A 55,875-nucleotide genomic window follows, 5' to 3' on the forward strand; every position below is an offset into this window, starting at 1 on the left:
CATTCGTATGTGCGTTCAACATTTTGCATTTTGTCGACTTTTTCTTCCATGCCAGTTTGCGTATTAATAAAAATTTGATACGTATCGTCTCCTAATGTGCCTAAAAACTCATAGCAAAGCACTTCTTGATTGAGGTCGTTCGTAATGACGGATTGCCGTTCTTCCATCACTTTTACGTTCGGATTCAGCTTCGCCCTTGCTTGTGCGAGCGAAAGCGCTGGCTTTGGAAACTGGTGAATCGGCGGAGACGCTAAGTAGTCGCGGGCGGAAAAGCCGACAATCGTTCCATCGTCGAGCGCAACTTTCATTTTAATCGCCTCTGGATAAATGCGAATCCCTTTTTCGTTCGTCACAAACGTCAATACTGCGACGTTATCATATTGTGCGCTGTCATAAAGCTCAAGATTCGTAAAACGATGTTTCTTTAAAAATTCCATTCCTTTGATGCCCGCCTCATACAAGCTAATTGCTTGTTTTTTGATCGGGCGATTGTCCATCACCCAAATCGGATAGCCACCTTTTTCCGTAATGTCCATATACGTTTCCGTTTTCGTTTTCGGATCGTAAATCGTTAAACTGTAAAAACGCTCGTCGGCCCCTTTGCCGCTACGAACGATTTTGATCGTTTCCGTTCCTTTTAGCCCTAAAAACGACTTCGCGACGTCTTTCGCTTCTCTTTTCGTGATTCGTTTCCCTTGCGCTCGAATAAATCCTTTTTCTCGGTTTGTGATCGTGGTAAACGTCGGCGCAAAGTTCGCTCCCTCGGAAAACGATTGAACATCGTTTTCGACCGCTTTAAATCCATCAATGATCGTATTGTCGTTCGGACGGTTGTTCGTCGCTAAGGCGAGCTCGACATCCATCCAGCGCAAATGGTTTTTTAACACTAAATGCTGCACGTTGCGAAGCTCGTTTTGAATATCTGCCGCTTTTTGGTAAAGTGTCTTCAATGTTTTATATTCTTCTTTTGTGAGCGGTTCTTTATCTAAATCGCGAACAGCGGTGCGGTAGCTGAACGCACCGATTTGCGACAAAAATTGCTGCGTTTTATTAAAAGGAAGAAGCGAGAGTGGCAGCTGCCCAACATCGGAATGCGCTTCGGCGGCGATGCGCCATACTTCGGCAAGCGCCGGCGATAAGGATGTTCTTGAATTCATCGCGAGCGTTGTGCCGATTTGGTCGTGCAACAAATCGATTTTGTACGTTAAATCGTGAAACGCCCGCTGATAATTATTTTCGGCATGTACTAAAATCGCGTTTTTTTCTTGGTGCTCGCGATACCCCCAATACGCCGTTCCGACAATGCCAAGCGACAAAAAACCAATAAGCAACACCCGTAACATATTGACCACCTTCCTTTTTATTTGGAAAAAATATGCTTTCCGATTCGCTTAATTTGCGGCCGGCTCCAAATCCACCCGTTCGTTGCTGTATCCGGGTTAAAGTAGTAAATCGCCCCACCCGAAGGATCCCAACCGTTAATCGCATCAAGCACCGCTTTTTTCGCTGTTTCATTCGGCGTCAGCCAAATTTGTCCGTCAGCGACCGCTGTAAACGCTCCTGGTTGGAAAATAACGCCGGCAATACTATCTGGAAACGACGGATGCTCGAGGCGGTTTAAAATGACCGCCGCCACCGCCACTTGCCCAATGTAAGGCTCCCCGCGCGCTTCGCCGTATACTGCGTTTGCCATCAATTGAATATCATTTTGCGAAAATCCTTTTGGAATGTTTGTCGCTGTCACCTTTCTAGACGATGCAGCTTTTTGGTTTCGGCTCCCTTTTCGTTCCACCTGTTCGCTGAGCGGTTTGCCGCCGTAATGAGTAAACGAATTACCGTTTCGAATTTGCTCTTTCACAAATGATTCATAATATTTCGATACTTTTACGAGCTTTGCTTTCGTACTTTCACCGGCTAAACCGTCCACCGGAAGGCCAAATCGATATTGAAAATTGCGAAGCGCCCAATATGTACTCCAGCCGAAAACGCCATCAATTTTTCCATTGTAAAATCCGATATATTGTAACCGCGCCTGCAATTCAATGACATCATCACCAACCGCTCCGCGTTGAATCACTTGATTCGAAAACGCATGCGCTTCCTTTGCTGGCCATTCATATACTAGTAAACAAACAAGTAAACATGCAACGATTCGCCAACTCATGTCTTATCCCTCCTTCAACAATATCATCTGTATTTTTCGCCTAAATTTCCTTTTTATACATACGAAAAGCAAGGGAAATGACGATCTAGAGCTTCAAAATTTTCTTACCTTTCAACAAAAAACCGATGCACGTCTCGCCTAAAGCAAGACATCCATCGGTTTCATTGGATGAAGTTATTGGCCATTTAAGATATTAGTTTTATACCGCTAATAATGATAATCCCTGCAATTACCGTGCGGAGAGGTTTAGTGGGAACTTTAGCGGACAAAGTGCTGCCAATAAGCACACCAGGAATCGATCCGACTAAAAGATTTCCCACTAAAGCATAGTTTACACTCCCCGCATTCGCATGAAGCAACCCAGCAACAGATACTAATAGAAACGCGTGGGCAATATCCGTTCCAACTAATTCAGAAGCATTTAAGCGATAAAGATATAACATCGCGAGAGCAAATAACGATCCTGATCCAATCGAAGTCAACCCGACAATGAATCCAAAAACAGCACCAATAGCGATAGTTAATCCGCGTTTTTCTTCGATCGTTTTTAATTGCCAACGATTAGGTCTCAGCTTCTCATCAAAAAACGTACGAATTAAAATAGCGATTGAAACTAAAATAAGCACATACCCAAGCGCATGTTTAATAATCTGTTCTTGGTTATGAAATTCAGCCTCAAAAACACGTAGCATCCCAATCGCAGCAACAGCACTCGGAATACTTCCAATCGCGAGGTATTTCACTAGCTGAAAATTAATCGTTTTTTGCCTCCAATGTTGAATGACTCCGAATAACTTTGTAACGGAATTATAGACAAGGTCCGTTCCCACTGCAATCGATGGCTGGATCCCTATCATTACAAGAATAGGGGTTAAAAGCGCTGCTCCTCCTACACCTGTCAAACCGACTAAAAAGCCTACGAGCAATCCCATCATTGCCACACCAATACTCATTGTTTTTCCCCTTTCTTTATATCCTACTAAATATATATGAATTATAGTATTTAACCACCTGTTTGTAAACGATTTTTTCTAAATTTTTTCACTTTTGAAGCGATATAAAAAGCCAAGCTTTACGCTTGGCTTTTTATGGAAGGAATAGCAACTCGAGCATCGATTCCCTTCGCTTGTTTCACTTTTCGCAATGCGATCCACCATAACATGAGCATGAACGGCACCATATAATACGCCCATTTTTCTTGCGTGAGCAAAATAACATCGTACGTGCCGTGCAAAAAAACTGGCAATAGAAAAGACAATACTAAATAAAGCTGTCTTCTTCCTTGAAATTTTGCCTTTCCCAGGTAAAAGCCCATCATCACCGCAAAAAGGGCGTGACTGGAAACAGGTAAAAGCGCCCTTGTGACAGCAAACTCGACACCGTTAGCAAACAAATAAAGAATATTTTCAAGTGTGGCAAACCCGAGCGACACGCTGGCGCTATAAACGATGCCGTCATACGGTTCATCGAACTCCGGATGGTCAAAGATAAAAAAATAAACGACAAACCACTTCACAAACTCTTCTAACAACCCAGAAGAAAAAAACGCTTGCGCCCAGTCGGACGTGACAACTCCCTCTAGCTTTAGGACGTGCTGAATAAACATAATCGGAAACACGAGAATCGCGCCAAAAACAAAGACACGCAACACGAGCGACAGCGGCTCGGCTTCATATTCATCTTTTAAATAAAAATAGCTGAGCAATGCTAACCCAGGTGCAATGCCGGCAGAAATAATCGCAAACATACAAATCCCCGTTTCCGTTTGTTTATTCTATGATACCATATGAGTATCTTCATTGAGAATGACCTTTTCGTGCCGTTCATGGAGGGAAACAATACTCCAGAATTATAAAAAGATATCGCAAAAAGCCGATTAGCGCGGATTGGCTTTTTCCCGCTTCACGATGCAAGCGGCAATTTGTTCTCCGTGAAAACGGCCATTTTCAATAAAAATTTCATTGGCGTTATTGCCAGCGGCAATGACACCAGCGATAAAAATGCCTGGAACGTTCGTTTCCATCGTTTCTGGATTATAAACTGGTCGGCCCGTTTCCGCCTCAATGTCAACGCCCATCGTTTTTAAAAAGTCGTGGTCAGGGTGATATCCTGTCATCGCAAACACAAAATCGTTCTTTATTGATTTCACTTCATCGCCAACTCGATAAATAACCGCATCTTCTGTAATTTCTTGTACGCGCGCATTAAATTCCATTTGAATGACCCCTTGGCGCACGAGCGCATCAAATTCCGGCAAAATCCACGGTTTAATGCTTGGAGAGTACGCGCTTCCGCGATACAATACGGTCACGCGTGCACCTGCTTTTACTAATTCAAGCGCAGCGTCAACGCTTGAATTTTTCCCGCCGATAACGACACAATCCGTATTGTAAAACGGATGGCCTTCTTTAAAATAGTGCGTCACTTTCGGCAAGTCTTCGCCGGGTACGTTCATATAGTTTGGATGATCGTAATAGCCGGTCGCAACAATGACGTACTTCGCTCGATACTCCCCTTTTGTCGTTTTCACGAAAAACGTACCGTCTGTTTGTTTCGTGACTTGTTCTACTTTTTCAAACGTTTGGACGCGAATTTGTTTTCGTGTCACCACTTCGCGATAATAGACAAGCGCTTCATTCCGTTTCGGTTTGCGACGCTCGGAAATAAACGGCACCCCACCGATTTCTAGCCGGTCGCTCGTGCTAAAAAACGTTTGGTGCGTCGGATAGCGGTAAAGCGAATGAACAATATTACCTTTTTCTATGACAAGCGGCTGATAGCCGACATCTTGCAGAGCAATCGCCGCCGCAAGCCCGCACGGTCCTCCGCCAACGATAATGATTGGTTCGTATTTCAAGATGATTCCCCCTCATAACAAAAATCCCCTACCGTAACATGATAGGGGATTTTATCGTCGATTGCAATTAAATCCAACCGCGGAAACGGCACGCTTCGGCCATTTTGCGGACGCCGACCATGTATGCGGCAAGGCGCATGTCGACACGGCGAGTTTGCGCTGTTTCGTACACGTTGTTGAACGCTTTCACCATCACTTTTTCTAACTTTTCTTCGACTTCTTCTTCCGACCAGTAATAGCCTTGATTGTTTTGCACCCACTCGAAATACGATACCGTTACACCTCCAGCGCTAGCTAATACGTCTGGAACGATTAAAATGCCGCGCTGCGTTAAAATTTCCGTCGCTTCAAGCGTCGTCGGACCGTTCGCCGCTTCCACGACGATTTTCGCCTTAATGTTGTGGGCGTTTTCTTCCGTAATTTGGTTTTCAATCGCTGCCGGAACTAAAATATCGCACTCAAGTTCGAGCAATTCTTTATTCGTAATTGTATTTTTAAACAGCTTCGTGACCGTTCCGAAGCTGTCACGGCGATCAAGCAAGTAGTCAATATCCAACCCGTTCGGATCATAAAGCGCACCATACGCATCAGAAATACCGATGACTTTCGCGCCGGCATCGTGCATAAACTTCGCCAAATAGCTGCCGGCATTTCCGAACCCTTGAACGACGACGCGAGCTCCTTCCAATTCAATGCCCCGCTTTTTCGCCGCTTCGCGAATGCAAATCGTTACCCCTTTGGCTGTTGCCGTTTCACGACCGTGTGATCCACCCAACACAAGCGGTTTTCCAGTAATAAATCCAGGCGAGTTAAACTCGTCAATGCGGCTATATTCATCCATCATCCATGCCATAATTTGCGAGTTCGTGAACACATCTGGCGCCGGAATGTCTTTCGTCGGGCCGACGATTTGGCTGATTGCGCGGACATAGCCGCGGCTGAGTCGCTCTAATTCACGGAATGACATGTTACGTGGATCGCAAACGATCCCGCCTTTTCCCCCGCCGTATGGCAAATCAACAATGCCGCATTTTAAGCTCATCCAAATCGATAGCGCTTTCACTTCGCGTTCTGTCACATTTGGATGGAAACGAATGCCCCCTTTCGTTGGTCCAACCGCATCGTTATGTTGGGCACGGTAGCCGGTAAAAATTTTCACAGTACCGTCATCCATGCGTATAGGAATTTTCACTGTCAGCATGCGAATCGGTTCTTTCAATAACTCGTATACCTCTTCTGGATATCCGAGCTTTTCCAACGCTCTATGTATGACGATTTGCGTTGCTTTTAAAACGTCGTGCTTCTCTTCATGCTTTTCCTCGCTCGTATGCTTGTCGGCTACCATACGTAAACCTCCCATACAAATCACTTTATATGATATTGTCCACCTTTCATGTCATAGTATACACCTTCCGTTTGGTTATGCAAAGCAAAAAAATCAATTTTTTTGCCGTTTTTTCGCTTTTGTAACCGTTTACATCGTTTTCACATCAATGAATGTATCATTTTTCCTTTTATTATACATGTATGAATAATGTTTTCTAAAAAAACAAAAAATCAGGTCCTTTTGCGAAAGAACCTGATTGAAAAAAATTAGCGGGCAGGAAAATAGCGAACAAGCTGCTCAATTGCGCGATCGTCCATTAGTTTTTTTCCATATTCCGCCACACGATGAATCGTGATCGTTGCCGGACTGCCGAACTCCGCCAAAATGGCGATAAAATCATCGGTCGCAATCGGCGGTTCTTCGGATACGTACAAGTAAAAGCGGCCGTTGTACGAATACAGCGTGCCGTCTGCGCAGCCGATTGTCGACAGACGATGAGCTAACTGAATTACATCTTCAAACGTTTGAAATTCGTAAAATATATCTTCACTCTCATCGAGCGTGACTTGCATTTCGATATAGTCGTCATCAGCGAACTCCTCGTCGACGTCAAAATTTTGGTCTTCGCTCGTTACGATCACAACCATTCCCTGTGCCGGTAAAGAGTAGACTTCCACCGCAATCGAACCGTTCACTTCAAAGCCGAGTTCTTCGCTTGCTTCCTCGATCATGTCACGAAATAATTGCTGCACCTTAAACGTGTCTTTCCATAAATCGTCTTTTGTCAAGCCGCGATCCATTAAATCGTCAAACGTGAGGAAAATTTTAATTTTGTTGTGGGTTAAGCGTTCTAGACGCATCAACACCCCTCCTTACCTACACAGCCATCTTCTTATGTTCATTGTATGAAAAAAACTGTAAATGGTTCTATTGTTATTATTGAGTTTACATCGTTTTGGGCCATTTAGACAAGCATAATATGCTTACAAATGCAGTTTTTTCTCCCATTCCGCTTGCGTCTTTCCGATATAACGCGGATGGGGTTCGGTCCCTTTTCCGACCAAACCGAGCGAAACGTTAGAAGCGCGTTGCTCAATCGCTGATAGCCATTGTTTCCCCTCGGTTGTCGTTACATCACACGCGAGCAAAAGAAACGACGGCCGAGTTTGCTCGATGGCCGCTAGTACATCCACTTCGGCCACGCACTCTCCAATGTAAAACACGTGAGAACCTTTTAGACAAAGATAGATGGAAACTAAAAGCAGTGGTAACGAATCGTTCTCCCCCGGCCCTACAACGACAAAAACGTTCTTGTCAGCAGAAACCGTTGAAAACGTCATAAGCATCATGCTCAGTTTAGCGGCTAAAAGCGAACGAACAAACTGGCGGTGAGCATTCGTCAACGTTCCGGTACGTTCCCATTGATCAAGATTAGCGAGAAACGCTGGAAACAATTCGCCGACGACTTTCTCTAAACGATAGACGCTCATCCATTGATCCCACAGTTGTTGCAACTGCCGAGCATCAAATGAAGCAGCAGCCGGAAGACACGCCGTGAAACGCTCGTCCGCCTCTGCGCGCTCCCTTTCTGTTTCCAACAGTGCAACCGCTTGACGAACCGTTAGCCCTTCTTTCGTTTTGGCAACAATTTTTTGTAATAATTGTACTTGTTCATCTGTATATAGGCGATGGCCGGATTCGCTTCGCTGCGGAGCGATCATCTGATAACGACGCTCCCACATTCTTAGTGTTCCTGCCGGAATCCCTACCATCGCAGACACCGCTTTAATGTTATACTTCCCTTTTGTCATCGCACTGCTTCCTCCGACGAATCGTAATTAAGTTTGTTTCTGCTGGAACGCCGAAGCGAAGCGGCACGTTCGTCGTTCCGTAGCCATTGCTAATCAACACCGTTGTGCCATTCACTTGTTTTACGCCGCCTTTTTCATATAACCCGAAGCGCCCGAGACGAATTTGTCCGCCGTGCGTATGGCCGCTCAACACAAGAGAAATCCGGTGCTCTGGCCGAATCATTCGGACAATGGCCGGATTATGGCAAACGACAATACGAAACGCTGCTTCATCTATATCCGATAACGCCAAATCCAAGCGGGCGCGCCGTTTGCTAATATCATCGACGCCGATCAATGCTACTTTTTCGCCGGTTTCCGATTCAAACATCGCCACACTATTATCTAATACGCGAACCCCTTCCTGCCATAACAGCGCATCGAGCTCACGGTAGTCCGCCTCATAATCGTTATTTCCCCAGACAAAATAGACGGGGCCGATTTGCTTTAACCGGCGAATATTTTCTTTTACGCGCGCAAACGGAACGCCTTTTTCCATTAAATCCCCGCCAATCACGACGAGGTCTGCGGTTCCTTTGAGGCGCTCGATCATTTTTTCGGATACGCTCCGCCGATGAATATCGGAAATAAAAAAGATGGTCAACGCCCGAACGCTTTCCGGAAAATCAGGTAATGCCACCTCGACGGAAACGACGCGGTTTCGGTGCGCTTCCCACCACATATAACTAAGCAAACATAATAAACTAGCCGCAACCCACATAATGCCTCCTACAAAAGCTTTTTATAGCGGCGACTGCCCGCCAAATCTATCGATATGATACCATAGACAACGGAAAAAATGAAAAATAATAGCGCAAGCCGCGCATTGAGTTGGAATAGCCAGTAAAAGGGAGCGATGAGCGCAAAACTAGCCACCCACTCCCACCAACGAACCGGTTGCCGAAGCATGAGCCGAATCGATCCCTCCAATAAAGTACGAACGACGGCCGCATTCGCCAAAAACCCTACAAAAAAACAAACCATCGCTAAAAATGAACGGAGTGGATGGAACGTAAAATCGGTAATAAAATTGACCCACACAAACGGGGTGACTACGGGCGCCCATGCAATCATTAAGTATCCACACACGCTTCCGACAAGCAGCAAAACGAGCTGGCGACGCATCGAATCCCTCCTTTTCTTTACATGTATTCAACGAAAAAGAAAGGCATGAATCAAAAAAAGAGTCATAAACATAAACTGAAGTTCGATTGCAAAGGAGGGGTATCGTGTTTACGACGCGCAAACAATATGAACCGTACGTTAGCCCGTTTGATCCGTGCGTGCCGATTCACGTCAAAACGTACGTCACGCCACCGAATCTTTATATCCCTTTTCAGCCAAGCAATTTGCCGCAATTTCCACTCCACGAAGCATTGAAAAAAGGGACGCTTTGGAAAGTGTTTTACGACCCGTATTACAGTCCGTATGAAATGAAAAAAGGTGATGGCTCATGAAGCAAATGCCGAAAGAATATTATGAATTACTTGAACAACTGCAGATGGTTGATTTTGCGCTAGTCGACTTAACGCTTTATCTTGATACGCACCCGAACGATTATCAAGCAATCCAACAATTTAACCAGCTTGCCCAGCAACGGAAACAGTTAAAAAAGCAGTACGAAACGACGTACGGTCCTCTCCAACAATACGGGAACAGTTATTCGAACTACCCTTGGAATTGGAACGAAACGCCGTGGCCATGGCAAGTATAAGATCGGGGAGGAAGCAACATGTGGATTTATGAAAAAAAACTGCAATATCCGGTGCGCGTCAGCACATGCAATCCGAAGCTAGCGAAATATTTGATCGAGCAGTACGGTGGCGCCGACGGTGAGCTGGCAGCCGCGCTCCGCTACTTAAACCAACGCTATTCAATTCCCGATAAAGTAATTGGGTTGCTGACGGACATCGGTACGGAAGAGTTCGCCCATTTGGAAATGATTGCAACGATGGTGTATAAGTTGACAAAAGATGCCACTCCTGAACAGCTGAAAGCAGCCGGATTAGACGCTCATTACGTCAATCACGACAACGCCCTTTTTTATCATAATGCTGGCGGCGTGCCGTTTACGGCAACTTACATTCAGGCAAAAGGCGATCCGATCGCCGACTTATATGAAGATATCGCTGCCGAAGAAAAGGCGCGCGCGACGTATCAATGGATTATTAATATGAGCGACGATCCTGATTTAAACGACGGGCTTCGCTTTTTGCGGGAACGGGAAATTATCCATGCGCAACGTTTCCGCGAAGCAGTGGAACTGTTAAAAGAGGAGCGTGACCGAAAAAAAATTTTTTAGGGGGCGGAAATAGCTGAATGACGGAGCGCATTCAGCTATTTTCATAAAATAAGTTAATATCGTATTCCGTTTTCATGATGGTGAACCATTGATGCCGTTTATTCCATTCGTCTTCATTTCGCCATAAATCTGCGCTTTTTTGAATAATTTCGCAACGAAGGGCATGAAATTCCTCCTCCGCTTTGTCGCACTTTTTTTTGTAAAACAAAATTCCCCAGTACGCCGTCACCAATAGTAGCAAAATAAACATGTGCTCGAATCGACTGAAAAACACCACGATCATCGAAGAAACGGTGGCATAAGGAAAAACGATCTTCCAAATGATATAACTGAAAAATGCCATGCATCCGGCGCTCGTCATAACCTGCAGCGCCCTCACCTTTGTTTTCAATTGATCCCATTTTTCTTTTTTCTCAATAACTCCAAGCAACATTTGCTTTGTCACTTCATCCGTCAATTCCGAAAGCCACTCATTCACTGCGACCGTTCTCCTTTATGTCGTCTTTACTTCCACCATATGTACAAGCGCCACCAATTAGAACAAAAAAGAGACGTCGTCGTCCCTTTATTTTGTCAAATCGATCAGCGGAATTTGCAATACTTGTCCTTTATACAACTGCGCCGTTTCTAAATGATTCCATTTTTTAATAATGTCCATTCCGTCTTTTGTTTCGTAATAATGCATTGCAATGCTAAACAGCGTTTCATTTTCTTGCACGACGTGGGTAATCACTTGTTGTTCACTGGAAGCCGCATTGGAACGAGAAACCGACATTTGGTTGTCGACTGTTTTCGCCCTCGAAGCCGTCGCTAGTTCCGATTCCATTTCTGATGATTGCGCCGGAGAAGCGGTTGTTTCCGAAATGTTTTCTCGTGATGGTGCTGAAGACGACGTTGGTTCCGAGGCGTTTTCTCGTAATGGCGCTGAAGACGGTGTTGGTTTGTTTTCGATATCAATCGGCTCGTAGCTACCATTTTGTTTTACCGGCACGACAGCTGGTTTGTCGTTCGTGTAATAAATGCCTAAAATGGCGAACGGCAACAAAATAAAAAAGAGTGCCAATAGCCGGATGAGCGGATATTTGATTTTCCATTTCATTTTCGTTTTTGTTTCTTTTGCTTTATGCACCTCGCTGCGCGGTGGGAGCGATAACACATCCGGCTCTTGCTTGTTCTGACCTTCGATTTGTTTGCGCAGCTGTTCTGCTTGGTCATGCGTGCGGTTCACAATGTTCACCTCATTTTTCCTGATGCTTTTCGCAAATAGTCAAGGCGAATGTGGACGGCTAGGACAAAATCAATCAGAAAATGGGCAAAAATCGTTACCCAAAGGCTTCCCGTCACATCGTATAAATAACCGAGGAAAAAACTTATCAACACTACCATTGAAAATAAAAACCATTTCGTTAAATAGCGAACATGCAAAAGAGCAAAAATAGCACTCGCCACAAATAGCCCGAAATGCGTTTGCAACACGCCGCGAAACAGCCATTCTTCGCTAAAAGCAATGAAAGCACATAACCAAATAAGATGCGGAAACGAGCGAGTTTGAAATAGTTTTTCGTTAATGCCGCCATCGTCATACCATGATTCCGGCAAATAGCGCATCATAAGAAAATCAAGCGCTAGCACAAAAAGCGCCCCGCCGCCCCCGTATAAGACAACTTCTCGAAAATCGAAGCGCCACATCTGCCGAACTGTTGTCCAATCAAGAAGAAATGCGCCGATGAGGGCGGAAGCGACTAGCAGCAATAACTGCGTAACATATAAATGAAGCAATACTTCCCGGTCGCTCATCGATTGGATTTGTTCCCTTTGATCCATGTGTATTCCTCATTCCGAAAGATTCGTTTCAGCTCTTCTTCCCAGCCGCAAAACGTCCATGCTGGCTCGTCATGCCGCTTTAAACGGTAGCTTTCAAGTGAAAACGTGCAACGGTCGCAACAGTTTTCTGGCTTGTTAGTCAGCGACTGGTGAAAATACGAAACAATTTGTTCGCGGCGGCACGATGGCCGAAATAAAAATAAGCGCATTTGTTCCAGTTTCTTTCGCTTCCACTTCCTTCTCCTATCGATTGCCTCTCGCAGATTAGCGACGATTTCTTCTGCTGTATGCGCGCTAGCTTCTTTTTCGAATAGATATTGCAACAGTCGCCATTGCACATCGCTTATTCCTAACATTGAACGCAGCGCTGATGATCCATGTTCCACAAACAGCCGAATTTGTTCTTCTGTCGGCAATTCGGCCTCTATAAGCGATTGTACCATGTCTTCATCGCCATGAGTATACAGTAAAATCGCAAGGCTGTTTTTCCCATCGCGACCAGCTCGTCCGATTTCTTGCACGTATGCTTCCATTTGTCCAGGCAAATGAAAATGGAGGACGTACCGGACGTTTTCCTTATTCACTCCCATGCCGAATGCGTTCGTGCAACAAACGATTTGTAGCTGATCACATAAAAACTGCTGCTGAACGAGCATGCGCTGTTCCGGATCCATCCCGCCGTGATAATACGCAACACCTTCCATCCCCTCTGCCTGTAGTTTCCGTGCGAGCGTTTCTGCCCACTGCCGACTCGACACGTAAATGATCCCAGGCCCTTGTAACGTTTTGGCGTAATAAAGCAACCGCTCTAGTTTTTCGTCTGCTGAAGCCACACATTCCACTTGAATGGCAATATTCTGCCGATCCACCGGATAAATGTGCTTGCGAACGTTCGTCAATTGCAACGTTTCAATCACGTCGTTCATTACTTCCGGCGTTGCCGTCGCCGTTAACGCCAAGCAAGGTGGATGACCTAGTTGCGCACGAATCATGCCTAGTTTGAGAAAATCGGGACGAAAATCAGGCCCCCATTGTGAAATACAGTGCGCTTCATCGACAACAAACAATGCGATAGCTGCTTTTTTGAGCGCCTGCAACCAAAGCGGAGACTGCAAAATTTCCGGAGAGGCATAAATAAAGCGGAAGTACCGCAAATTCGCTAACGCCGCTTTTTTCATCTCATCGGGTAAAAAACTGTTTAATGCGATGACTCGCTTTTCTCCTCGCATTCTCAGCTGTTGCACTTGATCTTCCATGAGCGAAACGAGCGGTGAAACAATTAAAACGTTCCCCCCCAAAACGTAGCCAGGTAACTGATAACAAATTGACTTTCCCCCGCCTGTCGGCAACATCGCCAACACATCATATTTTCCGAGGACATCTTCAATAATTTCTTTTTGTCCTAAACGAAACGTACGGTAGCCGAACGTTTTTTCTAAAAGCTGTTCAAGATGCACGAAGCTCCCCTGCCTTTGCCAATACGAGGCGAATTTCAAAATAGCTGACATGATGGCCGACCGCATCGCGAATCTTTTTTAATTGCCTTGTGCCAAGCCGCGTTGCTTCTTTCATAATCATGCGCCTCGTTTCTTCCGCAACGAACGGCTCAATCGAAAATTCACGTACGTTAGCGGCAATTTCCACGATATGGTCTTCGATCGTATTCCGCTTTAATTTTCGGATTCGCGCAATTTCCGCAATCGTTTTTCCTTTCTGCAACCATTCGTACGTTTTTTGCGCGGATAACGTTAACGAAACAGGCTTCACTAAATCTTTGACAAACTCATGCAAAACAGGGAACAAATGCGACTCACGTTCGATCCTTTTCATCATATAGTGTAGTAGATGCTGAAACATAAGCTGAATGTAAAGCGGGTCTTTCCGAAAAAATAGCGCAATTTGTTCATTCGTCCAGCCGATTCGTTCAAAGCTTGTCAGTCTTAATGTGAAGATCGTTGCTTCTTCTTCTGGCAGCGACGAGCAAAGGGCATGAAGCTCTTGATAAAGCGCCTGTGCCAAGTCGTGGGCCGGTTTCGTTTGTGATAAAAAATATTTCTTCACCCATGCCAATGTTGCTTCATGTCGGTGAATCGGCGCAAATTTATAGCGATGCACGAGGTTCGACAGCGTCTGCACCGCTAAAGACAACCGATACCAAAAAAGCGTATCGACCGCATGATAGAAAGAGCCGTTCAAATGAGCAAAAAAACGGGCGGACGGAAGCCACTGCTCGAGCTCTCTTCTTCCCGCTTCTGTTAACATGTACGATCGTTCATCGATCGAAACGATCCATTTTTGCATCAAAAGTTCCTGAGCTGTTTGTTCCAGCTCAAGAAGCGAAATCGTTTTGCATACGCCAAATACGTGCTCTAGCTGAAACCATTTGCTGTCTTGCAACGTTTGGGCTGATTTTTTCCCAGAAAGCAAGTGGTAGACGGCCGCGAGCGAACGCTCCCCGTTGAAGCGATGCAAGCAATATAAAAGCAAATATGGCAGCAAACGTTTTCCTCCTTTTTTCGCGCATATATATTGATTTTATCAAAAGTTTAAGCGCGTTTAAACTTATACCGAATCGGAGAAACTATCACCGTGCCGCTATGAAAGCCATTCTCACTTGACTTTTCTATTGAAAAGTTTGTCAAAGCGCTTTATTATAGGAATAGGGAAGGTGTTCTCTATTACATAACACGCAGCCATATGGTTGCAAATTCATTGGGGAGGTTTTTTTCATGCCAAAGTATACAATCGTTGACAAAGAAACTTGTATTGCCTGTGGTGCTTGTGGAGCCGCTGCTCCAGATATTTACGACTACGATGATGAAGGCATCGCATATGTGACGCTTGACGACAACCAAGGAATCGTCGAAGTGCCGGATATTTTAATCGATGACATGATGGACGCATTCGAAGGTTGCCCAACAGATTCGATTAAAGTTGCTGATGAGCCATTCGATGGTGATCCAAACAAATTTGAATAAGAAAATCCCCCTCTTGTTCTCACAAGAGGGGTTTTATGTTGCTAGCTTTTGTCAACCTATTTTATAATAAAGAAGTATACATATCAGTTAAGGAGGAAAATGACGGTGGCTTTTGAAAACAAAGTGGTAGAAGCGTTTATTGAAATTCCGACAGGAAGCCAAAACAAATACGAATTCGATAAAGAGCGCGGCATTTTCAAGCTCGACCGTGTGTTATTTTCACCGATGTTTTATCCAGCAGAGTACGGCTATTTAGAAAATACGCTTGCGCTTGACGGCGACCCGCTTGACATTTTAGTCATCACGACAAATCCGACATTCCCCGGCTGCGTCATCGACACGCGCGTCATCGGTTATTTAAATATGGTCGACAGCGGCGAAGAGGATGCAAAATTGATCGGTGTGCCGGTGGAAGATCCTCGCTTCGACGAAATTCGCAGCATCGAAGACCTTCCGCAGCATAAATTAAAAGAAATCGCCCACTTCTTTGAGCGCTATAAAGATCTACAAGGCAAGAAAACAGAAATCGGCACATGGGAAGGCCCGGAAGCAGCGGCGAAGCTTATCGACGAGTGCATCGCCCGCTATAATGAAGCAAAAAATAAATAACACAAAAAACCAAGTGGACATCTGTTCACTTGGTTTTTTTGACCAAAATCCGAACATTTTTGTTAAAAACGCTTACATTTGTATGACTTCTTCTGATTTCATTGACAGACGCTAGTTCCTATGATAAATTATCAGAAATTTAAAATTGTTGTTTCAGAAAGGAGTGTATCATCTTGTTCCGCATTTTAGTGTCTGATTCGATGAGCGAGGAAGGTTTGGCTCCTCTACGAAAATCCGAACAAATTGAAGTCGTACAAAAAAAGGTCACGGAAGTCGAAGACTGCCTGCATGAATTTGATGCATTACTCGTGCGCAGTGCAACAAAAGTTACCGAAGAATTGCTGCAAAAAATGCCGAATTTAAAAATTGTCGGCCGCGCTGGTGTCGGCGTGGATAACATTGACGTCGATGCCGCAACACGACATGGTGTCGTCGTTATTAACGCGCCAAACGGCAACACGATTTCGACGGCTGAACATACGTTTGCGATGATGGCCGCCCTTGTTCGCCGCATTCCGCAAGCACACATTTCCGTCAAATCGCGGGAATGGAACCGCAACGCGTTTGTCGGAAACGAGCTATACGGTAAGCATTTAGGTATTATCGGCTTTGGCCGCATCGGCTCAGAAGTAGCGAAACGGGCGCGCGCGTTCGGCATGAAAGTGCATGTGTACGATCCGTTTTTAACAAAAGAGCGGGCAGAAAAGCTTGGTGTTTCCGTCTGTACACTTGATGAAGTGCTGGCGCTTTCCGATATCATTACGGTACATACGCCGCTGACAAAAGAAACGAAAGGGTTGCTGGGCGAAAAAAATCTCGCCAAAACGAAAAAAGGTGTCTACCTACTGAACTGTGCCCGCGGCGGCATTATTGATGAACAGGCACTTGTTAAATTTTTAGAAAACGGACACGTTGCCGGTGCTGCGCTTGACGTGTTTGAAAAAGAACCGTTAGGTGATCATCCGCTTCTTTCCTTTGACAACGTGATTGTCACACCACATCTTGGGGCTTCAACGGTCGAAGCGCAGCTGAACGTCGCCGCGCAAGTGGCGGAAGAAGTGTTGCAATTTTTAGAAGGAAAACCAGTCACATCGTCGATCAACTTGCCGACGTTATCGAAAGATGTGTACGCGAAAATTCAATCATTCTATAACCTTGCGAAAAAAATGGGCATTCTCGCTTCGCAATTTATGAATATTCCTGTGCAAGAAATTACGGTTACGTATGCTGGGACAGTCGCTGATTTAGAAACGACATACATTACACGCAGCTTGCTCGCAGGCTTCCTAAAACCGCGCGTGGCATCGACGGTTAACGAAGTAAATGCGGCGATGGTCGCAAAAGAGCGCGGCATTACGTTCGGCGAAAAGTTTTCTGACGAAACGCACGGCTATGCGAACTGCATTTCGTTAACGGTATATGGCGAAAACAAAGTGTTTACGATGAAAGGAACGCACATTCCAAATTACGGCGACCGCATCGTTCAGTTTGATGGATTTTCGATCGACTTCGCACCGGAAGGATACCTCCTTTATATTCAACATCACGACAAACCAGGAATGATCGGAAAAGTCGGTAACGTATTAGGCGCCCACGATGTCAACATCGCGACGATGCAAGTCGGCCGTCAGCAAGCCGGCGGAAAAGCGATTATGATGCTTTCGTTAGACAAGCCGCTCGATGAGGAGCTGTTAGAGAAACTGATTGAAATCGGGGATATTGAAACCGCCAAAAAATTAGAAGTATAAAAAATAAAAAGGAATGGGCAACCCCATTCCTTTTTCATTTTTATCCTAGCGGTACTGCTTTTCGCTCGCCTTTATGGAATGTCATTAGCTCGGTATAGCCAACTTCTTTCGCAAGGGCAATGGCCTTGTCAAAATCAGCACCGACATGTTCTGGCACGTGGGCATCGGACGAAAGCACGATTGGAATCTTTTTATCGTAGCACATTTGCAGCAGCCGCTTGTCTGGATATAGCTCTCCTACCGGCTTGCGCAGCCCTGCGGTGCTAATTTCGACGCACGTCTTCGAATTGGCAAGCGCCGTCGTCGCTCGGTCGTACTGTTCAAGCAAAAACTCTTCATCTTCTGGAACGTATTTAAAAATTTTCACTAAGTCCAAATGACCAATAATGTCAAACAAATTCGACTCCGCTAACGTCACAACTTGGTCAAAATATTTGCGGTATGTATCATATAAATCTCGCCGCTCCCATTCTTTCCGATATTCTGCCAAATCAATGCCAAAATCATCGACCCAATGAATCGAGCCAATGACGTAATCAAAATCGTACGCGCGAATAAATTCAGCCATTTCCTCATGTTTTCCTGGCGTATAATCCATTTCCACCGACATTTTCACATCAATTCCTGCATCCCACGCTTCATGGAATAAACGGACATAGTCAGCCATGTCGTAGTAACGACGCTCTTCCACCCACGGATTGGAAAGAATGTTTTTCGTTTGGTAAAAATGATACGCATGTTCCGAAATACCAAAGTGTTGAATCCCTTTTCGCGCCGCCTCGTTTGTAAATTGTTTTAAATAATCGAGCGTCAGCGTTCCCCGCTCTAAATGGTTATGATAGTCTGTGAGCATTGTAATCTCCTCCCCGCTATGTTTTTCTTCTCATTATATCTATTAATAAGCGGGAGGACAATCACTTTCATGAATTTTCAAAATGTTAATTGGCAAGCCCGATCATAAATAATAAGCGAATGCACACGACCATCCCTGCCACCGCAAGCAACCGTTTCACCACATCTTCCATCGCTTCGTTCCTCCCTTTCGTGATATCAGCCATATATGTATTATGTGAAAAAAGGAACGATTAGAACTGGTTTTATTCGACGGGAGTTCGTGGTAATTCGCTAAAATATTTAATCTGTATATTTTCTATTTTGGCGATCTCCAGCAATAGCTTTTCATCAAATTCATCTTCTAACGGTTTTTCAAGGAAAATGATGTCAATTTTATTTGACGATGAGTGAAGTAATTCATAAAACTCACTTCTCTCCGCATATTGATCGATAAATACACCTTTTATAACATTGTCCGTTTCTAATTGTCGAATGAAGTCATTTATGAACGCAATTACTTCTTCTATTTTTTGGTTTACCTTCATTTGATAATAAATTGCGATTGTTGCCACTTGTATCAACCCTCTCTGTTAGGGTATTGCCAAAGTAGGCTATAATATTTTAACACTTCAACAACCACTCAACAACAAAATTTGCTATAATGAACCTAGGACAAATGTTCGAGGGAGGTGTTCCATTTGTTATATCGGTTTATTGATCTTTTTGCTGGTATCGGAGGTATGCGACTTGCTTTCGAACCATATGGTATTTGTGTATTTTCATCTGAGTGGGATATAAAGGCACAGGAAACGTATATAGCTAATTTTGGCGAGAAACCGCATGGAGATATCAGAAAGATTGATGTAAAAGATATTCCTGACCACGATATTTTGTTAGCCGGTTTCCCGTGTCAACCATTCTCTATTGCGGGTGTCAGCAAAAAAAAATCATTGGGGAAACCGCACGGCTTTCTCGATGAAACACAAGGAACATTGTTTTTTGATATTGCACGTATCCTAAAAGAAAAACAACCGCAAGCGTTTTTGTTAGAAAATGTAAAAAACCTTAAGAGCCATGATAAAGGTAGAACATACCGAATCATAAAAAATGTGTTAGAGTACGAATTAGGTTATACAGTGTACGATGCGGTATTAAATGCAAAAGGACTTGTCCCACAAAATCGCGAACGTATCTATATTGTCGGCTTTAAAAAGCCCATCAAATTTGAATTTCCTAAAATCCCCGAAAAAGGACCTGCGCTTCGTACGATTTTAGAAGAAAATGTAGAAGATAAATATACTTTATCAGATAAACTATGGGAATATCTTCAATCATATAAAGAGAAACACGCTAAAAAAGGCAACGGATTTGGATATGGACTAGCTGATCTTAACTCTTACAGCAGGACATTATCTGCTCGATACTATAAAGACGGAAGCGAAATTTTAATTCCTCAAAAAGGGAAAAATCCTAGGAGATTGACTCCACGAGAATGCGCTCGTTTACAAGGTTTTCCAGAAACATTCAAGATTGTAGTTAGCAATACCGCTGCATATAAACAGTTTGGAAATAGCGTTGCTGTTCCCGTCGTGAAATTAATCGCAGAAAAAATGATCCAAGCTATCGAGAAGGATGAAATGATCGAAAACAATCTGAATGTGAAAGAGGGAAAGATCGAATATGCAACAAAATAATTCCGAAAAACTGATGAGTGCAATTGGAGCGGCCAAGAAGTTTGGTCGCTTTTATTGCAAAATAATTTCTGCTAATGACGCCGATTTGACAGGAGCCCACCAAGCAGGTATTTACATCGCAAAACAAGCTTGGCATATCTTTTTTGAGGAAAAAGGGAGAAAAGGGGAGAATAAAGATAAATTTATAAAAGTCTATATTGAAGGTTATATTCCGTTTGAAAGCCGCGTCATTTACTATGGTAAGGGAACGCGAAATGAATATAGGCTTACCAGGTTTTGGAATCAATCACCTTTCCATAAAGAAGAGCAAGTCGGAAATTTAATCATCTTTATTCCGGTTGACCATGAGAATTTTAAAGTTTGGATTTTAGACACAGAAGAAGAGATTGAACTATTTTTGAATACATTTTCTTTATCAATTATGGAAAATCATGCAGTATACGATGAGGGGACGATAAAAGATATTGACTTATCTGCAAAACTAGAGCAAGAGATTGAGAAAGTTTCTGCTTTATTTAATGATTTTCCTGAAACGATTCAACTTGCTGAAACAGCAAGAAAAGTGCATAAATGCGTATATAAGAAAAAAGCATTTTCACCTGACCATATCCTCCTAGAGTGGGTGAAAACGGAATATAATGTATTTAGGGCGATTGAAAAAAATGTATATAAAGACTATCTAACAAAGCCTTTCAATGATTTGGAAACGCTTATTACCGTTGCAAACAGTGTGTTAAATAGAAGAAAAAGCCGAGCTGGAAAATCTTTAGAGCATCATGTAGATTTTTTGCTAACTTCCTATAACATTCCATTTAGCCATCCAGGCAAATCGGAAGGAAATAAAAAACCGGATTTTTTATTTCCCTCAAATGATGCATATGCAAATTTTTCATTTCCTGAAACAGATTTAATCTTCTTAGGAGTAAAAACTACTTGCAAAGATCGATGGAGACAAATACTTAACGAAGCGGACAGGATAAAAGAAAAACACTTATTAACGCTTCAACAAGGGATATCTCCAAACCAATTAGATGAAATGGCAGCAGAAAAAGTAATTCTAGTCGTTCCAAAACCGTATCATTCATTTTATCCAGCAGCATATCAGCACAGACTATGGACCATTGAGAAATTTATACAGTTTGCTGAAGAAAAGTATAGTTGAGAAAAAATAGCAAAGAAACAGGTGCCACAAAAGTGGTGGGGCACCTGTCGAACGGTTAGTGGGCCGGCACCGGATTCGGTGCGACGGGCACCTCGATTTTTTCGTTGAACCGGTACGGTCCGATATGATCGACGCTTCCGCCGGTAAACGTGACCGACCGAAAACGAAATTCTTTCGCCGTCAACAAGATCGCCTCGAGCATCCATTGCGATATAGCGGAATCAGAAAACGACGAGTCAGCGGCAAATTGAACAACGAGGCCGTCGTTTTGTTTTTGGACGGAGGCAATATGCACTTCTTTCGCAATCGATGGACGGAACAGATCGCCGGTCACATGTTGCATGCTGTAAAGCGCTTCTTCAATCGTCGCAAACTCCTGTAATGACGGCGCTAAAAACAGCGGATAAGAGTGATCCAGCTGGTAAAAATAATACGCTCGCTTTTTCGGCGAAATGGTCATCGCTTCAAGATGGCCGGTATTCGGTAAATCAATGCCTTTTTTCGTGTCCGTAAAAAATTGCACGCTCGTTCCTCCTAGCCAGCGGACCGTTTCTTCTACGCTCGCGAGAAACATCGTTTCGCCCGTAGAACCGCTTGAAAAAACCGGATGGGTTTTCGGAAGGCGAACGATCCACACGTCCGGATGATCAACGGCAGCGGAAAGTCCTACCCCGTCAAACCAGCGGCTGTCCAGTCCCCATTCCGCAAGTTGCGATTTCGCCGCTTCTATTTGCTTGTCGCGCGCGATTTGTTCGTTTGCTACAAAGCTAATGGGAATGATCGTCTGAGCGCTTTTATCTGGGAGACCGAAAACGACCGCTTTTCCGCTCATGATGACACGGGAAGAAACAGCAGCCGCTTGATCTGCTTGCAGCGTCCTATTTTGTTCCGGCGCTGATTCTTTCGCCTTCATCGTGATGGACATTTTCGGCTGTTGCTCTTTGCTGCTTTCATTCGTAGGTGAGGAAGAATAAAGCGATACACTGATCACAACAAATAGGCAGGCGGCTGCTAGCGAAACGACCGTTGGAACGATGCGCGTGCTGCGTTGCTTGCTTGTTGAAGTGAACTCGATGTGCCGGTAAATCGCTTCTTTCGAACGGCGATCCTTCACCTGTGGCATTTGCTTCAATAGCGATTGAATCTCTTCCTCATTCCATCGGGATTTTCTCATGATGCCAACCTCCCTTCGCTGCTTCTTCCTCCATTTGCTGCCTGAGCCGTTTTAACGCCCGGTGCTGCGTCGTTTTCACTTTGCTTTCCGTCCAGCCAAGCGCTTCGGCCGTTTCCGCTACCGACAGTCCTTGAATAAACCGAAGCACGACGACAAGTCGCTGATCAATGGTACAACCGCCTAAGCAGCGGTACATGAGCTGAATTTCTTCGTTTTGAACAGCGATCTCCTCTGGCAACGGGCTAGGATCGTGCAGCGGCTGTACTGTCCAGTCGAACGTTTTCATGATTTTGTAGCGCCAACTTCTTTGCTTGCGAAAAAAATCAATCGCGACATGCTTCGCAATCGACAACAGCCACGTCTTTTCGCTGCTTCTCCCTTCAAACCGATCGTACGAGCGCAATACTTTCATATATACTTCTTGAACAAGGTCTTCCGCCTGTTCTCGATTTCGTACCATATAAAATAAAAACTGAAACAAATCTTGATGATATTTTTCGTACAGTTCATCGAAAATGGAGTCCATCCATTCCCCTCCCGTTCTACTGCATTAGTCGCGACCATCATCGTTTTTGTTACAGCGGCATCTTCAAAATTGTATAACAAAAAAAAGGAAGAATATGACGTGATACTCTCCCTTTTTTATGACGATTATTGTTCGTCTTTCTCTCGAAACACAATCGCGCTTCGTTCGTATTCGACGTCGCGGACGCCTAAACGAGCGTTAATGACGCGAGCGACTGCGAAAAAGTAGTCGGAAAGTCGGTTGACGTACTGCAAAACAATGTCGTTGATCGGTTCAGCTTTGCTGAGTGACACGATGCAGCGCTCCGCTCTTCTTGTCACCGTCCGTGCCACATGAATCGCAGCCGCCGCTTTGGAACCGCCCGGCAAAATAAATTTCTCTAACGGAGGCGCTTCTTTAATATATTCATCGATTCGCTGCTCTAAAAACGCCACCATCTCCACCGTTACTTTGTACGGCAGCTTTCCGTTCACAATTGCTAAATCGCCGCCACAATCAAACAGTTCGTGCTGAATTTTTTGCAGTTCGGCATAAATGTCTTGAAACGCTTCTCCTTCTAGCAGCGTCATCGCCTGACCGACAAACGAATTCACTTCATCCAACGTACCGTACGCCTCGACGCGCAAATGATCTTTATCGACACGCCCGCCAATCAAACTCGTTTTCCCTTTATCGCCTGTTCTCGTATACAGCTTCATTTCTCTCTCCCCTTTATTTGCTCCGCTAGCCCACACCAAATGCGGTCGACACGGTCACATCGTTTCACCAACTGCTGGTAACACCATCCGGTCACATCGCGCCAATTTCGCTCCTCTTTTTCCATCGGCACAATGCCTTGCGTAATGTCGCAGCCAATCCAAATGACCTTTCGCCCATCCATTTGTTGTTCCCATTCGTGCCATGCTTGAAAAAACGCACTCCAATGCTTGTTATCCGGCAAGCGGCGAATGAACACTTCCATTCCCTCAAAAATAACGATGCGCTCCGTCGCTTCACTCGGCCAAAACGCCTCTTGTTCATAGCCGCTACACCAACGGTATGAGTTTATTTCCGTAAGTCGGTAGTACTCATACACCCATTTTCTCTTCCCTTGAAACGCACCTCCGACAATGAAATGCATCGTTCTCGCCCCTCCCATCGCTCCATTGTCGACATCAGTGTAAATCCACCGCCAAACGGTACCGTCCATTCCCAAAACGACTTTGCCATCGGTGCATAACGTTCTAACACATAGCGAATCGGCCCGCCATGCGTCACGATCACTACGTGCGAAGCCGAACATCGTTTAGCAAGCGCAATCGTTCCCATCAGCGCCTTTTCGATTCGGGCTTGGAAATCGCGATAATGTTCTCCGTTAGGCGGAGCGGTAGAAAACGGCGAGTCGAGCCACTCGCTGTACTCTTTTACTTCTTTCAACTCCGCAAACGTTTTTCCTTCCCACTCGCCAAAATTTATTTCGCGCCATTCGCGCATCGTATAAACAGGAACAGCTAAATGACCGAGCAACGATGCGCACGTTTGCCGACAACGCTGTAAATCGCTTGTCACCATGAGATCAATACGAGCATCGAGGGAAACACTCCGCAGCCGACGAATTTCTTGCTCCGGCAGCGGAACATCCGTAAAACCGATATAACGTTTTTCCTCGTTTTCTTTCGTCATGCCGTGACGAAGAAAGGTAAGAGCCAAAGGATGAACCATAGCCACACCTCCGTTCCTTCGACAAATGCGCCGAGCATATCGCCGGTAATGCCGCCGAACTGCCGTTCGTAAAACGAACGCGCGCCTAGCAAACTAAAAAAAGCACCGATCGCAAGTAAAATCGTTTCGACAGGACGAACGACGCTAAAGCCTGCTATCCCTATACTTAACAAAACGATAATAAAGCGAGCATCCCCTTTCGTCACATGTTCGCGAAACGCCGCTGCCATCCCTGTCGGCTTTGCCAACTTCCCATAGAGCAACAAAAGCGACATAAACGACCGGGAAAAAAACGGTACAACGATAAATACAACCGGCGCTACGTGCTGATGCATTACCTCATATAAAAAGACGAACCGAAACGAAAGAAGAAAAATAATCGATAAAACTGCAAACGCTCCAACGCGTGAATCTTTCATAATGTCGAGCCTGCGCTCTTTATCCCGATAAGAAAAAAACGCATCGCTGACGTCCATCCAACCGTCCGCATGCAAGCCCCCCGATAAGAAAATCGCCAAAAACAAAAGGGAAAGCGAAAGAAACAAAGGCGATACCGGTGTTTGTACGAAAAGCCAATAAATAATCGCTTGCACGCTGCCAACCAATACGCCAACAACAGGAAACATTCGAACGGACCAGCGCGCGGTTTTCGCTTCCCACGGAACTTCTTTTCCTAGCGGAAAAACGGTTAAAAACTGAAGTGCCAAACATAGCCCGTGCCATATCATCATAAGCAATTGTCCCCCTTTTTCACAATCGGGATGCCATGTTGCACAACGATGGCGCATGAAGCGAGCTGAACAATGCGCTGGTGGAGCCAGCCGAGCATTTTCATAAAATGATATGTTCCTATATCTTGCGGAACACCGCCGAAAAAAACTTCGTTTGACACGATAACAACCGCTTTCGTAACGGTGGCGAGTTGCGTGATCGTGGTCAACATTTGCTCCGCCTTTTGTCGGCAATATGTTTCGTTTTCCCAGCCTTGTTCATGAAACAGTTCGTTTGCCAACCAATTCGTCAAACAGTCGAGCAAAATAACATCTTCTGAGCGAAACTGACCGGTGAGTTCATGCACATTGCGCGGCTGCTCCCACGTCACCCATTGGATTGGCTGCAAGCGGCGTTCTTGTTGATGGCGAATGACGCGTTCTCTTATTTCGTCGTCGGTCACGTTCGCTGTGGCGATGTAATGAACCGCACCTCGACGCAAAGCTAACGACCGGACGCAGCGCTCTGCTACCCCACTTTTTCCGCTGCGCACGCCGCCGCTAATAAAGACGATCATGGCAGCCACCTTGTTAAGAAAGATAGTAGCCGGTCGTTTTCCTCTTTTGTTTTAACGGCAAAGCGCAAATAACGACCGTCGAGGCCACGAAAATTGGTTGTATGGCGCGGAACAAGACCTTCTCTTAACAAGTCGTACAATAGCGCTTCCGCCGATTGATGAAGCGGCCGCAACAAATAAAAATTGGCAACCGATGGCGAAACGTAATATCCTGCTTTCCGCAATAAAGACGTCACCCGCTCGCGTTCACGAGCAATCCTCGAGCGCGTATGTGCCACAAACTCGTTCATTGTCAAAAAATGGAGCGCCAGCTGTTGCGCCACTCGGCTTGTACTCCACGCCGGCTGCAGCGCTTTTAGTTTTTGGACAATCGTTTCGTTCGCTGCTACATAGCCGATGCGCGCCCCCGCTAAATGATAGATTTTTGTTAACGAACGAACGACGATAAGATGGGCAAACGATGAAATCCACGGCAATGCTGTATACCCATCGTCCCAAAAATGATAGAACGCCTCATCAATGACAACAAACGTTCCCCGCTCATCTGCTGCCTGCAACAGCGAATAGAACTGTTCTTTATCCATCGTCGTGCCAGTTGGGTTATTCGGCTGGCAAAGAAATAAGACGTCGATTTGCTCGAGCAAATCAAATAGCTCCGACATTTCATGCATCCAACCACTTTCTTCTGTCGAAACAACCGACTTTACTACGCATCCATTTGCCACGCACGCCCGACGATATTCAGAAAACGTCGGCTCTACTATGCCGATACGTTTCCCGGAAAATAATCGGGCGAGTAAATCAATGCATTGCGACGCCCCATTGCCGACGAAAATATGCTCGTCAGAAAGCTGTTCTATCTGTGCAAGCGCGCGAATTAATTCTTTCGCCTCTGGATCGGGGTATTCGCTTGCCCAACGACAAAAATCCGCCTGCGAAGGCCAAAGCGAAAGCGGCAACGTATACGGGTTCGTATTCACGCTAAAATCAAGCAGCCGCTCAGGAAGCGGTAAACCGATTATTTCATAGAAACGGTGCGGATTTGCCCCGTGCAATGGCCAATTCAACGATCATCCCCCCTATTAACAGCAGTAAAACAAACGCAAACAAAGTTCGCCACATAACGGAAACCGCTTGACGAATATGCTCTTTCGTTAGCGCATGCACGGCATCGCCAATTTTCGGACGCTCCGATATAACCCCTCCGTATGTATTCGTTCCGCCAAGCTGCACACCTAAAATCGCTGCCATCGCCGCTTCCCCCCAGCCGCTGTTTGGGCTTGGGTGCTTACAGGCATCGCGCAATAGTAGCCGAGCGTGGCGGCGGAGCGAACGGCTGTTAGCCAAAAGCATCACCCATGCCGTCAATCGAGCAGGCACGTAATTTAACACATCGTCCAATCGTGCGGACGCCCAGCCAAACTCGCGGTACGTTTCATTTTTATACCCGAGCATCGAATCGCACGTATTGATCGCGCGATAGACAAGTGCGAGCGGCGCGCCGCCGATGAGCGCATAAAAAAGCGGAGCGGTAACCCCGTCGCTTGTATTTTCCGCCACCGTTTCGACACAGGCACGGACGATTTCCGGCTCATCGAGCGCTTCCGTATCGCGGCCGACAATCATGCTCAGTTCTTTCCGCGCCGTTTGAATTTCCCCTTTTTCAAGCGGAACGAGTACGCCCCATGCCGCTTCTCGCAAACTTTTTGCTGCAATTGTCGTAAAAATACACACCGCTTCGACGATGACCCCAAACACCGTCGATAGCCGGTAGCTTAGCGCAACAAGCGCAAAGCTGAGCGCGTAAACAATACCGATTACGACGATTACCGCCAAAATCCCTTTCATCCGCCGAGCACGCCCTTTATTGAGGCGACGGTCAAGCGCGGCAATAAGCGCCCCCATTCCTCGCACGGGATGCGGCAACCAGCGCGGGTCGCCGATGAATCCATCAAGGATGACCGCACCAACAATCGCGTATAAATGATAAATCATCGGCGCTCCCCTTTCCGCTTTTCATAGTTTCGTAACGCTTGGATTGTCGCTTCATATACCGCACGGCCGATCGCTTTTCCAAGCGGTGTCGCTGACCCCGCGTACGCGTATTCTGTCCCTGATTGCGACGCGGCGATGGCGATGCAGTCGGTCGATGTGCCAGTAGCGGTCGTGTTCGTCGCCGGATCAACTACTCCTTCATCGCTCAGCGCTTTCGTTTTCGCTTCCGTCGCCGTCATGACCGCCTGCACAAACGCCGCATCTGTCAACGATCCGTCAATGAAAATCATCGTATTAATCGTACCGACCGATGAAGAAGCGTTTTGCTGCCATGCTTTCGTGACATCGACCGCATTGCCGACGCCAGCCGTCACCATTACACATAAGGAAACGCCGCTATCTTTTTCGTAAACAAACGCGGCGTCTTCGACATAGACCGCCGTCATCATGCCAATCGTTTGTTGCACATCAAACGAGCGCTCGCGCAAATATTGTTTCATTTCCGCTTCCGGGTCACTAGAAGTGTATTGTTTCGGCACATGGCGATTGACAAAATAATTCGCCCATTGAAAACCGGCACCAACGACGGCAGAAGAGAGCACTTTAAACGGCTTCGGCGTCGTTACAACCATTTGTTCGTCCGTTGTCGTCACAGTAAGCGCAGACAGCGTCTCGCCTACGTCCGTTCGTTCGATACGGGGCAGAAATGTCAAAAGCGGTGCCGGTAATACCGGATGTGCTTGCCGACGCACCGCTGCACCAAACACGCGCTGGATGGTCGTTTCTTCGATTAGCTTACTAGGCTCGCCAATCCCAACAAGTTTACCTTCATGAAGCAAAAGCAGGCGATCGCAATATACACTTGCTAAATTCATATCGTGAAAAATCGCCACTACCGTCAATCGTTTTTCGTTCGTCCATTGTTTCAGCTGATCGAGCAAATGCACTTGTTGGGCAATATCCATATGATTCGTCGGCTCGTCTAATAGCAACAAACTCGGCTCTTGAGCGAGCGCCCGCGCTAAATAGACGCGCTGACGTTCTCCTCCGCTCAAACGGTCGATCGATTGCTGCTGTTTTGTAAGTAAGCCGGTTTTGGCCAATGCCGCATGAACCGCCTGTTCATCCGCATCTGTCCATTCAGGAAGCAGCCCGCTTTGATAGGCATAGCGCCCGAGTTCCACCGTTTCTTTCACCGTATAACCAAACGCGGCTTCAGCGCTTTGCGGCAAAACAGCGACAAAGCGCGCCAACTGTTTTGGCGAAAGCGAAGCAAGCGGCGTTCCGTTGAGCGTGATTGTGCCTTCTTGCAACGGCAGTTCTTTACTTAACAGCTTTAACAACGTCGTTTTTCCGCTGCCGTTCGGTCCTAAAATGCCGAAAAATTCCCCTTTTTCGACAGAAAACGTCACACGTTGCAGCACTTGGCTGTTATCGTACCGATAAGATAGATCGTTGACTTGTAGCATCTTTCTCACGTCTTTCTTTTCAAAAATAAATAGGCAAACAACGGGGCGCCGATCAGTGCCGTAATGACGCCAATCGGCAATTCCCGTGGCGAAATAATCGTTCTCGCGGCTAAATCTGCTAGCACTAAAAACGCGCCACCGTATAAAAGCGACAGCGGCAAAAGGAGGCGATGGTTCGGTCCGATCACCAGTCGAACCATATGCGGAACGACTAAACCAACAAAGCCGATCGCACCGGAAACAGCGACTGCCGCGCCCGTCAATAGCGATGCGCCGGTTAAAATCAAAAGTTTGCGCTTTGCGACGTTGACACCGATATGGGCCGCGACCGTTTCGCCGAAGGCAAACGCGTTCAGTTCACGGCTATTTACGATGAGCAATACGCTACCGATAAGAAAAAACGGAGCGATCATAAGCGTGTAATTCCAGCCGCGCATCGCTACACTTCCCATGAGCCAGCCTATTATTTGCCGCAGTTCTTCGCCCGTTAACGCGATCATTAAGGAAATCAAGGCACTAAAAAATGCGCTAAAAATAATGCCGGTTAATATAATCGTTTCAACCGAAAGACGTCGGTCCACTTTTCTAGCGAACAAAAGCACGAGAAAAAGGGTAGCCATTCCGAAAACGATGCTCACAAACGGCAACGTAAAAGTGCCAAGCCACGGCCATTGCCAATGGAAGAACAGAACGATGACCGCGCCAACGGAAGCGCCGGATGAAACGCCGAGCGTGTACGGATCAGCCAACGGATTTTTTAGCAATCCTTGAAATGCTGCACCGGCAAGCGAAAGGGATGCGCCGACGAAAAAAGCGAGGACGACGCGCGGCAGACGAATCGCTAAAACGATTTGTACAAGATTGTCTGGAATATGGTGTTTACTTGCCATTCCTATTTGCGACAAAAAAATGTCGATAATAGTAGAAAAGGGAATCGATAGAGCGCCTATCGATATCCCTAATAACATCGCTATAATCACTATAAAAATAGCAATCGCATAAACTGCCGCATTACTTAAAGACGTCCGGATAAATGACTTTCGCAAGTTCCTCTACTCCTTCGACAAGTCGTGGACCTGGGCGCGATACTAAGTCGGAGTTGACGTCATACACCCGTTTGTTTTTAATCGCTGGAACGTCTTTCCAAGCCGGGCGCGCCAACACTTGGTTGACGGCATCTTTTACATAGTAGCCGTATGTCGTAATAATGACGTCTGGGTTTAGCGCAACGGCTTTTTCTTCGGTGAACATCGGCCACCCTTCTTGGTCACCGGCTACGTTTTTCGCTTGAATCGCTTGCAACATATCATCAATAAATGTCCCTTTGCCAGCTGTATAAATTTCTGGCGCTGGTGATACTTCTACCCATACTTTCACTGGCTGTTTTACGTTTTTCGCTTTTTCCTTTATTTCTTCTAACTTCGTTTTCATATGATCAACGATTTCATTCGCTTTTTCTGTCGTGCCGGTTGCTTTGCCGATCAGTTCAATTGAATGATACACATCATCGAACGATTTTGCATCATTCACGACAAGTACGGTAATGCCCGCGTCTTTTAGCTGTTTTAGCCCATCTTTCGAGTTATGGGCGCTCGAAGCGTGAGCAAGCACTAAGTCTGGTTTTAAAGAAATAATTTTTTCGACGTTAAATTCCATACCGCCGATTTTTTCTTTGTTTTTCACATCTTCTGGATAGTTATCAAAATCGCTCACGCCAACAATTTTGTCCCCTAATCCTAGCGCATAAGCGATTTCCGTATTGCTTGGAATGAGCGAGACGATTTTTTTCGGCTCGGCTTTGATCGTAACGTCCTCGCCTAAGCCGTCTTTTACCGTTACTGGGAACACCGCTTTCGTTTCTTGTTTCGCGTTCGATTCACTCGTTTGTTTGCTTGTGTCGTTGCCGCACGCAGCGATCAAGCCGAGCGTCAGCACAAAAACAACGAGCAGCGCGTAATGCTTCCACTGTTTCATGTTTTCTCCTCCTGTATGTATGGTGTGAAAATTAAAAGCGCTCACTCCGGACGGAATGAGCGGGAAACGACATCATGCGGACATACTACACCCTTTGCCGTTTCGCCATCTCACTCCCCGAAGATAGGAAACTTACGCAAAAAAGGCAGGTCTACTGACTCATGCTTCCTCCTACTTTGAACCTTCCCATACGACCTTGCCGTACAGTGGTGATTTCATTTCGTCTGCATTTACAGTTGCGGGGACAGTTCTGGACTTGCACCAGATTCCCTATTAAGTCTTTCGACACCTTTTTTGCTTTGTATGCAATTGTATAAAATAATCGAACAATTGACAGTTATAATATTAAAGGAAGTGGCTTTGTTTGGCAATAAAAAATGTCCTTTATTTTCTCTCTTTTTTTCTTGCGAATACAAAAAAGAAAATAAAGGCAAGCAGCGATAAAACGAATAATGTTGCTTTTTTCAAGCTGTTATTTTCATAAAATCCTATCCCTTGCACAATGGTTTGGATCGAAAAAACGATTGCTAAGAAAAAATACGTTTTTTTGCTCATCGCACACCTTTTAATGGTATTTTATGGTATAATAATAAAAAATAGGTTCATCACCACAACATGTACTTGACAAGCGGGGGATTTTCTTGAGCCGCCGTGTACGAAAAATCTGATTTACTGATTTTTCCTTATAAGCACAGAGAAGGCGTGTTCTGAAATAGTCAAGTACAACTTTCGGTGAAGAGCCAAAAAATAGGAGGTGAACCCGTGGGCTGGATCGTGCTGATTGGCAGTCTGCTTGCTTTAGGCTTTTTGGTCGATCGAGTAGCGAAAAAGCGAAACATCCAAATCCATCCGAAAGAAGGAGCGAAAAACGCATCGGATGCTGAGCGAATTTATGTAGAAACGTATTTGCACCATCAACGAGAGTCGAATAGCCATCCTTTTTTATAGGTTTCAAACAACCCGAACCGGCTTTCGATTCGGGTTGTTTTCGTGCTCAGTTGTTAATGTAGCGCTCAAATACAGAACCAAAGTCTTTGACCGTATATTGCTTTTTTGTATCGACGAGCCATTGGAACGCGGTTTTGTTCAGTTCTGTTGTAAACTTCCGCGAATACAAGTCGCGAGAGTTTATGAACGATTGTTTTGCACCGGCAACGTAAACGTAAACGTCGTGCCTTCGCCAAGTTTGCTATGGACGGTGATCGTTCCTTTGTGCGCTTCGACGATGTTTTTGGCAATCGCAAGCCCAAGTCCTGTTCCCGAACGGCCGCGCGTACGCGCTTTGTCCGCCTTGTAAAAACGTTCAAAAACAAACGGCAAATCGTCTTCCGGAATGCCTGAGCCTGAATCTTGCACATGGATCGTGACCGCATCACCGCTTCGTTCGACGATCACCTTCACCATTCCGTATTCATTTGTATGGCGAAGCGCATTGTCAATTAAGTTCGTCAACACTTGTTCAATTCGGTCCGGATCAATCGTCATATGCATGTCTTCACTGCGAAATTCAGCGGATAAATCGATTTCCTTTTCTTTCGCCAGCCCTTGAAATTTGTGAATAATCCGCTCGATATACGGTCGTAGCTGAACCGTCTCGACATTTAACGTCATATGCCCTGCTTCCATCCGCGCTAAATCCAACAAGTCATTAACAAGCCGCCCCATTCGGAGCGACTCATCATAAATCACTTTCGCCATTTCTTTCTTTTCTTCATCTGTTGCCGCAACATCATCGATGATTGCTTCGCTGTACCCTTGCAGCATCGCAATCGGCGTGCGCAGCTCATGCGACACGTTGGCGATAAAATCTTTGCGCAACTTATCGAGCCTCCGCTCTTCCGTCATATCGCGCAGCACGGCGACTGCCCCACGCACCGCCGTTTGGCTGTAAAGCGGCGTCATTAAAATGACCCACGTCCGTCCTTGCAACGTTACTTCCGTCGCCTGTTCTTGCTCTTCGTTCACTACGCGTGTAAACAAATCTTTTACTTGCGGCGGCAGCGCAGCCATCATCTCACTTTCGTTTCCTTGCTCAAAATACCATGCCTGCAAAAACCGCTCCGCCGGTGGATTCGTAATTAAAATTTCCCCGTCACGGTTAAACGTAATAACCCCGTCGGCCATGCTGCTTAAAATGCTCGCCAGTTGCTCTTTTTCTTGGTTCAGCGCATTGATGTTAAATTGCAGGCGCCTTCCCATTTGATTAAATGCCCTCGCCAGCTCGCCAATTTCATCATGAGTTAAAATCGGAACTTTCGTGTCAAACTTGCCGCTCGCCACTTCAAAAGCCGCTTGGCGCATTTTACGCAGCGGCGCCGTAATGCGCGTCGATAAAAAAAATGCAAACACCGTCGTGAGCACGATCGCGATAAACGCGGCTAAAAAAATAAACTTTGTCGTCTGTCGCGTCGTATCCTCAACCGCTTTTAACGATTGGAGGACAAACACAGCTCCGTGTTTTCCGTCTGCGGTTGTTAACGGCACGCCGACGATAAGCCACTGGCTATTTCTTCCGTTTTCTGTATACACATTTGGCAAATACGTTTTCTTTTTCACTTGTTTCGTGAATGCTTGCTTCAACTCTTCGTCTGCTTCAATGAACGATAGCGGCACATCGCGACGCTCAGAATGCGATGGCAAATACCAGTAATGCGTTTTGTCAATCACGATGATTGCTTTTGATGCATCGCCGACGAGCGATGAAGCAATCGAGCGGGCAAGCGCTTCATCTTGCCGCTCTTTCATCACTTCTGCCACTTTTACCGCCAGTTGCGTTAGCCCTTTTTCTGCCTCTTGTACGTGGTACGTTTCGAAAAATTTCAGAAGCAACATCGTTAACACAAACAAAACGCATGATACAAGCAGTAAAATAGTAACCCATAATTTTCCGACGACGCTTCGCCAAAACCGCATCATTCGTTCACAACCTCAAACTTATAGCCAACTCCCCAAACGGTCACGATCATTTTTGCTGCTGTTGGCGACACTTTGTTTAACTTTTCACGAAGCCGTTTAATGTGCGTATCGACCGTCCGCAAATCGCCAAAAAATTCGTAATGCCATACTTCTTTTAACAACTGCTCGCGGTCAAACACCTTATCCGGCGACTTCGCCAAAAATAAAAGTAGCTCGTACTCTTTCGGCGTTAAGCTTACTTCTTTTCCATCCGCCGTCACGCGATGCGCGTCATTATCGATCGTTAAATGCGGGAAAACGAGCACATCTTTTGCGGTCGTATCTGCTTGAATGTAAGTTGCATTGGCGGCGCGGCGCAACAATGCCTTCACGCGTAACACAACTTCGCGAGGGCTGAATGGCTTGACGATGTAATCGTCCGTTCCCGCTTCAAACCCTTGCACGCGGTTTGCTTCTTCACCTTTTGCTGTTAACATAATGATCGGCGTCGCTTTCTTTTCGCGAATTTCTTTACATACTTCTACCCCGTCTTTGCCCGGAAGCATTAAATCGAGCAAAATGAGATCGTAATCGTTTTCTAATGCTTTTTTGAGCGCATCATCCCCGTTATCGGCCTCTTCAATCACGTATTCTTCGCGCTCTAAATACATTTTTAATAAGCGACGAATGCGTTCTTCGTCATCGACTACTAAAATTTTCACTTGTTTATCCATATGAACATCCTCCCTTGCTCACTATTTTACAAAAACACGAATATTTTATCTACATTTTCCCGAAGTAAACATTCAAAATATAGAAAAGATGCAATTGAAAAAGGGACATCTCCGAGAGACATCCCCTTTTCTTTACATACCGGCATACGAATGCAGACCGGCAATGACAAGGTTCACGGCTACAAGATTAAACATGATGATCGCAAAACCGATGACCGCAAGCCATGCCGATTTTTCCCCATGCCATCCTTTCGATAAGCGAAGGTGTAAAAACGCCGCATAAAACAGCCACGTAATGAGCGCCCATACTTCTTTCGGGTCCCATCCCCAGAAGCGCGTCCACGCAATTTGCGCCCAAATCATCGCGAAAATAAGCGCACCGAGCGTAAACACCGGAAATCCGATCGCCACCGCACGATAACTAATTTCATCCGTTAAATCTAAATTGACGTTTTTCACAAGCGGCTGAAGAGCGGCGGCCACGCGCTTCCGCAACACAAGTCGGAACAACAAATAAAGCACCGCTCCGCCAAACAATGACCAAATGACAGTATTTAACCTTTTCGCATTAATAATCGCTGGCATTTCGGCAAGCGGTTGAAAACGGTCAGCGCTTTCTTTTTCTAACTGTCCTTGATTCGGACCGACGAGCGCTGGCATATTATAGATTACTTCTTTTTCCATGCCGTTTTTGTCGATCCATTTAAACTTCGCCTCATAACCAGCGATACTAAATGCGCTCGAAACAGCGACAAAGCCGAGCGTTGTGATCAAACAAAACAGCACAAACTCCAACCAAAACGTGCGCTTGCTCGGCTTCGATTGATCGACAGCACGAATTAAATAAATGAGTCCCGCTGCAAAACTAACCGCCAAAATCGCTTCCCCAGCGGCCGCTGTCGTCACATGGATCTTCAACCAGTCACTCTGTAACGCCGGAATAAGCGGCGTAATCTCGCGCGGGAACATGCTTGCATAAGCGATCATGAGCAATGCGATCGGCAATGTGAATAATCCGAGCACGCTTGTTTTATAAATAAAATAAATAATGATAAAGGCGGCGACCAGCATCATCCCGAAAAAGGTGATGTACTCAAATAAGTTGCTGACCGGCGCGTGTCCCGCCGCAATCCACCTTATAATAAAATACCCTAATTGGGAAATAAATCCTGCGATCGTAACTGTAATCCCAATCGTTGCCCAGCGACTCGTGCGCGATGCTCCTTTTTTATCACGAATCGTGCCGCCAAAAAAGAGCGTTCCAATCAAATATAGAACAAATGCGATATACAGCAATGTGCTACTGAGTTGCACCATGCTCGTTCCCTCCTTGCGCTGCTTTCTTCTCCATTCCCACCTGATCGATCGGCATCGTTAACCCTGTTCCTTCGATGATCGATTTAATTTCATTTTTTAATCCGAACCAGTTTTTATTCGTATGGGCCGCAAGCCATACTTCCCCGTTTACTCGCTTAAGCCAAATGCGGCGATGGTTCCAATACATTCCTTGAATAACCCCAATCATAAAAATCGTTCCACCCACGCCTAAAATCCATAACGTAAAATCACGGCGCACCGTTAAAGCGGATACATTTCTCGTTTCGATGCCGGCAAACGCCATTTTGTACTTGTTGCTACCAAACGGCTCAATCGTCTGGCGGATCGCTACGAAACTCACTTCCCCTTTCGGCTTGTCCGGTGCGTACATTTTAAAGACGAACGCCGGATTGTTCGGAATTTTTGTTTTCGTCGCCGGATTACCGTCATTATCAAAATAAAAATCAGGAAAATAGCTGAGCAGCTCCACCCGATATCCTTTTCCCAAGTTGTAAGAAGGCGTCGGATTGCGCAGATCAACCGTCACTGTTCCAAACGATGTCCCCGTTTTTTTGTCGATGAGCTGAAACGACATTTTGCTTAGTTCATTCAATTTAAAATCGACTTGGTAAAGCGCATAATGATCATATTTTAACGGATCGTTTACACGAATCTTATATTCTTTTACTTTTTGTAATTTCGGCTCTTCTCCTGGGATGACCGGACCGACGCGCTTATACAAAACGGCATTTGTCTGATATGTTTTAGCCACCATACCGCTGCCGACGCGGTCAATCGCTGCATTAAACACTTCGTTTTCTTTCCCTTTTTCGTACGTTTCAAAAATAAACTTTTCGTTTTTCAAAAAATATTTCCCGTTTGTTCCCGGAATTTCTTTCGTTTCGCCTTCGCGAATCCAGAGCACTTTATCGACATACATTCCAGGCACAAAGCGAAGCATCGCCCCGATTAAGAAAATAATTAATCCAATATGGTTGACGTACGGACCCCATCGCGAAAAGCGCCCTTTTTCGGCGAGAATGTTACCGTTTTCTTCACGGATGTGATAGCGGCGTTTCGCTAGACGCTCTTTCAGCGTTTCAAAAAGGCGCTCATCATTCACATTCGTTATGCTGAATAAGCGCTGGCGGCGCAAAAAGGTTTCATGACGCGCCACCCCTTGATTGTTCAGCGCGCGATAAAGCGGAATCACCCGGTCTAAACTGCAAATGACGAGCGAAACACCGATTGAGGCAAGCAACAGCATGTACCACCATGAACCGTATAAATTGTTGAATCCGAGCTCATAATATAATTTCCCTGCCCACCCGTACTGATCTTCATAATATTGGGCCGGTGTTACGTTCGGTGGCAAATACATTTGTTGTGGAAAAATCGTACCAATTGCCGATGCAATCAATGTGATGACAATGAGCCATACGCCGACTTTGACTGATGAAAAAAAATTCCAAATTTTATCTATGATCGTTTTGTTGTACGTTTGGGAGCGGCGGGCGCTTCCTTCATAGCGCATATCCAATAACGGTTTCGTTGTTTCTTCAATCGGCTTCCCGCACGACTCACAAAAAGCTGTGCCATATGGATTGACGTGACCACATTCGCATTTTACTTGTTCCATGACAAAAACTCCCTACGGTTTAATGCTTTCCATGTATTGTTTAACCATCTCTTCTGTCATCGTTCCAGTAATAATTTGTTTAATTTTTCCGTCTTTATCAATTAAAAACGTCGTTGGCAACGGGTCGATTTCATAAGCGTTCATCACTTGGTCTTCGCGGTCAATGACAACCGGAAATGTCAGCCCGAACCGGTCGACAAATTTTTGCACGCTTAATTTTGGTTCGCCGACATTGACCGCCAGCACTTCGACCCCTTGTTTTTTATAGACCGCATATTGCCGGTTAATATACGGCATTTCTCGTTCACACGGCTTGCACCACGTTCCCCAGAAGTTTAAAAATACTCCTTTGCCGCGGTAATCAGAAAGGCGGTGCTTTTTTCCGTTCAAATCGGTTAGCACAAAATCCGGAGCGGTTGCACCAACTTTAATTTCCGTTTTTTCGGTAAAAAAGTTCGAGTAAATCGTATACCCGACAGCCGCTAACAAAAGCAATAAAATAACCGTCCGCATCACAAGTCGCTGTTTTTTCATCATCCAACTCTCCCATAACGAAAGATATGCCATTTTTCATTATAGCAATATCCACTGCACCCATAATGAAAACTATGTGAACATTATGTGACAAACACGAAAAGCGTGGGCGACTGGGTAGCTGCGACTAACGCTAGGCTATACGCGCGCGTGCTCGCCGGATAGCGCAAGCGCCCGCAATTGTTTCACCTCATGCGGTGTTAATTCTCGATAGTCGCCAGGATTCAACCCTTTTAAATCAAGAAAAGCATAGCGCTCTCGCTTTAATTTCATTACTTGGCAACCGATCGCTTCAAACATGCGGCGCACTTGGCGGTTGCGCCCTTCGTGAATGCGAACTTCGATAATCGCCGTTTTCTTTCGTTTATCAAGTGAAAGCATTTTCACTTTTGCCGGTGCAGTCATCCCGTCTTCGAGCATAATGCCTTTTTCCAACTGTTTCAGTTGTTCTCTTCGCGGAATCCCTTTTACTTTCGCTACATATACTTTTTGGATTTCATAGCGCGGATGCATTAATAGGTTCGCGAAATCGCCGTCATTCGTCAATAACAACAGCCCCGATGTATCGTAATCCAACCGACCGATTGGATAAATACGCTGGCGCAACTCTTTAAAAAAGTCCGTTACCACTTTCCGCCCTTTGTCGTCTTTCACGCTGGAAATGACACCGCGCGGCTTATAAAAAAGGTAGTAAACCGGCTCTTCTCTCTCGACCGGAATGCCATCCACTTCAATTTTATCTTGCGGACCAACTTTCACGCCTAGTTCGGTCACGATGTTGCCGTTCACTTTCACTTTTCCTTGTAAAATCAGCTCTTCTGCTTTCCTTCTCGATGCAATGCCCGAGTGGGCAATCACTTTCTGCAATCGTTCCATCGCTTTCACCTCATCACTCATCTTACTCTTTTCGACAAAAAGATACAAGCGTGCCATCCTATTTTTATCATACTACGTTTTCTTGCGTAAACAAAAAAGCAACCGCAACCGGTTGCCTATTTTCCGAATACAAGCAATACGATGAAAAAAGAAACGACGAAGCTTAAGATGTCGGCTAAAACGCCGACTTTTAACGCATCGCCCATTTTTTTGATGCCGACGGCTCCAAAATAAACGGTGAGCACGTACAACGTAGTTTCCGTGCTGCCTTGAATCGTGGAAGCGAGCCGACCGATAAACGAATCCGGACCGTATGTCGCAATCAAATCAGTCGTCATTCCTAAAGCGGCGGTGCCGGAAATCGTGCGCACAATTGCCAACGGGATGACTTCCGGTGGCATCCCGATTGCCTCGGCTAACGGCTTAATAAACCCCATCAAATAGTCAAGCGCACCGGACGCACGAAAAATCGACACTGACACAAGCATGCCAACTAAATACGGAATAATCGAAAAAGCGATGTGAATGCCTTCTTTTCCCCCTTCGACAAACGATTCATACGTCGGTACGCGCTTCCACGTCCCGTATAACAAAATAAATCCGATAATGGCTGGAATAAGCCAAAGCGAAATCCATTGCACAAACGCCATCATCGCTTCCCACCTCGCGTCCGTTTCCAGTAATAATACCGGTCAATAAAAATCGCACCAATCGTCGCTAGCGAGGAAGCGATGAACGTTGTTCCAATAATTTCCCCTGGCGACGCCGAGCCGTACGTCATGCGAATCGAGATGACCGTTGCGGGAATAAGGGTAATTCCTGACGTATTCATCGCCAAAAACGTTACCATTGACCGGCTTGCCGTTTCGCGCTCTCCGTTTAGCTTTTTCAATTCTTCCATCGCTTTAATGCCAAGCGGGGTGGCCGCATTGCCAAGCCCGAACATATTCGCAACCATATTCGAAACGATATACCCAAGCGCCGGATGATCTTTCGGCACTTCTGGAAACAGCCGCCGCACAAACGGAGTGAATAAACGAGCAAGCTTCGCAAGCAATCCTGCATCTTCGGCAATTTTCATCAATCCAAGCCAAAATACTAAAATGCTAATCATCCCAATGCTAATTGTCACCGCTTCTTTTGCACTTTTAAAAACCGCTTCATTTACTTCTTCCATCGTGCCGTTGATCGCCGCAAAAACAATGCCAATAAGCGCCATGGCCGCCCAAATCAAATTAACCATCGTGCCCCACACCTAAAAAGAACACAAGTTTCCAAATGGAACCGTTCGTTTGTTTGCTTTGGCGCTTTTTATACAAAAGCGGGACTTCATCGACCGGTTGTCCATCTAAATATAGTACTGCTTTGCCAACAACGGTCGGAATAAGCGCTCGCTCTTCTTTCCATTGTTCTTTCGGCCGAAGAAGCTGAATGTGCACGCGCAATTTTTCCATTTCTTCTTTTGTGACGGGATATACTAAATCGCGGGATGCTTGCAGATGGTTTCGATAAAACTTGTCGTTTACACGTTGCCCGATTCGCTCTTTGCTCACTTTCGCAAGCACATAATGGTCAAATCCGTATTCGTACATGGAAATATGGTCGTTCCAATCATCAGGGGCGTTGAGCGTCACCGCGATTAATTCTAGCCCGTCTTTTTCCGCACTCGTCACAAGCGTCCGCTTCGCTCGTTTCGTATAGCCTGTTTTGCCGCCTGTACAATATTCGTACAAGTTCGTTAACAATTTGTTTTTATTGCGCCAGATCCGATCCCAATTTTCATCGGGATTCGGAGCACGGTATACTTTCGTACCGGAAATTTTGCGAAACGTGTCGTTATACATCGCATAGCGCATTAATAGCGCCATATCATACGCGGTGGAATAATGGTTTTCCGCATCATCAAGCCCGTGTGGATTGGCAAAATGTGTGTCGCGCATCCCAATTTCGGCTGCTTTTTGATTCATTAAAAACACAAATCCTTCCACACTGCCGCCGACATGTTCCGCAATCGCCACCGCCGCATCGTTCCCTGAACGGAGCATAAGCCCATAGACAAGGTCGCGCAATTTAATTTTTTCCCCTTCTTTCAAATAGATGGAAGAACCTTCTGCTCGTACCGCGCGGGCGCTTACCGTCACTGTTTCATCTAGTTTCCCTGACTCAATCGCCAAAATGGCCGTCATAATTTTTGTAATGCTCGCAATGCGCCGCTTCGTATGGGCGTCTTTTTCAAACAATACTCGACCTGACGTCTGTTCCATTAAAATCGCGCTTTGCGCGCTGACGTCTTGCGCTTTCGTCCGCTGCGGAATGCATGAAAAAATCATTGCCAGCACCACAATGCAAGCGAGCCATCGTTTCCTTTGCCGCATGTAACCCCATCCCTTTTGCCGTTTTGTACAAGTGTATGCAGCAGAAAAAGGGATATGCGTAAAAGCGGGCGGGAATGTCCCGCCCTGTTTGTTAGAACGGTTTCCAGCGCAGTTTGCTCGCCTGCTCAAATCGTTGTTCCACATCACGCCAGTTGACAACGTTCCACCAGCTGTTAATGTAAGCAGCACGGTCGTTTTTATATTGCAAATAATACGCATGTTCCCACACATCAAGAACAAGCAGCGGAATCGTATCCCATTGCGTCATTAGTTGATGTTTTTCTGTCTGTAAAATTTCTAACCGATGGGCGCGTGGCGACCAGACAAGAATCGCCCAGCCGACTCCTTCTACTTTTTTCGCTGCTTCAGTAAAATGGTTTTTAAAACGGGCAACGCTGCCGAAATCTGTTTTGATTTGTTCAAGCAATGCCCCTTTTGGCTCGCCACCGCCTTTTGGCGTCATATTATACCAAAAAATTGTATGCAAATAATGGCCAGAGCCGTGAAACGCCGCTTCGCGCTCCCAATGGGTAAGCAGTTCGTAATCGTTCGTTTCCCGCGCTTTTTCCATCATTTTTTCCGCCTTATTCAATCCGTCGACATAACTTTGATGGTGCTTCGTATGATGAAGGTACATAATTTCCCGAGAGATATGCGGTTCTAGCGCATCATAACGGTACGGCAACGGTGGCAGCGTATGTCCGCCAGCAGCGCGTTCCGTCACTTCCTCGCTTGTTTCTTCCGCTCGTTCGAGCAGTTGTTCTCCTTCTTCATCCGTTGCCGGTTCTTCCCCATGTGAAGCGCGCTGCACTGCCTGTGCATAAAGCGATGCGACCGTTGCTTCCACCTCTTTCACCGCTTCTTCTGCCCATTCCCCTTCGTGCGTAGAAAGACGCGTGAGCAGCTCTTCCGCATCTTCTCGCAGTTCATCATCCTCCGCTACTTGTTTTCCCCATGCAATTACTGCTTCGATGTATTGGTCAACCGACATTTCCTCTACTTCCGCTTCTCTCTCTTCTTGCTCGACCGCTTCATCATGCGTTTGCACCGCCCGTTCATAAAGCGATGCAACCGCTGCTTCCACCTCTTTCACCGCTTCTTCCGTCCATCCCCCTTCGTGCGAAGAAAGATGCGTGAGCAATTCCTCTGCCTCTTTGCGCATTTCGCTTCGTTCTGCTACCTGGATCGCCCATTCCTTCACCGCTTCGATGTATTGTTCCCATTGCACTTGTTGTTCCATGGCCAACCTCCTCATTTTTTTATCCGCCATTATCGTATGAGGAGCGGGAGGAAATCGTTCTTGTCCTTGTGAAACGATTTATTGAATAATCCCAAGGCGCATCGCTTTCGCAACCAATTCCGTACGGTTTTTCGCATGCAATTTCTTCATCAGACTAGAAATATAATCTCTTACTGTAAATTCACTCAAATATAGTTGTGAAGCAGCTTCAGCAGTCGATGCACCATCGGCAAGTAGCTTCATGATTTCGATTTCTCGTAAGGAAAAAGAACCGGCATTCCCACCTAAAGACTGCTTTTGAACAGGCGCCTCTATAAACCGCAACAACAATTCCCCCGCGCTTTGTCCAAATTTCATCAAGGCTGGAAATAAGCTGCGATCAACTGCAAAATGTTTGCCGGCTCCTTGATCTAATACAATCCCCCCAATAATTTTTCCTTCGGTTGGCACATAGACAGGAACAATAACAAGAGATACAATCCCAAATTTTTTTATATAATTTTCAGGAAACTCCTTATTCGCAAACGGAATATAAATTGGCTGAAAATGTTTCATATCATGATGTTGCGATTTCAACTTCCCGATGCTTTCGTTCACAATCGGAATATTTGCAATTTCATCGGTAATCGCTTGAATTTCTTCATTGTTCAGCCGATACCCATATAAACCAATAATTTTACTTTCCATATCGGAAAGCCGAAAAAGGGCACAACGCTCAAATGGCAAGAAATAGCCAAATCCAAAACAAATATTTTCCATCGCCTCTTGAAAATTTTGCGAACGAATAATCCACTCGTTAAATAAAATAACTGCATCTTTCCAACGACTTTCTTGCCATCGGCGAAACGTTTTCTCTTCTTCTTCTTGAAACGCACGGAACAAATGAACACTAACCGCCAACCGCTCCGCGACTTCCTTATCTTCCACCCCAAATAAAAGCAATTCGTTTTTCCAAGGAACAGGAAGATGAGAACTCCCTAACGCACTCACAATTTCATCCCAAGAACAAAACATAGTATTTTCATCGAAAATATTTTTGTACGGATGAACACCGATAATTTTTTTGATAGAAAACCCTTCTTTTTTTTCTTCAATTCTTGCAACCCATTGGGTTGGTAGGTTAGGGTTACTTAATAACCGCTCACACACATCGTCTATTTGTATTTCTTGACGATACAAATAAAGCATCGCCTCGCTTATTTTTGAAAACAAATAATGCACGGAAGGATGTAGTTTAGAGGAATAGGCAATTCGCTTCTTCAAAACTTTATGAGCTGCGTTTTCTAATAAGTTTAGATGAAAAATAACTAACTCTGGCTCCGGACATCGTTGGAACGTTTCCATCCACTCTGTTTGAATAGCTTGAATCACGTCATCAACATTTACACTCCCAATCTTAACAAAAGTGAAATGGCGCAATAAGCATTTTTTCACAAGCGCAAATACATGTACCGGTTTTTCGTTTTGTTGGAGGAAATACAAAATGCGTTGCCATTCTTGCGAAAGGTCTTCTTTGTAGATGCTTAACAAATGAATGGCATTGTTTAAAAGATGGTTTAAATGTTCATGAAGTGTTCGCGACACCTTATCCCCCCTAAATCAAAATAAACGCCTGCTTTACTATTCACCGTACATCGTTCTATCCCTTCTTTATGAAAAAATAGTTCGACTCATTTCTACAAGCTCCTTCCTTTTTTAATTAAAATCCTACAAATGTAGGGATTAACTTTTCTAGGTAGATAGCGTAAAATTTTCAACAAAATAAAGAAAACGTCCATTTTTCCGTAAGCGTTTTCTTTATTTTAAATGTTAAACAAAGGGGGAGAACGTTGTGTCAGAAACGGTGATTGTCGGAGGGTATACGGTTAAAAGGAGGTTATGGTTTGCACTGTTAGGCGGTTTTTTATTTTTAGGCATTCTTCTTTCGTTATTCGGGATGACAGGAATGGCCTATGCTGTTCCGCTGAGCGGGTTTGGGGAGTTTACCGTAAAATTTGATAAAATGGTCGGTACAGGCTTTAAGCTATACGGCGGAGCTGCAGATGGGGCAGAAACGAAAAACGTCCCTGTTACTGTTAACGAAATTAATCATGCGACCATTACTGGATTAGAAATCTCTAAAACAATTCCTGCGCTTGGAATTCGGGTCGTGATTTCTTCTGATAAACCGGTCGAAATTGACGGCTTAATTCAAAAAGCAACGCTCATTAACGGTAGCGCACAATTCGGCAATTTAACGATGTCGGAAAATTATGTTGGTGACATTCAAGACCCTGTCCAAAAAATCGTTCGGGAATTTACACAAAGTGCAGATAGCATTGTCATCGAAAACGGCGATTTAAAAACGCTCTACCTTTTCCAAAAAACTGTTTCCCTTCCAGGAATGAAAGTATCGTTTGAAAAACTAAATTAAATTTTTGCGAGGATGATTAGAGATGAGCATGTTTTTTTCCAAACGAGAAGCGTTTAAAGAATGGAAAGCAAGACGCCCTTTTTGGGGAGCGACATTAACGATTTTGTCTGGTTTGGTTATATTATGGATTCCTATCCAGCTTTATGAAGTAGCCATCGTCCCAGGGAGCATTTTGTTTTCAGGGTTCTTTTTAGGTGGGCTTGTGTTCCTTTTAGGGGTTATGTCTTATGCCATGCCAAAATTATCGACTGTATTCGGGATTATCACTATTTTCGCTGCCGTTTTGTCGATCATGGGAGCGCTCGGTGGCTTTTTAGTCGGAACAATTTTAGGCATTATCGGCGGAGCGTTATGTATTGCGTGGAAACCCGAGTTAGCAGTGGTAGAAACAAGCCACCACGATCTGAACGACGACCATTCAGTAGAAAACGAGATTGCATCTGGAATTATGGAGTCTTAAGCTGTGTATTCCCTTCTCGTTATGGAAAACGATTATTTTTATAGTCCATTCGCTAAGAGCCAACTCCCTTGAAAACAGGGGAGGCTCTTTTTTTAAAAGGACAAGCCTATCTGATTATAGAAAAGGTGGTTGCATTGATGAATAGGCGCTTTATCGTTATCATTTTTCTTATTTTTACTAGTGGGGTTTTATTTGTTCGACAAGGGAGTGCTACTACTCCTACGGTTGTCGGTTTTGTTATCGAAGCAACTCGGTTAGAAGCGACGCTGAAATCTGTTTCGCTTGGGACAGGCGATACGGCGGAACAACAAGACGCCCCAATGCTTTCACTTTCGCTCGAACAGGCAGTGGTGGATGGGCTCACGATTCGTAAAATTGTTCGTACTCCATCGGGAAATATAACCGTCCGTATAGCTTCGTCCGACAGTGCTACCTTTCCACAACTAATGGTACAACTATCTAACGCGCAATTTAGTGAAGTATATCAACCAACGGACGGAAAGATTGGGTTTAAGCAATTAAAAATGCTCGCTCACCGTATCGTTTCGGATAACGTTAAACTACCACAATTGCTGATCACCCTAGAAAGTGGAGGAGAGGCAGAAATGACACCGGCCAATGAGGAAGCGTTAGCACAAATGAAAAAAACTCTCGAAACGTTTATAAATAACCCGTCGCAAGTAAATGAGCCGAACCAAACAGAAAACCAGCCGTCTACTGATGGACAAACCGAACAACCAAGTGACCAAGCAGCGGATAACGCTTCGCAAACAAGTGAGCCGAACCAAACAGAAAACCAGCTGTCTACCGATGGACAACCTGAACAGCAAAATGACCAAGCAACAGACGAAAAAGCGGATGCGACAAATTAGGCGCTCCGCTTTTTCCAACGTCCCTTTTATTTCGACTGCATCATTTTTGTCCGGTAGTCGGTTTCGTAAAATTCGAGTTCTTCGCGCATTGCTTGGAAGCTGCTTTCTAGTGAGGAGAGAAGCGCTTTGAGCGATGGCGGCGGCGTTTGCCGGAATTTAATGGAGTTTCGCCCTGTGTAGGCAGATCGGCTGTCTTCGTACCAAGCATCGTTTTTCGGCGCAAAAAATTCGGCAATACACGAATGATAAATGCGGTAGAGCGCTTTTTCAGCAGCCGCTTTGCGGAACGGCTCGTCTTTTAAAACGACGCGGCACGCTTCTAGCCCTTCTTCACAATAAACGACTAAGCGGCGCAAGTTGAGAAGTAGCTGCTCGTAGTACGCCTTATCCCCATCTTCTTGTTCCGCGAGCAGCCCCATAAGCGTCGTTTCGTTCAAATAGTCCGTAATCGCGCGAACGGTCTGCTGCAAAAATGCCTCGACTTGTTTCGTTTGATTCATGACGATTGTATTTGCCATAAAAAGCCCCCCATAATTTAGGATGGTTGCACGATAAATAAAAGTGGCGACGAAAGCACATATTCGCCCGTTGTTTCTAACGCGGCAAATATTTCTGGTAACTTCGCAAAATCAATATGCTCAAAATAGCGGCGAAATTCCTGTTCATCGCTGACATATACGCGTTTCCGATGGCGAAAGCTCGGATTTTTCAACAAACAAACGAGCGCCACAATGTCTTTAAATGAAACATCGCGGCCATTGACCGTAAAAATTGGGTTTTGTGCATACGGAGTAAACGACGGGAACAGTTCATCAAAATAGCGGACGTACAAGACGTGCAACGTCTTTTCCTCTCCGTCTTCGACAAACGTCACCTCCGAGCGATTAAAAAAATCTTCGGATGTGTTCGGTTGTGCTTTTTCGAGTTCGTATCCATAACAGCGGCGAATTCGCATACGTAAGCCTCCCTATATGCAAAAGAGAAAATTTGGTTACTTTTATCTTATCATACTCCCGCGCTATTGTTTAATGTTTCTGCGAATTTTTCGAAGAATAAATCAGCTTCCTGTTCTTCTTGTTCTTCTTGCAACTCTGGAAGCGGCGGCAATTCGTCCAATGTTTTTAATCCGAAGTAGTCTAAAAACTCTTTTGTCGTTCCGTATAAAATCGGCCGCCCTGTCCCTTCCGCTCGTCCGACTTCTTTCACGAGCGCTTTCGCCACTAGCGTCTGGAGTGGTTTATCGCTTTTGACTCCGCGAATTTCCTCAATTTCCGCTCGTGTAATCGGCTGGCGGTACGCGATAATCGCAAGCGTTTCAAGCGCCGCCTGCGACAGCGACGAAGACCCTGGGGACTCGACGAGCTTTTTTAAATACGGGGCGTGCTCTTTTTTCGTCGTTAGCTGAAATACCCCTGCAAGCTCTACAAGCTGAATGCCGCGGCTCGGCGCTTGATACTCTTCTTTCAATGCGGACACAACATCAAGTGCCACTTCTTCTGACACATCAAGCACCGCCGCGATTTGCTTTAGCGACAACCCTTCATCGCCAGCCGCAAATAATAACCCTTCGACAATCGCTTTATACTCCATGTTCCCCCTCCTTGCATACAACAAAAATATCGGCGAAGTTTCGTTCTTGTTCAATCGTCACTAAATTTTTCTTCATTAATTCTAAAAGCGCTAAAAACGTAACAACAACGTATTCGCGGTCATAATACGGAAACAAGTCAAAAAAGTTTTTCCGCTTTTTCGTTTTTCGCAACTCCGTTAAAATTTCTTCCATTCGTCGTTCAATCGGAATTTCTTGCCGCGCGATTTTCGTATGGAGTGGTTTTTGCAGTTTTTTGCGGCGCAACAGTTTCGACAATGCCAACAACATATCGTATACGTTTACCTCTAACGGCCGCTTCTCGATGTCTTCCGCTGCATACATGCTTAAATCGCTCGGCGGCTTTGTAAACAGCAGCGCCCGCTCCTCCTCGCGCTTCTTCAGTTCTTGTGCTGCTTCTTTATATTTTTTATACTCAAGCAATCGATGCATCAATTGTTCGCGCGGGTCTTCTTCCTCTATTTCCCCGTCGAACAATTCTTCTTCGTGCTTTGGCAGCAACATTTTGCTTTTCATCGCTAAAAGTGTTGCCGCCATCACCAAATATTCGCTTGCGACATCTAGCTGCAACTCTTGCATCGCATGAATGTACGCCATATATTGTTCCGTAATTTCCGCGACGGGAATATTATAAATATCAATTTCATATCGGTTGATTAAATGCAACAACAAATCAAGCGGACCTTCAAACGCTTCAATTTTCACTTTATATTGCACACATATCCCACCTTCTCGACACTATCACTAGTATAAGTGACATTTCCGCGTTGTCCAAGCAAATTTTTCACGTGGTTACACGAGCGTTGATTATCCATCATTTTACTAAAAACACAGAATCATATGACTGAACACAAGCTTTTCTGCCTCTTCCCTCGAACAAGAACGCCGGCGGGCAAATGTCATTTGCCCGCAAAGCGTTCGTTGTTCGAGGAGGGCATGCTAATACTCCCAGTCGGCAAGCGAACCGCTTGTCGACTACGGCAGAAAAGCTAGGAATAGAGTGATGTCAACTGGTTTTTAATGGTTAATCAACACACCTGACGTGGTTATGCTACAATCAATGTAGAAGGAAGGTGAATACGTTGTATCCATCCGCGTATCTCGAATATTTATATCATTTTCATGCCGACCGCGACTACTTTGAATGCCATGAGCTATTAGAAGAGCATTGGAAACAAGACGGAAAAAAGCATGTGTGGGCGTTGCTTATCCAAATTGCCGTCGCGCTTTATCATCATCGGCGCGGTAACATTTCTGGGGCAAAACGAATGATGCAAAAAGCAAGCACGTTGCTTGAACAAGAAAAAGACGCGGTCCGGCGGCTCGGGCTGGACGAGGAAAAACTTGCGGGGCTTTTAAAGCAGTATATCAAGCAAATCAATGAAGGAAAGCCGTACGAAAGCATTGCATTGCCGATCAACGACGAAACGCTCTTACAAACATGCCTTGCCCTCTGCAAGCAAAAAGGAGGCGTCTGGGGGCAAAAAAGCGATATGGCGAACGAATTTTTGCTGCATAAACATATGTTGCGCGACCGTTCAGACGTCATCGCCGCTAGGGCGGCGAAAAAGAAAAGGCTGCCGAGCTAGGCAGCCTTTTACAATCCACACTTTTCTAAAAATGCAGCGGTAAATTCGTTCGCTTTTAACTCATGGTTTGGGTACAAGTCTTTTAACGCTTTTACCATTTTTTTGCCGATCCCTTGGTGGCGGTGCGACGGATTGACGCTAATATGCTGAATTTCTACTTGTCCAGCGCGCAGCACCACGCCAATAATGCCGATAACGTCTTCTTCCTCTTTCCATAAAAACAGTTGCCAGTCGTCGTTCGTTTCGTAATGCTTCATCGTTTGTTGCAATTTTTTCAGTTCTTTTTCTGTCGGCATAAACGACAGAAGTCCCATTGCAATTTTCTCATAGTTTTTTCGATAGCGAATTAACATAAAAGAACCCCTCATTACTGGCGATACTTTTCCTCGACAGAAAAGTACAAAAGTCGTTTTCTCATTACGTATTATAAACGGTATTTTGCTCCTTGTGAACTACTTATGCGAAAGAACGAAGAAGATTTGCCATTTCGATAGCGCCAACCGCTGCTTCCCACCCTTTGTTTCCTGCTTTTGTGCCAGCACGCTCAATCGCCTGCTCGATGGTGTCGGTCGTCAACACCCCGAAAATGACCGGCGTTCCTGTCGAAAGCGCCGCATGGGAAACGCCTTTTGCCACTTCGTTGCACACGTAGTCGTAATGGCTCGTTGCACCACGAATGACCGTACCGAGCGCAATGACCGCATCGTATTGTTTCGACTCTGCCATTTTTTTGGCGACAAGCGGAATTTCAAACGCCCCTGGCACCCATGCGACCGTCACATCGTTTTCTTCTACACCGTGTCGTTTCAACCCGTCTAATGCTCCCGATAACAGCTTGCTTGTAATAAATTCATTAAATCGCGAGACGACGATTCCGACCTTTAATCCAGTACCAACTAAATTCCCTTCCATCACTCTCATGTTTCTTCCTCCTGCACTATTAAAAATGTAACATATGCCCTAATTTTTCGTATTTCGTTTTTAAATATTTTTCATTTTCTTTTTTCGCTGGCATTTGCAGCGGAACGCGCTCAACGACCTCTAAATCATACCCTTTTAAGCCGGCGATTTTGCGCGGGTTGTTCGTCAATAGGCGCATTTTCGTCACGCCTAAATCTTTTAAAATTTGCGCCCCAATCCCGTAGTCGCGCAAGTCGGCTGGAAAGCCAAGCTTTTCGTTCGCCTCGACCGTATCGTAGCCTTGTTCTTGCAATTTATACGCGCGCAATTTGTTCAATAAGCCAATGCCGCGACCTTCTTGGCGCATGTAAAGCAAAATGCCGCGACCTTCTTCTTCAATTTGCCGCAATGCCGCATGAAGCTGCGGACCGCAATCGCAACGGTACGAACCGAACACATCCCCTGTTAAGCACTCCGAATGAACGCGAACGAGAATCGGCTCATCCGGAATAACTTCACCTTTGACGAGCGCGACATGCTCTTTTCCGTCGACGGAATTCGTATAGCCAATCGCTTTAAATTCGCCAAACTCTGTCGGCAGCGTAATTTCGACTTCGCGTTTGACGAGTTTTTCTTTTCGGTTTCGGTATTGAATTAAATCTTTAATCGTAATCATTTTTAGCCCAAATTCGTCCGCGATTTTTCGCAAGTCGGGCACGCGCGCCATCGTCCCGTCTTCTTTAATAATTTCACAAATGACGCCCGCTGGCTTTGCTCCGCATAGCCGCGCTAAGTCCACTGCTGCTTCCGTATGCCCAGCGCGGCGCAACACCCCGCCTTTTTTCGCCACAAGCGGAAAGACGTGGCCAGGGCGTTTAAAATCGCTCGCTTTCGCATTCGGGTTCAATAGCTCTTGAATCGTTCGCGACCGCTCATGGGCGCTAATCCCCGTCGTCGTCGATTTATGGTCGATACTGACGGTAAACGCCGTACCGTGCGGGTCGGTGTTATGGTTGACCATCGGCGCTAAATCGAGCTTGTCCGCCAACTCTTCTGTAATCGGCACACACACAAGCCCGCGCCCGTACTTAATCATAAAATTAATAACTTCTGGCGTGGCTTTTTCCGCAAGCGCGACAAAATCGCCTTCGTTTTCCCGATCTTCATCGTCGCAAACGATCACGACATTTCCTTGCATTAACTCATAAATGGCTTCTTCGATTGTATGAAACATAAAATCCCCTCCATCACGAACTTGCGCAAGGATTATCACTGTTCCTCACTTATAGCCGTGCTTTTCTAGAAATTCAAGCGTAATTGCCGGAGACGTTTTCTCTTCTTCTTTTTGACGTAAAAACTGCTCGACATATTTGCCGATCACGTCGCATTCAATGTTAACAATATCCCCCACTTGTTTGTCGCCTAAAATCGTTTCCGCGCGCGTATGCGGAATAAGCGAAATCGTGAACGTGTCATCGGTAAGCCCAAAAATCGTCAAACTTGTTCCGTCAACGGCGACAGAACCTTTTAAAATCATGTATTTTCTAAGCGATTTTGGCACTTTAATTTCATAATAAACAGCGTTTGCGACCGGCTCTTTGCGAATAATTTCGCCGACGCCATCGACGTGACCGGATACAAAATGCCCACCGAAGCGGCCGTTTGCCGCCATCGCCCGCTCTAAATTTACTTTCGCACCGCGCGCTAATGTACGAAGCGATGTTGCCCTTACCGTTTCCGGCATTACATCGACCGTAAACGTACGGGAAGTAAACGATGTTACCGTTAAGCATACCCCATTGACAGCAATGCTATCGCCTAGTTTGACATCGGTTAAAATTTTGTTCGCGCCAATCGTAAAAACAATCGCTTCGCCCGCTTGTTTCATTTGCTCAACCGTCCCGACTTCTTCGATAATGCCTGTAAACATCTTTTTTCACCTCTTTGGCGCCGCAATAATTTTTATATCTTGACCAATCGTTTCGACGTGTTTGATCGTCCATTCGAGCACATCGGTCATATGCGCAAACCCAATGCCCCCAACCGGCGTTTTCGCCTCGCTTCCGCCGATGATTTTCGGGGCAAGATATGCGATGATTTCTTGCACCGCGTTCGCGCGAATAAAACTGTCATGCACTTTCGCGCCGCCTTCGACAAAGACAGAGGTGATTTTATGCGCCGCTAGCATGCTCAACAATTCACGAATATCAATCGTCGGTGCAGGCATGGACACGATGCGGACGTGTGGACGGGCATATAATGCGATTCGTTCGTTCGGTACGTCGTTTCCGACAATGATCCACGTTTCCGCTGCACCGTCTTGAACGACATTTGCCTCTAGCGGTGTGCGTAAATGCGTATCTAAAATGAGGCGAATCGGGTTTTTTCTTTTTTCCGAAAGCCTTACCGTTAAGCTCGGGTTATCGGCAATGACCGTATCGACACCGACGAGAATCGCATCGTGCCGCGCGCGGTAGCGATGCACGTCTTGCCGCGCTTCTTCGGACGTAATCCATTTGCTTTCTCCTGTTTTCGTTGCAATTTTCCCATCTAAACTAGCCGCAAACTTCATCGTCACGAACGGCGTTTTCGTCGTAATGTAGTGGAAAAAGACGCGGTTCAACTCATCCGCTTCTTCTTTTAACACACCAACGGTTACATCAATGCCAGCTTGTTTTAGTTTTTCTATTCCTTTTCCAGCAACAAGCGGATTCGGGTCCGTCGTCGCAATCACGACCCGCCCGACGCCTGTTTCGACTAATAAATCGGCACACGGCGGCGTTTTGCCGAAATGGCTGCACGGCTCAAGCGTTACGTAAACCGTCGCATCTTTCGCTTTATCGCCCGCCATGCGAATCGCATGAACTTCCGCATGCGGCTCGCCTGCTTTTAAATGCGCGCCAAAGCCGACAATTTCGCCATTCTTTACGATAACGGCACCGACCGCCGGATTTGGCGACGTTTGTCCAATCCCTGTTTTAGCAATTTCAAGCGCTAAGCGCATATATCGTTCGTCGTGCTGCTGCATCAAACCCCGTTACAGAAAACTTACAAGACTTTATAAGAAACTTATAAAAGTCTATGTTTCCTTCCTTGTTCATCGCGCCCGATTTCGCGAAAAGCTACTCTCGTTTGCTTGGCGCTCCGAAGGCTTCACTTCCCCACTAACGAATGGGTACATGTTGTGCCTCACTTGGCATAGTTTTTCAAGTTGATGCTAGCATTGAAGTCACGATCCATTTCTAGCCCACACATCTCGCAGCGATACGTCCGTTCAGATAACGAAAGGTGGTCTTTCACATGGCCGCAGCGGCTGCACCTTTTGCTAGACGGATAAAAACGATCTGCCACGATCAACTGGATGGCACGCCATGCACATTTGTACGTCATTTGTCGCTTGAACTCGTGGAATGTTTGTTCTTGAATCGCTTTCGATAGCTTCCGATTTTTTAACATGCCACTTGTGTTCAAATCCTCGATCACCACATACGCTGGTTTGGTTTTCACCAACGTTGCTGTGATCTGGTGGGTATAGTTTAGCTGGATGTTTTTTAGCCTTCGGCGTTTTTTCAAAACAAGGAATTCAAGTTTCCGGATGTTTTCCGTTTTTCTGTAACGGAATTCACCTCCTTCTGTTTTCGTTTTATTCTTTTCATACTTCCGTGATAGTTGTCTTTGCATACGCTTCATTGTTTTTTCAAGCTTTTTCACTTCGGGTGTTTGGTTGATGTTTTGAAACGTCATCCCATTGCTGACGGTAGCTAACGATTTTATCCCTAAATCAATGCCGATGCCTTCGCTGTACGTTTCATGTTTTATTTCCGCTTCCTCTACACCGACCGTTAAAAACCAGTTCATCCCGTCAAACACGACGCGTGGGTTGACATACCTCACATGTGCCCCATGTGGAATACGTCCTCGTTCCGCAAGACGTATCCAATTGAACTTCTGTTTATTTTTCTTTTTGGAAGTCGTTAGTTTTTCTAGTTTCACATGTGTATCGGTGATTTTCATTTTTGATGTATCTTGATAAAAGCTTGGTCGCGTCCGCTTTTTCGTTTTAAACTTCGGAAACTTCGCCCGTCCTGCAAAAAAGTTTTTGTAGGCTTGACACGCATCTTTTATCGCTTGTTTTGTGATATTGTTGGAATAATTGTTAAGCCAACTATATGCTTCTGTTTGCTTAAGCTGTGTGAATCTTTTTCTTAATTCACCATCACTTAAAAATTTGCCACCTTGCTTATGATTTTCTTGTTGTTGGGCTAAAGCAAAATTGTACGCCCACCTGGCAACACCGACGCATTGAAACAGCTTCGTCTTTTGCTTATTGTTGGGCAGAAGCATGACTTTATACGTTCGAATCATCTTCTCCCAGCTCCTTTTCGACTCTTTTTCACGTTACTTTCATTATAAAATGATCATCAGATTTTTATAAATATTTATACATTTATCATTAACAGTCAAAAGCCCCCTTGTCCATTGCTCGCTAGTAGCGCCTGACAGCGATAAAAAGAAAACCCTAGGAGAAAAGTCCTAGGGCAGCTATATCGAAAGATTACCTTTTTTTGCATAGCAAACATAGCCCAGCGCCAGATTGATTTTTCACGAAGGCGTGAGCAACGGCAATCCTTCTCCCATCCAGACTATACTGTCGGCTCCGGAATCGCACCGGATCGTGCCTATTCGGCTCGCGGGCTGAGAAACGTTTCGTTTCATTACCGCCGGTCGGGAATTTCACCCTGCCCCGAAGGATATGTTATGATATTCCATTTTCATTCATTATATCACAATTCAACAAATTGTCTATTATTTCGCGATAAACAGCCAATAAATCGCACCCCATGCAAAGCTTAAGAAGAAAAGGAGGAAAAATAACACCCAGTTTTTCTTCATCGTCCCATCCTCTCTTATTCCGCTTCGTCCCACACTTTCACTTCTTTCATCAC

The 55,875-nt window shown here is 45.4% G+C and carries 65 protein-coding genes, 1 pseudogene and 2 riboswitches (1 of these 68 only partly in view); of the genes and pseudogenes, 13 read left to right on the plus strand and 53 right to left on the minus strand.

The features are described 5' to 3' along the window. The 10 genes from ypeB to M4I42_RS02920 form a co-directional block, all read right to left on the minus strand. On the minus strand, positions 1 to 1,343 hold a 1,343-nt coding region (ypeB, locus tag M4I42_RS02875; protein ID WP_268850744.1), incomplete at its 3' end, for a germination protein YpeB. Positions 1,344 to 1,360: 17 nt separating this feature from the next. Beyond that, a complete protein-coding gene (gene sleB, locus M4I42_RS02880; RefSeq protein ID WP_268850745.1) occupies positions 1,361 to 2,164 on the minus strand; it encodes a spore cortex-lytic enzyme in 804 nt (267 codons plus the stop codon). Positions 2,165 to 2,349: 185 nt separating this feature from the next. Continuing rightward, positions 2,350 to 3,117 carry a sulfite exporter TauE/SafE family protein gene (locus M4I42_RS02885; RefSeq protein ID WP_268850746.1) on the minus strand — a complete coding sequence of 256 codons (768 nt, stop codon included), beginning with the start codon at positions 3,115 to 3,117 and terminating at the stop codon, positions 2,350 to 2,352. A 119-nt stretch (positions 3,118 to 3,236) separates the two neighbouring features. Continuing rightward, the gene (gene prsW, locus M4I42_RS02890) at positions 3,237 to 3,911 is read right to left on the minus strand and encodes a glutamic-type intramembrane protease PrsW (protein WP_268850747.1); all 675 of its coding nucleotides are present in this window, start codon (positions 3,909 to 3,911) and stop codon (positions 3,237 to 3,239) included. Between the two features lie 129 nt (positions 3,912 to 4,040). Further along, the gene (locus M4I42_RS02895; protein WP_268850748.1) at positions 4,041 to 5,021 is read right to left on the minus strand and encodes a YpdA family putative bacillithiol disulfide reductase; all 981 of its coding nucleotides are present in this window, start codon (positions 5,019 to 5,021) and stop codon (positions 4,041 to 4,043) included. A gap of 67 nt (positions 5,022 to 5,088) precedes the next feature. Further along, positions 5,089 to 6,366: a Glu/Leu/Phe/Val family dehydrogenase gene (locus tag M4I42_RS02900; RefSeq protein WP_268850749.1), complete on the minus strand. Its 1,278-nt coding sequence runs from the start codon at positions 6,364 to 6,366 to the stop codon at positions 5,089 to 5,091. A 248-nt stretch (positions 6,367 to 6,614) separates the two neighbouring features. After that, positions 6,615 to 7,208, minus strand: coding sequence for a genetic competence negative regulator (locus M4I42_RS02905; RefSeq protein ID WP_268850750.1), 594 nt, complete (start codon positions 7,206 to 7,208; stop codon positions 6,615 to 6,617). A gap of 123 nt (positions 7,209 to 7,331) precedes the next feature. Next, positions 7,332 to 8,159 (minus strand): MerR family transcriptional regulator, encoded by an 828-nt coding sequence (locus M4I42_RS02910; protein ID WP_268850751.1) that lies wholly within the window; start codon positions 8,157 to 8,159, stop codon positions 7,332 to 7,334. After that, positions 8,140 to 8,919: a metallophosphoesterase gene (locus tag M4I42_RS02915; RefSeq protein WP_268850752.1), complete on the minus strand. Its 780-nt coding sequence runs from the start codon at positions 8,917 to 8,919 to the stop codon at positions 8,140 to 8,142. The genes M4I42_RS02910 and M4I42_RS02915 overlap by 20 nt, the downstream gene beginning before the upstream one ends. A gap of 8 nt (positions 8,920 to 8,927) precedes the next feature. Continuing rightward, positions 8,928 to 9,323 (minus strand): hypothetical protein, encoded by a 396-nt coding sequence (locus M4I42_RS02920; RefSeq protein WP_268850753.1) that lies wholly within the window; start codon positions 9,321 to 9,323, stop codon positions 8,928 to 8,930. Positions 9,324 to 9,427: 104 nt separating this feature from the next. Here M4I42_RS02920 and M4I42_RS02925 point away from each other — a divergent pair, with 104 nt between their 5' ends. From M4I42_RS02925 to M4I42_RS02935, 3 genes are read left to right on the plus strand one after another with little or no spacing between them, the layout of a single operon-like run. Further along, the gene (locus M4I42_RS02925) at positions 9,428 to 9,655 is read left to right on the plus strand and encodes a spore coat associated protein CotJA (RefSeq protein WP_268850754.1); all 228 of its coding nucleotides are present in this window, start codon (positions 9,428 to 9,430) and stop codon (positions 9,653 to 9,655) included. Further along, the gene (locus tag M4I42_RS02930; protein ID WP_268850755.1) at positions 9,652 to 9,912 is read left to right on the plus strand and encodes a spore coat protein CotJB; all 261 of its coding nucleotides are present in this window, start codon (positions 9,652 to 9,654) and stop codon (positions 9,910 to 9,912) included. Before M4I42_RS02925 ends, M4I42_RS02930 begins: the two co-directional genes overlap by 4 nt. Positions 9,913 to 9,930: 18 nt before the next feature. Then, positions 9,931 to 10,500: a manganese catalase family protein gene (locus M4I42_RS02935; protein ID WP_268850756.1), complete on the plus strand. Its 570-nt coding sequence runs from the start codon at positions 9,931 to 9,933 to the stop codon at positions 10,498 to 10,500. 31 nt (positions 10,501 to 10,531) lie between these two features. Here M4I42_RS02935 and M4I42_RS02940 read toward each other — a convergent pair whose 3' ends face one another. From M4I42_RS02940 to M4I42_RS02960, 5 genes are all read right to left on the minus strand, one after another. Further along, positions 10,532 to 10,978 (minus strand): YpbF family protein, encoded by a 447-nt coding sequence (locus M4I42_RS02940; RefSeq protein WP_268850757.1) that lies wholly within the window; start codon positions 10,976 to 10,978, stop codon positions 10,532 to 10,534. Between the two features lie 87 nt (positions 10,979 to 11,065). Then, complete coding sequence (locus M4I42_RS02945) at positions 11,066 to 11,737, minus strand: LysM peptidoglycan-binding domain-containing protein (RefSeq protein ID WP_268850758.1); 672 nt, start codon at positions 11,735 to 11,737, stop codon at positions 11,066 to 11,068. After that, on the minus strand, positions 11,734 to 12,324 hold the full coding sequence (locus M4I42_RS02950; protein ID WP_268850759.1) for a CPBP family intramembrane glutamic endopeptidase: 591 nt from the start codon (positions 12,322 to 12,324) through the stop codon (positions 11,734 to 11,736). The genes M4I42_RS02945 and M4I42_RS02950 overlap by 4 nt, the downstream gene beginning before the upstream one ends. Further along, a complete protein-coding gene (locus M4I42_RS02955) occupies positions 12,294 to 13,832 on the minus strand; it encodes a RecQ family ATP-dependent DNA helicase (protein ID WP_442864068.1) in 1,539 nt (512 codons plus the stop codon). Before M4I42_RS02955 ends, M4I42_RS02950 begins: the two co-directional genes overlap by 31 nt. After that, positions 13,771 to 14,823: a helix-turn-helix domain-containing protein gene (locus M4I42_RS02960; RefSeq protein ID WP_268850761.1), complete on the minus strand. Its 1,053-nt coding sequence runs from the start codon at positions 14,821 to 14,823 to the stop codon at positions 13,771 to 13,773. The genes M4I42_RS02955 and M4I42_RS02960 overlap by 62 nt, the downstream gene beginning before the upstream one ends. A 230-nt stretch (positions 14,824 to 15,053) precedes the next feature. Between M4I42_RS02960 and M4I42_RS02965 the strand changes: the two genes are divergently transcribed. From M4I42_RS02965 to serA, 3 genes are all read left to right on the plus strand, one after another. Then, positions 15,054 to 15,302 carry a ferredoxin gene (locus M4I42_RS02965; protein ID WP_181554223.1) on the plus strand — a complete coding sequence of 83 codons (249 nt, stop codon included), beginning with the start codon at positions 15,054 to 15,056 and terminating at the stop codon, positions 15,300 to 15,302. A gap of 105 nt (positions 15,303 to 15,407) precedes the next feature. Then, on the plus strand, positions 15,408 to 15,911 hold the full coding sequence (locus M4I42_RS02970; RefSeq protein WP_268850762.1) for an inorganic diphosphatase: 504 nt from the start codon (positions 15,408 to 15,410) through the stop codon (positions 15,909 to 15,911). A 173-nt stretch (positions 15,912 to 16,084) separates the two neighbouring features. After that, complete coding sequence (gene serA / locus M4I42_RS02975; protein WP_268850763.1) at positions 16,085 to 17,659, plus strand: phosphoglycerate dehydrogenase; 1,575 nt, start codon at positions 16,085 to 16,087, stop codon at positions 17,657 to 17,659. A 40-nt stretch (positions 17,660 to 17,699) separates the two neighbouring features. Here the strand turns inward: serA and M4I42_RS02980 are convergent, their stop codons facing one another. Next, positions 17,700 to 18,512, minus strand: a complete 813-nt coding sequence (locus M4I42_RS02980) for a histidinol-phosphatase (RefSeq protein WP_268850764.1) — start codon at positions 18,510 to 18,512, stop codon at positions 17,700 to 17,702. Positions 18,513 to 18,756: 244 nt separating this feature from the next. Then, the gene (locus tag M4I42_RS02985) at positions 18,757 to 19,065 is read right to left on the minus strand and encodes a hypothetical protein (protein WP_268850765.1); all 309 of its coding nucleotides are present in this window, start codon (positions 19,063 to 19,065) and stop codon (positions 18,757 to 18,759) included. A 126-nt stretch (positions 19,066 to 19,191) separates the two neighbouring features. Here M4I42_RS02985 and dcm point away from each other — a divergent pair, with 126 nt between their 5' ends. Together dcm and M4I42_RS02995 are read left to right on the plus strand one after the other, a co-directional pair. Beyond that, a complete protein-coding gene (gene dcm / locus M4I42_RS02990; protein WP_268850766.1) occupies positions 19,192 to 20,187 on the plus strand; it encodes a DNA (cytosine-5-)-methyltransferase in 996 nt (331 codons plus the stop codon). Further along, positions 20,174 to 21,349: a type II restriction endonuclease gene (locus tag M4I42_RS02995; RefSeq protein WP_268850767.1), complete on the plus strand. Its 1,176-nt coding sequence runs from the start codon at positions 20,174 to 20,176 to the stop codon at positions 21,347 to 21,349. The genes dcm and M4I42_RS02995 overlap by 14 nt, the downstream gene beginning before the upstream one ends. Positions 21,350 to 21,404: 55 nt before the next feature. Here the strand turns inward: M4I42_RS02995 and M4I42_RS03000 are convergent, their stop codons facing one another. The 13 genes from M4I42_RS03000 to M4I42_RS03060 all read right to left on the minus strand — a co-directional run bounded on the left by M4I42_RS03000 (position 21,405) and on the right by M4I42_RS03060 (position 32,031). Next, complete coding sequence (locus tag M4I42_RS03000; protein WP_268850768.1) at positions 21,405 to 22,523, minus strand: UDP-glucose 6-dehydrogenase; 1,119 nt, start codon at positions 22,521 to 22,523, stop codon at positions 21,405 to 21,407. Further along, on the minus strand, positions 22,501 to 23,049 hold the full coding sequence (sigX, locus tag M4I42_RS03005) for an RNA polymerase sigma factor SigX (RefSeq protein WP_268850769.1): 549 nt from the start codon (positions 23,047 to 23,049) through the stop codon (positions 22,501 to 22,503). The genes M4I42_RS03000 and sigX overlap by 23 nt, the downstream gene beginning before the upstream one ends. 125 nt (positions 23,050 to 23,174) lie before the next feature. Further along, positions 23,175 to 23,747 carry a cob(I)yrinic acid a,c-diamide adenosyltransferase gene (locus M4I42_RS03010; RefSeq protein WP_268850770.1) on the minus strand — a complete coding sequence of 191 codons (573 nt, stop codon included), beginning with the start codon at positions 23,745 to 23,747 and terminating at the stop codon, positions 23,175 to 23,177. Then, the gene (locus M4I42_RS03015; protein WP_268850771.1) at positions 23,744 to 24,169 is read right to left on the minus strand and encodes a bifunctional adenosylcobinamide kinase/adenosylcobinamide-phosphate guanylyltransferase; all 426 of its coding nucleotides are present in this window, start codon (positions 24,167 to 24,169) and stop codon (positions 23,744 to 23,746) included. The genes M4I42_RS03010 and M4I42_RS03015 overlap by 4 nt, the downstream gene beginning before the upstream one ends. Continuing rightward, positions 24,094 to 24,750: a histidine phosphatase family protein gene (locus M4I42_RS03020; protein ID WP_268850772.1), complete on the minus strand. Its 657-nt coding sequence runs from the start codon at positions 24,748 to 24,750 to the stop codon at positions 24,094 to 24,096. Before M4I42_RS03020 ends, M4I42_RS03015 begins: the two co-directional genes overlap by 76 nt. After that, complete coding sequence (gene cobS, locus M4I42_RS03025) at positions 24,708 to 25,481, minus strand: adenosylcobinamide-GDP ribazoletransferase (protein WP_268850773.1); 774 nt, start codon at positions 25,479 to 25,481, stop codon at positions 24,708 to 24,710. The genes M4I42_RS03020 and cobS overlap by 43 nt, the downstream gene beginning before the upstream one ends. Further along, entirely contained in the window at positions 25,478 to 26,038 is a 561-nt protein-coding gene (locus M4I42_RS03030) for a bifunctional adenosylcobinamide kinase/adenosylcobinamide-phosphate guanylyltransferase (RefSeq protein ID WP_268850774.1), read from the minus strand. The genes cobS and M4I42_RS03030 overlap by 4 nt, the downstream gene beginning before the upstream one ends. Continuing rightward, the gene (gene cobD / locus M4I42_RS03035) at positions 26,035 to 27,105 is read right to left on the minus strand and encodes a threonine-phosphate decarboxylase CobD (protein ID WP_268850775.1); all 1,071 of its coding nucleotides are present in this window, start codon (positions 27,103 to 27,105) and stop codon (positions 26,035 to 26,037) included. The genes M4I42_RS03030 and cobD overlap by 4 nt, the downstream gene beginning before the upstream one ends. Then, positions 27,062 to 28,030 carry an adenosylcobinamide-phosphate synthase CbiB gene (cbiB, locus tag M4I42_RS03040; protein WP_268850831.1) on the minus strand — a complete coding sequence of 323 codons (969 nt, stop codon included), beginning with the start codon at positions 28,028 to 28,030 and terminating at the stop codon, positions 27,062 to 27,064. The genes cobD and cbiB overlap by 44 nt, the downstream gene beginning before the upstream one ends. Then, positions 28,030 to 29,502, minus strand: a complete 1,473-nt coding sequence (locus tag M4I42_RS03045) for an adenosylcobinamide amidohydrolase (RefSeq protein ID WP_268850776.1) — start codon at positions 29,500 to 29,502, stop codon at positions 28,030 to 28,032. Before M4I42_RS03045 ends, cbiB begins: the two co-directional genes overlap by 1 nt. A 5-nt stretch (positions 29,503 to 29,507) precedes the next feature. Then, a complete protein-coding gene (locus tag M4I42_RS03050; RefSeq protein WP_268850777.1) occupies positions 29,508 to 30,548 on the minus strand; it encodes a FecCD family ABC transporter permease in 1,041 nt (346 codons plus the stop codon). Continuing rightward, positions 30,514 to 31,476, minus strand: coding sequence for an ABC transporter substrate-binding protein (locus M4I42_RS03055; RefSeq protein ID WP_268850778.1), 963 nt, complete (start codon positions 31,474 to 31,476; stop codon positions 30,514 to 30,516). Before M4I42_RS03055 ends, M4I42_RS03050 begins: the two co-directional genes overlap by 35 nt. A gap of 127 nt (positions 31,477 to 31,603) precedes the next feature. Continuing rightward, positions 31,604 to 31,784, minus strand: a riboswitch (cobalamin riboswitch). Between the two features lie 76 nt (positions 31,785 to 31,860). Continuing rightward, a complete protein-coding gene (locus M4I42_RS03060; protein ID WP_268850779.1) occupies positions 31,861 to 32,031 on the minus strand; it encodes a hypothetical protein in 171 nt (56 codons plus the stop codon). Positions 32,032 to 32,238: 207 nt separating this feature from the next. Between M4I42_RS03060 and M4I42_RS03065 the strand changes: the two genes are divergently transcribed. Continuing rightward, a complete protein-coding gene (locus tag M4I42_RS03065; RefSeq protein WP_268850780.1) occupies positions 32,239 to 32,424 on the plus strand; it encodes a hypothetical protein in 186 nt (61 codons plus the stop codon). A gap of 46 nt (positions 32,425 to 32,470) precedes the next feature. Here M4I42_RS03065 and M4I42_RS03070 read toward each other — a convergent pair. The 12 genes and pseudogenes from M4I42_RS03070 to M4I42_RS03125 form a co-directional block, all read right to left on the minus strand. Then, positions 32,471 to 32,569, minus strand: a pseudogene (locus M4I42_RS03070) (YvbH-like oligomerization domain-containing protein); the annotation flags it as partial. Positions 32,570 to 32,604: 35 nt separating this feature from the next. Next, positions 32,605 to 34,389, minus strand: coding sequence for an ATP-binding protein (locus tag M4I42_RS03075; RefSeq protein ID WP_268850832.1), 1,785 nt, complete (start codon positions 34,387 to 34,389; stop codon positions 32,605 to 32,607). Continuing rightward, positions 34,389 to 35,105: a response regulator transcription factor gene (locus M4I42_RS03080; protein ID WP_268850782.1), complete on the minus strand. Its 717-nt coding sequence runs from the start codon at positions 35,103 to 35,105 to the stop codon at positions 34,389 to 34,391. The genes M4I42_RS03075 and M4I42_RS03080 overlap by 1 nt, the downstream gene beginning before the upstream one ends. A gap of 132 nt (positions 35,106 to 35,237) precedes the next feature. Next, the gene (gene ccsB / locus M4I42_RS03085; protein ID WP_268850783.1) at positions 35,238 to 36,422 is read right to left on the minus strand and encodes a c-type cytochrome biogenesis protein CcsB; all 1,185 of its coding nucleotides are present in this window, start codon (positions 36,420 to 36,422) and stop codon (positions 35,238 to 35,240) included. After that, complete coding sequence (resB, locus tag M4I42_RS03090) at positions 36,406 to 38,061, minus strand: cytochrome c biogenesis protein ResB (protein ID WP_268850784.1); 1,656 nt, start codon at positions 38,059 to 38,061, stop codon at positions 36,406 to 36,408. Before resB ends, ccsB begins: the two co-directional genes overlap by 17 nt. 12 nt (positions 38,062 to 38,073) lie before the next feature. Continuing rightward, complete coding sequence (resA, locus tag M4I42_RS03095) at positions 38,074 to 38,598, minus strand: thiol-disulfide oxidoreductase ResA (protein ID WP_268850785.1); 525 nt, start codon at positions 38,596 to 38,598, stop codon at positions 38,074 to 38,076. 135 nt (positions 38,599 to 38,733) lie between these two features. Beyond that, the gene (rluB, locus tag M4I42_RS03100; RefSeq protein WP_268850786.1) at positions 38,734 to 39,471 is read right to left on the minus strand and encodes a 23S rRNA pseudouridine(2605) synthase RluB; all 738 of its coding nucleotides are present in this window, start codon (positions 39,469 to 39,471) and stop codon (positions 38,734 to 38,736) included. A gap of 116 nt (positions 39,472 to 39,587) precedes the next feature. Beyond that, on the minus strand, positions 39,588 to 40,121 hold the full coding sequence (locus M4I42_RS03105) for a spore maturation protein (protein WP_268850833.1): 534 nt from the start codon (positions 40,119 to 40,121) through the stop codon (positions 39,588 to 39,590). Then, on the minus strand, positions 40,121 to 40,714 hold the full coding sequence (locus tag M4I42_RS03110) for a nucleoside recognition domain-containing protein (RefSeq protein ID WP_268850787.1): 594 nt from the start codon (positions 40,712 to 40,714) through the stop codon (positions 40,121 to 40,123). The genes M4I42_RS03105 and M4I42_RS03110 overlap by 1 nt, the downstream gene beginning before the upstream one ends. Next, on the minus strand, positions 40,707 to 41,846 hold the full coding sequence (locus M4I42_RS03115; protein WP_268850788.1) for a D-alanyl-D-alanine carboxypeptidase family protein: 1,140 nt from the start codon (positions 41,844 to 41,846) through the stop codon (positions 40,707 to 40,709). The genes M4I42_RS03110 and M4I42_RS03115 overlap by 8 nt, the downstream gene beginning before the upstream one ends. A 91-nt stretch (positions 41,847 to 41,937) precedes the next feature. After that, positions 41,938 to 43,086, minus strand: a complete 1,149-nt coding sequence (locus M4I42_RS03120; protein ID WP_442864069.1) for a superoxide dismutase — start codon at positions 43,084 to 43,086, stop codon at positions 41,938 to 41,940. Positions 43,087 to 43,164: 78 nt separating this feature from the next. Then, complete coding sequence (locus M4I42_RS03125) at positions 43,165 to 44,670, minus strand: LuxR C-terminal-related transcriptional regulator (RefSeq protein WP_268850789.1); 1,506 nt, start codon at positions 44,668 to 44,670, stop codon at positions 43,165 to 43,167. 247 nt (positions 44,671 to 44,917) lie between these two features. Between M4I42_RS03125 and M4I42_RS03130 the strand changes: the two genes are divergently transcribed. The 3 genes from M4I42_RS03130 (at position 44,918) to M4I42_RS03140 (ending at position 46,831) form a co-directional block, all read left to right on the plus strand. Further along, complete coding sequence (locus M4I42_RS03130) at positions 44,918 to 45,499, plus strand: DUF6230 family protein (RefSeq protein WP_268850790.1); 582 nt, start codon at positions 44,918 to 44,920, stop codon at positions 45,497 to 45,499. Positions 45,500 to 45,521: 22 nt separating this feature from the next. After that, positions 45,522 to 45,959 carry a DUF6114 domain-containing protein gene (locus M4I42_RS03135; protein ID WP_268850791.1) on the plus strand — a complete coding sequence of 146 codons (438 nt, stop codon included), beginning with the start codon at positions 45,522 to 45,524 and terminating at the stop codon, positions 45,957 to 45,959. A 137-nt stretch (positions 45,960 to 46,096) separates the two neighbouring features. Then, positions 46,097 to 46,831, plus strand: a complete 735-nt coding sequence (locus tag M4I42_RS03140; protein ID WP_268850792.1) for a hypothetical protein — start codon at positions 46,097 to 46,099, stop codon at positions 46,829 to 46,831. A gap of 26 nt (positions 46,832 to 46,857) precedes the next feature. Here M4I42_RS03140 and M4I42_RS03145 read toward each other — a convergent pair whose 3' ends face one another. Genes M4I42_RS03145 through M4I42_RS03160 form a run of 4 tightly spaced genes read right to left on the minus strand, consistent with a single transcriptional unit; the run spans position 46,858 to position 49,157 of the window. Then, positions 46,858 to 47,349, minus strand: coding sequence for a DUF3907 family protein (locus M4I42_RS03145; protein ID WP_268850793.1), 492 nt, complete (start codon positions 47,347 to 47,349; stop codon positions 46,858 to 46,860). A 17-nt stretch (positions 47,350 to 47,366) separates the two neighbouring features. After that, positions 47,367 to 47,786 carry a hypothetical protein gene (locus tag M4I42_RS03150; protein WP_268850794.1) on the minus strand — a complete coding sequence of 140 codons (420 nt, stop codon included), beginning with the start codon at positions 47,784 to 47,786 and terminating at the stop codon, positions 47,367 to 47,369. Between the two features lie 50 nt (positions 47,787 to 47,836). Beyond that, positions 47,837 to 48,421, minus strand: a complete 585-nt coding sequence (scpB, locus tag M4I42_RS03155; RefSeq protein ID WP_268850795.1) for an SMC-Scp complex subunit ScpB — start codon at positions 48,419 to 48,421, stop codon at positions 47,837 to 47,839. Next, positions 48,411 to 49,157: a segregation/condensation protein A gene (locus tag M4I42_RS03160; protein WP_268850796.1), complete on the minus strand. Its 747-nt coding sequence runs from the start codon at positions 49,155 to 49,157 to the stop codon at positions 48,411 to 48,413. The genes scpB and M4I42_RS03160 overlap by 11 nt, the downstream gene beginning before the upstream one ends. A 365-nt stretch (positions 49,158 to 49,522) precedes the next feature. On the opposite strand from M4I42_RS03160, the gene M4I42_RS03165 reads away from it, so the two are divergent. After that, positions 49,523 to 50,029, plus strand: coding sequence for a DUF309 domain-containing protein (locus M4I42_RS03165; protein ID WP_268850835.1), 507 nt, complete (start codon positions 49,523 to 49,525; stop codon positions 50,027 to 50,029). A gap of 8 nt (positions 50,030 to 50,037) precedes the next feature. Here M4I42_RS03165 and M4I42_RS03170 read toward each other — a convergent pair whose 3' ends face one another. The 7 genes from M4I42_RS03170 to M4I42_RS03200 all read right to left on the minus strand — a co-directional run. Beyond that, on the minus strand, positions 50,038 to 50,382 hold the full coding sequence (locus M4I42_RS03170) for a GNAT family N-acetyltransferase (RefSeq protein ID WP_268850797.1): 345 nt from the start codon (positions 50,380 to 50,382) through the stop codon (positions 50,038 to 50,040). Positions 50,383 to 50,485: 103 nt separating this feature from the next. After that, entirely contained in the window at positions 50,486 to 50,950 is a 465-nt protein-coding gene (ribH, locus tag M4I42_RS03175; protein ID WP_268850798.1) for a 6,7-dimethyl-8-ribityllumazine synthase, read from the minus strand. 19 nt (positions 50,951 to 50,969) lie between these two features. After that, positions 50,970 to 52,163: a bifunctional 3,4-dihydroxy-2-butanone-4-phosphate synthase/GTP cyclohydrolase II gene (locus M4I42_RS03180; RefSeq protein WP_268850799.1), complete on the minus strand. Its 1,194-nt coding sequence runs from the start codon at positions 52,161 to 52,163 to the stop codon at positions 50,970 to 50,972. Positions 52,164 to 52,208: 45 nt separating this feature from the next. After that, positions 52,209 to 52,859: a riboflavin synthase gene (gene ribE, locus M4I42_RS03185; RefSeq protein WP_268850800.1), complete on the minus strand. Its 651-nt coding sequence runs from the start codon at positions 52,857 to 52,859 to the stop codon at positions 52,209 to 52,211. 6 nt (positions 52,860 to 52,865) lie between these two features. Further along, positions 52,866 to 53,957, minus strand: coding sequence for a bifunctional diaminohydroxyphosphoribosylaminopyrimidine deaminase/5-amino-6-(5-phosphoribosylamino)uracil reductase RibD (ribD, locus tag M4I42_RS03190; protein WP_268850801.1), 1,092 nt, complete (start codon positions 53,955 to 53,957; stop codon positions 52,866 to 52,868). Between the two features lie 161 nt (positions 53,958 to 54,118). Beyond that, positions 54,119 to 55,294, minus strand: coding sequence for an RNA-guided endonuclease InsQ/TnpB family protein (locus M4I42_RS03195; RefSeq protein ID WP_268850802.1), 1,176 nt, complete (start codon positions 55,292 to 55,294; stop codon positions 54,119 to 54,121). Positions 55,295 to 55,551: 257 nt separating this feature from the next. Continuing rightward, a riboswitch (FMN riboswitch) is annotated at positions 55,552 to 55,685 on the minus strand. A gap of 151 nt (positions 55,686 to 55,836) precedes the next feature. After that, positions 55,837 to 55,875, minus strand: partial view of a peptidylprolyl isomerase gene (locus tag M4I42_RS03200; RefSeq protein WP_268850803.1) — the 3' end only. The gene runs 405 nt beyond the window's last position; the window shows 39 of its 444 coding nt (coding positions 406–444); its start codon lies off the right edge, out of view — the gene reads right to left on this strand; its stop codon occupies positions 55,837 to 55,839.

It is taken from the genome of Anoxybacillus sp. J5B_2022 (genome assembly GCF_026847645.1).
GTDB lineage: Bacteria > Bacillota > Bacilli > Bacillales > Anoxybacillaceae > Anoxybacteroides.

Coding starts and splice junctions, on each gene's coding strand:
- ribD (WP_268850801.1), bottom strand. CDS start 53,957: ATGCAGCAGCACGACGAACGATATATGCGCTTAGCGCTTGAAATTGCT.
- M4I42_RS02950 (WP_268850759.1), bottom strand. CDS start 12,324: ATGGATCAAAGGGAACAAATCCAATCGATGAGCGACCGGGAAGTATTG.
- sleB (WP_268850745.1), bottom strand. CDS start 2,164: ATGAGTTGGCGAATCGTTGCATGTTTACTTGTTTGTTTACTAGTATAT.
- M4I42_RS03055 (WP_268850778.1), bottom strand. CDS start 31,476: ATGAAACAGTGGAAGCATTACGCGCTGCTCGTTGTTTTTGTGCTGACG.
- M4I42_RS02995 (WP_268850767.1), top strand. CDS start 20,174: ATGCAACAAAATAATTCCGAAAAACTGATGAGTGCAATTGGAGCGGCC.
- M4I42_RS02930 (WP_268850755.1), top strand. CDS start 9,652: ATGAAGCAAATGCCGAAAGAATATTATGAATTACTTGAACAACTGCAG.
- ribE (WP_268850800.1), bottom strand. CDS start 52,859: ATGTTTACAGGCATTATCGAAGAAGTCGGGACGGTTGAGCAAATGAAA.
- M4I42_RS03135 (WP_268850791.1), top strand. CDS start 45,522: ATGAGCATGTTTTTTTCCAAACGAGAAGCGTTTAAAGAATGGAAAGCA.
- M4I42_RS02900 (WP_268850749.1), bottom strand. CDS start 6,366: ATGGTAGCCGACAAGCATACGAGCGAGGAAAAGCATGAAGAGAAGCAC.
- M4I42_RS03180 (WP_268850799.1), bottom strand. CDS start 52,163: ATGTTTCATACAATCGAAGAAGCCATTTATGAGTTAATGCAAGGAAAT.
- M4I42_RS03080 (WP_268850782.1), bottom strand. CDS start 35,105: ATGGATAAACAAGTGAAAATTTTAGTAGTCGATGACGAAGAACGCATT.
- ccsB (WP_268850783.1), bottom strand. CDS start 36,422: ATGGTGCAACTCAGTAGCACATTGCTGTATATCGCATTTGTTCTATAT.
- M4I42_RS03075 (WP_268850832.1), bottom strand. CDS start 34,389: ATGCGGTTTTGGCGAAGCGTCGTCGGAAAATTATGGGTTACTATTTTA.
- M4I42_RS03120 (WP_442864069.1), bottom strand. CDS start 43,086: ATGGAACAACAAGTGCAATGGGAACAATACATCGAAGCGGTGAAGGAA.
- cobS (WP_268850773.1), bottom strand. CDS start 25,481: ATGATGATATGGCACGGGCTATGTTTGGCACTTCAGTTTTTAACCGTT.
- resA (WP_268850785.1), bottom strand. CDS start 38,598: ATGATGAAAAAACAGCGACTTGTGATGCGGACGGTTATTTTATTGCTT.
- M4I42_RS03000 (WP_268850768.1), bottom strand. CDS start 22,523: ATGAGAAAATCCCGATGGAATGAGGAAGAGATTCAATCGCTATTGAAG.
- M4I42_RS02910 (WP_268850751.1), bottom strand. CDS start 8,159: ATGACAAAAGGGAAGTATAACATTAAAGCGGTGTCTGCGATGGTAGGG.
- M4I42_RS03030 (WP_268850774.1), bottom strand. CDS start 26,038: ATGATCGTCTTTATTAGCGGCGGCGTGCGCAGCGGAAAAAGTGGGGTA.
- M4I42_RS03145 (WP_268850793.1), bottom strand. CDS start 47,349: ATGGCAAATACAATCGTCATGAATCAAACGAAACAAGTCGAGGCATTT.
- rluB (WP_268850786.1), bottom strand. CDS start 39,471: ATGGAACGATTGCAGAAAGTGATTGCCCACTCGGGCATTGCATCGAGA.
- M4I42_RS02935 (WP_268850756.1), top strand. CDS start 9,931: ATGTGGATTTATGAAAAAAAACTGCAATATCCGGTGCGCGTCAGCACA.
- M4I42_RS03105 (WP_268850833.1), bottom strand. CDS start 40,121: ATGGCGTTTGTGCAATGGATTTCGCTTTGGCTTATTCCAGCCATTATC.
- M4I42_RS02885 (WP_268850746.1), bottom strand. CDS start 3,117: ATGAGTATTGGTGTGGCAATGATGGGATTGCTCGTAGGCTTTTTAGTC.
- M4I42_RS02955 (WP_442864068.1), bottom strand. CDS start 13,832: ATGTCAGCTATTTTGAAATTCGCCTCGTATTGGCAAAGGCAGGGGAGC.
- ribH (WP_268850798.1), bottom strand. CDS start 50,950: ATGAGAGTGATGGAAGGGAATTTAGTTGGTACTGGATTAAAGGTCGGA.
- M4I42_RS02920 (WP_268850753.1), bottom strand. CDS start 9,323: ATGCGTCGCCAGCTCGTTTTGCTGCTTGTCGGAAGCGTGTGTGGATAC.
- prsW (WP_268850747.1), bottom strand. CDS start 3,911: ATGTTTGCGATTATTTCTGCCGGCATTGCACCTGGGTTAGCATTGCTC.
- M4I42_RS03150 (WP_268850794.1), bottom strand. CDS start 47,786: ATGCGAATTCGCCGCTGTTATGGATACGAACTCGAAAAAGCACAACCG.
- M4I42_RS03170 (WP_268850797.1), bottom strand. CDS start 50,382: ATGTTAATTCGCTATCGAAAAAACTATGAGAAAATTGCAATGGGACTT.
- M4I42_RS02980 (WP_268850764.1), bottom strand. CDS start 18,512: ATGCTCACAGACTATCATAACCATTTAGAGCGGGGAACGCTGACGCTC.
- M4I42_RS02965 (WP_181554223.1), top strand. CDS start 15,054: ATGCCAAAGTATACAATCGTTGACAAAGAAACTTGTATTGCCTGTGGT.
- M4I42_RS02915 (WP_268850752.1), bottom strand. CDS start 8,919: ATGTGGGTTGCGGCTAGTTTATTATGTTTGCTTAGTTATATGTGGTGG.
- M4I42_RS03045 (WP_268850776.1), bottom strand. CDS start 29,502: ATGCTACAAGTCAACGATCTATCTTATCGGTACGATAACAGCCAAGTG.
- M4I42_RS03015 (WP_268850771.1), bottom strand. CDS start 24,169: ATGCATTTCATTGTCGGAGGTGCGTTTCAAGGGAAGAGAAAATGGGTG.
- M4I42_RS02905 (WP_268850750.1), bottom strand. CDS start 7,208: ATGCGTCTAGAACGCTTAACCCACAACAAAATTAAAATTTTCCTCACG.
- M4I42_RS03020 (WP_268850772.1), bottom strand. CDS start 24,750: ATGGTTCATCCTTTGGCTCTTACCTTTCTTCGTCACGGCATGACGAAA.
- M4I42_RS03140 (WP_268850792.1), top strand. CDS start 46,097: ATGAATAGGCGCTTTATCGTTATCATTTTTCTTATTTTTACTAGTGGG.
- M4I42_RS03110 (WP_268850787.1), bottom strand. CDS start 40,714: ATGGTTAATTTGATTTGGGCGGCCATGGCGCTTATTGGCATTGTTTTT.
- resB (WP_268850784.1), bottom strand. CDS start 38,061: ATGGAACAAGTAAAATGCGAATGTGGTCACGTCAATCCATATGGCACA.
- M4I42_RS03115 (WP_268850788.1), bottom strand. CDS start 41,846: ATGCGGCAAAGGAAACGATGGCTCGCTTGCATTGTGGTGCTGGCAATG.
- M4I42_RS03010 (WP_268850770.1), bottom strand. CDS start 23,747: ATGAAGCTGTATACGAGAACAGGCGATAAAGGGAAAACGAGTTTGATT.
- scpB (WP_268850795.1), bottom strand. CDS start 48,421: ATGGAGTATAAAGCGATTGTCGAAGGGTTATTATTTGCGGCTGGCGAT.
- M4I42_RS03060 (WP_268850779.1), bottom strand. CDS start 32,031: ATGAGCAAAAAAACGTATTTTTTCTTAGCAATCGTTTTTTCGATCCAA.
- sigX (WP_268850769.1), bottom strand. CDS start 23,049: ATGGACTCCATTTTCGATGAACTGTACGAAAAATATCATCAAGATTTG.
- M4I42_RS03195 (WP_268850802.1), bottom strand. CDS start 55,294: ATGATTCGAACGTATAAAGTCATGCTTCTGCCCAACAATAAGCAAAAG.